The sequence below is a fragment of the Pseudomonas schmalbachii genome, from assembly GCF_017589465.1.
Lineage (GTDB): Bacteria > Pseudomonadota > Gammaproteobacteria > Pseudomonadales > Pseudomonadaceae > Pseudomonas > Pseudomonas schmalbachii.
This window is the reverse complement of sequence record NZ_JAELYA010000011.1, coordinates 57,672-112,799: the sequence shown is the minus strand read 5'-3', so window position 1 is coordinate 112,799 and position 55,128 is coordinate 57,672. Positions and strand designations below refer to the sequence as shown.

General features: G+C 65.9%; 56 protein-coding genes (2 of these 56 running past the window's edge). 33 read left to right on the top strand and 23 right to left on the bottom strand.

The window, feature by feature from the left end; genetic code table 11:
* The 8 genes from JFY56_RS23070 to JFY56_RS23035 all read left to right on the top strand — a co-directional run.
* On the top strand, window positions 1-96 hold the 3' end of the coding sequence (locus JFY56_RS23070; protein ID WP_208316609.1) for an amino acid ABC transporter permease. The gene continues 576 nt to the left of window position 1, outside the view; only the last 96 of its 672 coding nucleotides appear in the window; its start codon lies off the left edge, out of view; it ends in the stop codon at window positions 94-96.
* A gap of 10 nt (window positions 97-106) precedes the next feature.
* Window positions 107-772, top strand: coding sequence for an amino acid ABC transporter permease (locus JFY56_RS23065; protein WP_208316608.1), 666 nt, complete (start codon window positions 107-109; stop codon window positions 770-772).
* 30 nt (window positions 773-802) lie between these two features.
* A complete protein-coding gene (gene dapA / locus JFY56_RS23060) occupies window positions 803-1,681 on the top strand; it encodes a 4-hydroxy-tetrahydrodipicolinate synthase (RefSeq protein ID WP_208316607.1) in 879 nt (292 codons plus the stop codon).
* A 53-nt stretch (window positions 1,682-1,734) separates the two neighbouring features.
* Entirely contained in the window at window positions 1,735-2,778 is a 1,044-nt protein-coding gene (locus JFY56_RS23055; RefSeq protein ID WP_208316606.1) for a 4-hydroxyproline epimerase, read from the top strand.
* Window positions 2,775-4,055, top strand: coding sequence for an NAD(P)/FAD-dependent oxidoreductase (locus JFY56_RS23050; RefSeq protein ID WP_208316605.1), 1,281 nt, complete (start codon window positions 2,775-2,777; stop codon window positions 4,053-4,055). Before JFY56_RS23055 ends, JFY56_RS23050 begins: the two co-directional genes overlap by 4 nt.
* Complete coding sequence (locus tag JFY56_RS23045) at window positions 4,052-5,533, top strand: aldehyde dehydrogenase family protein (RefSeq protein WP_208316604.1); 1,482 nt, start codon at window positions 4,052-4,054, stop codon at window positions 5,531-5,533. Before JFY56_RS23050 ends, JFY56_RS23045 begins: the two co-directional genes overlap by 4 nt.
* 10 nt (window positions 5,534-5,543) lie before the next feature.
* Window positions 5,544-6,572: a proline racemase family protein gene (locus tag JFY56_RS23040; protein WP_208316603.1), complete on the top strand. Its 1,029-nt coding sequence runs from the start codon at window positions 5,544-5,546 to the stop codon at window positions 6,570-6,572.
* Window positions 6,573-6,637: 65 nt separating this feature from the next.
* Window positions 6,638-7,342, top strand: coding sequence for a GntR family transcriptional regulator (locus JFY56_RS23035; RefSeq protein ID WP_236033041.1), 705 nt, complete (start codon window positions 6,638-6,640; stop codon window positions 7,340-7,342).
* A gap of 306 nt (window positions 7,343-7,648) precedes the next feature.
* Here JFY56_RS23035 and JFY56_RS23030 read toward each other — a convergent pair whose 3' ends face one another.
* The 4 genes from JFY56_RS23030 to JFY56_RS23015 form a co-directional block, all read right to left on the bottom strand.
* Complete coding sequence (locus JFY56_RS23030; RefSeq protein WP_208316601.1) at window positions 7,649-8,578, bottom strand: electron transfer flavoprotein subunit alpha/FixB family protein; 930 nt, start codon at window positions 8,576-8,578, stop codon at window positions 7,649-7,651.
* Complete coding sequence (locus JFY56_RS23025) at window positions 8,578-9,327, bottom strand: electron transfer flavoprotein subunit beta/FixA family protein (RefSeq protein WP_208316600.1); 750 nt, start codon at window positions 9,325-9,327, stop codon at window positions 8,578-8,580. The genes JFY56_RS23030 and JFY56_RS23025 overlap by 1 nt, the downstream gene beginning before the upstream one ends.
* Before the next feature lie 251 nt (window positions 9,328-9,578).
* Window positions 9,579-10,190, bottom strand: a complete 612-nt coding sequence (locus tag JFY56_RS23020; protein ID WP_208316599.1) for an START domain-containing protein — start codon at window positions 10,188-10,190, stop codon at window positions 9,579-9,581.
* Between the two features lie 131 nt (window positions 10,191-10,321).
* Window positions 10,322-10,576 carry a YkgJ family cysteine cluster protein gene (locus JFY56_RS23015; protein ID WP_208316598.1) on the bottom strand — a complete coding sequence of 85 codons (255 nt, stop codon included), beginning with the start codon at window positions 10,574-10,576 and terminating at the stop codon, window positions 10,322-10,324.
* A 173-nt stretch (window positions 10,577-10,749) separates the two neighbouring features.
* On the opposite strand from JFY56_RS23015, the gene JFY56_RS23010 reads away from it, so the two are divergent.
* The 7 genes from JFY56_RS23010 to JFY56_RS22980 all read left to right on the top strand — a co-directional run bounded on the left by JFY56_RS23010 (window position 10,750) and on the right by JFY56_RS22980 (window position 17,888).
* Window positions 10,750-11,091 (top strand): DMT family protein, encoded by a 342-nt coding sequence (locus tag JFY56_RS23010; protein ID WP_208316597.1) that lies wholly within the window; start codon window positions 10,750-10,752, stop codon window positions 11,089-11,091.
* 181 nt (window positions 11,092-11,272) lie between these two features.
* The gene (locus JFY56_RS23005; protein WP_208316596.1) at window positions 11,273-11,803 is read left to right on the top strand and encodes an RNA polymerase sigma factor; all 531 of its coding nucleotides are present in this window, start codon (window positions 11,273-11,275) and stop codon (window positions 11,801-11,803) included.
* Window positions 11,804-11,819: 16 nt separating this feature from the next.
* Window positions 11,820-12,758 (top strand): FecR family protein, encoded by a 939-nt coding sequence (locus JFY56_RS23000; protein WP_208316595.1) that lies wholly within the window; start codon window positions 11,820-11,822, stop codon window positions 12,756-12,758.
* A 485-nt stretch (window positions 12,759-13,243) separates the two neighbouring features.
* Complete coding sequence (locus JFY56_RS22995; RefSeq protein WP_208316594.1) at window positions 13,244-15,673, top strand: TonB-dependent receptor domain-containing protein; 2,430 nt, start codon at window positions 13,244-13,246, stop codon at window positions 15,671-15,673.
* A gap of 77 nt (window positions 15,674-15,750) precedes the next feature.
* A complete protein-coding gene (locus tag JFY56_RS22990; RefSeq protein WP_208316592.1) occupies window positions 15,751-16,020 on the top strand; it encodes a hypothetical protein in 270 nt (89 codons plus the stop codon).
* Window positions 16,021-16,287 (top strand): hypothetical protein, encoded by a 267-nt coding sequence (locus JFY56_RS22985; RefSeq protein WP_208316590.1) that lies wholly within the window; start codon window positions 16,021-16,023, stop codon window positions 16,285-16,287.
* A 2-nt stretch (window positions 16,288-16,289) separates the two neighbouring features.
* On the top strand, window positions 16,290-17,888 hold the full coding sequence (locus tag JFY56_RS22980) for a PepSY-associated TM helix domain-containing protein (RefSeq protein ID WP_208316588.1): 1,599 nt from the start codon (window positions 16,290-16,292) through the stop codon (window positions 17,886-17,888).
* 122 nt (window positions 17,889-18,010) lie between these two features.
* Here JFY56_RS22980 and JFY56_RS22975 read toward each other — a convergent pair whose 3' ends face one another.
* Window positions 18,011-18,883: an NAD(P)-dependent oxidoreductase gene (locus JFY56_RS22975; protein ID WP_208316586.1), complete on the bottom strand. Its 873-nt coding sequence runs from the start codon at window positions 18,881-18,883 to the stop codon at window positions 18,011-18,013.
* Between the two features lie 100 nt (window positions 18,884-18,983).
* Between JFY56_RS22975 and JFY56_RS22970 the strand changes: the two genes are divergently transcribed.
* Window positions 18,984-19,535, top strand: coding sequence for an exonuclease domain-containing protein (locus tag JFY56_RS22970; RefSeq protein WP_208316584.1), 552 nt, complete (start codon window positions 18,984-18,986; stop codon window positions 19,533-19,535).
* 81 nt (window positions 19,536-19,616) lie between these two features.
* Window positions 19,617-19,898: a pyrimidine/purine nucleoside phosphorylase gene (gene ppnP / locus JFY56_RS22965; protein ID WP_208316582.1), complete on the top strand. Its 282-nt coding sequence runs from the start codon at window positions 19,617-19,619 to the stop codon at window positions 19,896-19,898.
* 136 nt (window positions 19,899-20,034) lie between these two features.
* Here the strand turns inward: ppnP and JFY56_RS22960 are convergent, their stop codons facing one another.
* Window positions 20,035-20,448 (bottom strand): VOC family protein, encoded by a 414-nt coding sequence (locus JFY56_RS22960; protein ID WP_208316581.1) that lies wholly within the window; start codon window positions 20,446-20,448, stop codon window positions 20,035-20,037.
* An 18-nt stretch (window positions 20,449-20,466) separates the two neighbouring features.
* Entirely contained in the window at window positions 20,467-20,892 is a 426-nt protein-coding gene (locus tag JFY56_RS22955; protein WP_208316579.1) for a YciI family protein, read from the bottom strand.
* 278 nt (window positions 20,893-21,170) lie between these two features.
* On the opposite strand from JFY56_RS22955, the gene JFY56_RS22950 reads away from it, so the two are divergent.
* Window positions 21,171-21,638 (top strand): YbaK/EbsC family protein, encoded by a 468-nt coding sequence (locus tag JFY56_RS22950; RefSeq protein WP_208316577.1) that lies wholly within the window; start codon window positions 21,171-21,173, stop codon window positions 21,636-21,638.
* Window positions 21,639-21,823: 185 nt separating this feature from the next.
* On the opposite strand, the gene JFY56_RS22945 is transcribed toward JFY56_RS22950, so the two are convergent.
* Window positions 21,824-22,972 (bottom strand): acyl-CoA dehydrogenase family protein, encoded by a 1,149-nt coding sequence (locus JFY56_RS22945; RefSeq protein WP_208316575.1) that lies wholly within the window; start codon window positions 22,970-22,972, stop codon window positions 21,824-21,826.
* A 79-nt stretch (window positions 22,973-23,051) separates the two neighbouring features.
* Complete coding sequence (locus JFY56_RS22940; RefSeq protein ID WP_208316574.1) at window positions 23,052-24,608, bottom strand: acyl-CoA synthetase; 1,557 nt, start codon at window positions 24,606-24,608, stop codon at window positions 23,052-23,054.
* A 216-nt stretch (window positions 24,609-24,824) separates the two neighbouring features.
* Here JFY56_RS22940 and JFY56_RS22935 point away from each other — a divergent pair, with 216 nt between their 5' ends.
* Window positions 24,825-27,572, top strand: coding sequence for a LuxR C-terminal-related transcriptional regulator (locus JFY56_RS22935; protein ID WP_208316572.1), 2,748 nt, complete (start codon window positions 24,825-24,827; stop codon window positions 27,570-27,572).
* A 66-nt stretch (window positions 27,573-27,638) separates the two neighbouring features.
* On the opposite strand, the gene JFY56_RS22930 is transcribed toward JFY56_RS22935, so the two are convergent.
* From JFY56_RS22930 to zapE, 4 genes are all read right to left on the bottom strand, one after another.
* Window positions 27,639-27,980 carry an FKBP-type peptidyl-prolyl cis-trans isomerase gene (locus JFY56_RS22930; RefSeq protein ID WP_208316570.1) on the bottom strand — a complete coding sequence of 114 codons (342 nt, stop codon included), beginning with the start codon at window positions 27,978-27,980 and terminating at the stop codon, window positions 27,639-27,641.
* A 201-nt stretch (window positions 27,981-28,181) separates the two neighbouring features.
* The gene (locus JFY56_RS22925; RefSeq protein WP_208316568.1) at window positions 28,182-28,838 is read right to left on the bottom strand and encodes a methyltransferase family protein; all 657 of its coding nucleotides are present in this window, start codon (window positions 28,836-28,838) and stop codon (window positions 28,182-28,184) included.
* Window positions 28,839-28,902: 64 nt separating this feature from the next.
* Window positions 28,903-29,838 (bottom strand): class I SAM-dependent methyltransferase, encoded by a 936-nt coding sequence (locus JFY56_RS22920; protein ID WP_208316566.1) that lies wholly within the window; start codon window positions 29,836-29,838, stop codon window positions 28,903-28,905.
* A 72-nt stretch (window positions 29,839-29,910) separates the two neighbouring features.
* Window positions 29,911-31,032 (bottom strand): cell division protein ZapE, encoded by a 1,122-nt coding sequence (gene zapE / locus JFY56_RS22915; RefSeq protein ID WP_208316564.1) that lies wholly within the window; start codon window positions 31,030-31,032, stop codon window positions 29,911-29,913.
* A gap of 170 nt (window positions 31,033-31,202) precedes the next feature.
* Between zapE and JFY56_RS22910 the strand changes: the two genes are divergently transcribed.
* Window positions 31,203-31,961: an SDR family NAD(P)-dependent oxidoreductase gene (locus JFY56_RS22910; RefSeq protein WP_208316563.1), complete on the top strand. Its 759-nt coding sequence runs from the start codon at window positions 31,203-31,205 to the stop codon at window positions 31,959-31,961.
* A 232-nt stretch (window positions 31,962-32,193) separates the two neighbouring features.
* On the opposite strand, the gene ubiM is transcribed toward JFY56_RS22910, so the two are convergent.
* The 3 genes from ubiM to JFY56_RS22895 all read right to left on the bottom strand — a co-directional run bounded on the left by ubiM (window position 32,194) and on the right by JFY56_RS22895 (window position 35,912).
* Entirely contained in the window at window positions 32,194-33,366 is a 1,173-nt protein-coding gene (gene ubiM, locus JFY56_RS22905) for a 5-demethoxyubiquinol-8 5-hydroxylase UbiM (protein ID WP_208316561.1), read from the bottom strand.
* 97 nt (window positions 33,367-33,463) lie between these two features.
* Entirely contained in the window at window positions 33,464-34,597 is a 1,134-nt protein-coding gene (locus JFY56_RS22900) for a saccharopine dehydrogenase family protein (RefSeq protein WP_208316559.1), read from the bottom strand.
* 193 nt (window positions 34,598-34,790) lie between these two features.
* On the bottom strand, window positions 34,791-35,912 hold the full coding sequence (locus tag JFY56_RS22895) for an ATP-NAD kinase family protein (RefSeq protein ID WP_208316629.1): 1,122 nt from the start codon (window positions 35,910-35,912) through the stop codon (window positions 34,791-34,793).
* 404 nt (window positions 35,913-36,316) lie between these two features.
* Here JFY56_RS22895 and JFY56_RS22890 point away from each other — a divergent pair, with 404 nt between their 5' ends.
* The gene (locus tag JFY56_RS22890) at window positions 36,317-36,496 is read left to right on the top strand and encodes a PA1571 family protein (protein ID WP_208316558.1); all 180 of its coding nucleotides are present in this window, start codon (window positions 36,317-36,319) and stop codon (window positions 36,494-36,496) included.
* 40 nt (window positions 36,497-36,536) lie between these two features.
* On the opposite strand, the gene pdxB is transcribed toward JFY56_RS22890, so the two are convergent.
* Complete coding sequence (pdxB, locus tag JFY56_RS22885) at window positions 36,537-37,685, bottom strand: 4-phosphoerythronate dehydrogenase PdxB (RefSeq protein WP_208316556.1); 1,149 nt, start codon at window positions 37,683-37,685, stop codon at window positions 36,537-36,539.
* A gap of 137 nt (window positions 37,686-37,822) precedes the next feature.
* Between pdxB and JFY56_RS22880 the strand changes: the two genes are divergently transcribed.
* Window positions 37,823-39,220: an MATE family efflux transporter gene (locus JFY56_RS22880; protein WP_208316554.1), complete on the top strand. Its 1,398-nt coding sequence runs from the start codon at window positions 37,823-37,825 to the stop codon at window positions 39,218-39,220.
* A gap of 160 nt (window positions 39,221-39,380) precedes the next feature.
* Here JFY56_RS22880 and rhtA read toward each other — a convergent pair whose 3' ends face one another.
* A complete protein-coding gene (gene rhtA, locus JFY56_RS22875) occupies window positions 39,381-40,265 on the bottom strand; it encodes a threonine/homoserine exporter RhtA (RefSeq protein ID WP_208316552.1) in 885 nt (294 codons plus the stop codon).
* 51 nt (window positions 40,266-40,316) lie between these two features.
* Here rhtA and JFY56_RS22870 point away from each other — a divergent pair, with 51 nt between their 5' ends.
* Window positions 40,317-40,919, top strand: coding sequence for a helix-turn-helix domain-containing protein (locus JFY56_RS22870; RefSeq protein WP_208316550.1), 603 nt, complete (start codon window positions 40,317-40,319; stop codon window positions 40,917-40,919).
* A gap of 228 nt (window positions 40,920-41,147) precedes the next feature.
* On the opposite strand, the gene phnX is transcribed toward JFY56_RS22870, so the two are convergent.
* Both phnX and JFY56_RS22860 read right to left on the bottom strand, forming a co-directional pair.
* Window positions 41,148-41,975, bottom strand: a complete 828-nt coding sequence (gene phnX / locus JFY56_RS22865) for a phosphonoacetaldehyde hydrolase (RefSeq protein ID WP_208316548.1) — start codon at window positions 41,973-41,975, stop codon at window positions 41,148-41,150.
* 35 nt (window positions 41,976-42,010) lie between these two features.
* Complete coding sequence (locus JFY56_RS22860; protein ID WP_208316546.1) at window positions 42,011-43,126, bottom strand: 2-aminoethylphosphonate--pyruvate transaminase; 1,116 nt, start codon at window positions 43,124-43,126, stop codon at window positions 42,011-42,013.
* 162 nt (window positions 43,127-43,288) lie between these two features.
* Here JFY56_RS22860 and JFY56_RS22855 point away from each other — a divergent pair, with 162 nt between their 5' ends.
* Entirely contained in the window at window positions 43,289-44,149 is an 861-nt protein-coding gene (locus JFY56_RS22855; RefSeq protein ID WP_208316544.1) for a LysR substrate-binding domain-containing protein, read from the top strand.
* Between the two features lie 244 nt (window positions 44,150-44,393).
* Here the strand turns inward: JFY56_RS22855 and JFY56_RS22850 are convergent, their stop codons facing one another.
* Window positions 44,394-45,275, bottom strand: coding sequence for a LysR substrate-binding domain-containing protein (locus tag JFY56_RS22850; RefSeq protein ID WP_208316542.1), 882 nt, complete (start codon window positions 45,273-45,275; stop codon window positions 44,394-44,396).
* 330 nt (window positions 45,276-45,605) lie between these two features.
* Between JFY56_RS22850 and JFY56_RS22845 the strand changes: the two genes are divergently transcribed.
* The 6 genes from JFY56_RS22845 (at window position 45,606) to JFY56_RS22820 (ending at window position 50,932) form a co-directional block, all read left to right on the top strand.
* Window positions 45,606-46,967 carry an MFS transporter gene (locus tag JFY56_RS22845; RefSeq protein WP_208316540.1) on the top strand — a complete coding sequence of 454 codons (1,362 nt, stop codon included), beginning with the start codon at window positions 45,606-45,608 and terminating at the stop codon, window positions 46,965-46,967.
* 54 nt (window positions 46,968-47,021) lie between these two features.
* On the top strand, window positions 47,022-47,378 hold the full coding sequence (locus JFY56_RS22840) for a RidA family protein (protein WP_208316538.1): 357 nt from the start codon (window positions 47,022-47,024) through the stop codon (window positions 47,376-47,378).
* Between the two features lie 20 nt (window positions 47,379-47,398).
* Window positions 47,399-48,787, top strand: a complete 1,389-nt coding sequence (locus JFY56_RS22835) for an FAD-dependent oxidoreductase (RefSeq protein ID WP_208316536.1) — start codon at window positions 47,399-47,401, stop codon at window positions 48,785-48,787.
* Between the two features lie 226 nt (window positions 48,788-49,013).
* Window positions 49,014-49,364 (top strand): YajD family HNH nuclease, encoded by a 351-nt coding sequence (locus JFY56_RS22830; protein WP_208316535.1) that lies wholly within the window; start codon window positions 49,014-49,016, stop codon window positions 49,362-49,364.
* Between the two features lie 125 nt (window positions 49,365-49,489).
* Window positions 49,490-49,660 carry a hypothetical protein gene (locus JFY56_RS22825; protein WP_208316533.1) on the top strand — a complete coding sequence of 57 codons (171 nt, stop codon included), beginning with the start codon at window positions 49,490-49,492 and terminating at the stop codon, window positions 49,658-49,660.
* A gap of 180 nt (window positions 49,661-49,840) precedes the next feature.
* The gene (locus JFY56_RS22820; protein WP_208316530.1) at window positions 49,841-50,932 is read left to right on the top strand and encodes an FUSC family protein; all 1,092 of its coding nucleotides are present in this window, start codon (window positions 49,841-49,843) and stop codon (window positions 50,930-50,932) included.
* 21 nt (window positions 50,933-50,953) lie between these two features.
* On the opposite strand, the gene JFY56_RS22815 is transcribed toward JFY56_RS22820, so the two are convergent.
* A complete protein-coding gene (locus tag JFY56_RS22815) occupies window positions 50,954-51,706 on the bottom strand; it encodes a 3-oxoacyl-ACP reductase family protein (protein WP_208316528.1) in 753 nt (250 codons plus the stop codon).
* 119 nt (window positions 51,707-51,825) lie between these two features.
* Between JFY56_RS22815 and JFY56_RS22810 the strand changes: the two genes are divergently transcribed.
* A complete protein-coding gene (locus JFY56_RS22810) occupies window positions 51,826-52,761 on the top strand; it encodes a LysR family transcriptional regulator (RefSeq protein WP_208316526.1) in 936 nt (311 codons plus the stop codon).
* Window positions 52,762-53,081: 320 nt separating this feature from the next.
* On the opposite strand, the gene uraH is transcribed toward JFY56_RS22810, so the two are convergent.
* A complete protein-coding gene (uraH, locus tag JFY56_RS22805; protein WP_208316524.1) occupies window positions 53,082-53,435 on the bottom strand; it encodes a hydroxyisourate hydrolase in 354 nt (117 codons plus the stop codon).
* Window positions 53,436-53,845: 410 nt separating this feature from the next.
* Between uraH and puuE the strand changes: the two genes are divergently transcribed.
* Entirely contained in the window at window positions 53,846-54,778 is a 933-nt protein-coding gene (puuE, locus tag JFY56_RS22800) for an allantoinase PuuE (RefSeq protein ID WP_208316516.1), read from the top strand.
* Window positions 54,775-55,128 carry the 5' portion of a 2-oxo-4-hydroxy-4-carboxy-5-ureidoimidazoline decarboxylase gene (gene uraD, locus JFY56_RS22795; RefSeq protein ID WP_208316514.1) on the top strand. The gene runs 162 nt beyond the window's last position, so 354 of the gene's 516 nt are visible here — the first part of the coding sequence; it begins with the start codon at window positions 54,775-54,777; its stop codon lies beyond the right edge, outside the window. Before puuE ends, uraD begins: the two co-directional genes overlap by 4 nt.

The window sequence follows — 55,128 nt, the reverse complement described above, 5'->3', positions numbered from 1 at the left end:
ACCCTGATCGCCCTGATCTACTTCGCCATGTCGCTGCCCATCGGCCAGCTGGTGCAGTACATCGAACGGCGCCAGGACCTGGCCACCCAGCGCTGAGGAGACCGCCATGACTCTCGATTTCTCCATCGTCCTCTCGTACTGGCAGGTGCTGCTCAAGGGCCTGGCGCTGACCCTGGCGTTCACCGTTGGCTGCGCGCTTATCGGCAGCCTGTCCGGCTTCGTCCTCAGCCTGCTGCGCAGCGTGCGCAGTCGCCTGGTGAAGCTGCCGGTGATGCTGTTCGTCGAGTTCTTCCGCGGCACGCCGCTGCTGATCCAGCTGTTCTGGGTGTTCTTCTGCTTCCCGGTGGTGTTCGGCCTGGATATTCCGCCATACGTCTCGGTGCTGATCTCCCTGACGCTGTACATGGCGGCCATCACCAGCGAGACCTTCCGCGGCGCGCTGAAGTCCATCGCCAGCGAGCAGCACGACGCCTGCACCGCGCTGGGCCTGACCTCGCGGGTCAAGGTGCTCTACGTGATCTTCCCGCAGGCCCTGCTGCGCTCCGTTCCGCCGCTGCTGTCGAACGTCGTCAGCCTGTTCAAGGAGAGCGCGCTGATCTCCTCGGTCGGTGTCGCCGACCTGATGTTCGTCGGCCAGAACATTTCCAACAGCACCGCGCGGCCGGTCGAGTTCCTCTCCGCCGTCGCGGTCATCTACTTCCTCGTGGCTTTCCCGCTCACCCGCCTGGTCGGCGTGATCGAAGCCCGGATGCTCAGGCGTTACGCCTACTGACACCCCACCCGCCCAAATCGGAGATTCACCATGCAAATGAAAGGCATCCTGCCCGCCCTCGTCACGCCCTTCGACAAGTCCGGCGCGGTCGATCACGAAACCCTGGCCTCGATCATCGAGTACCAGCTCAAGGCCGGCGTCAGCGGTTTCGTACCGCTGGGCTCGACCGGCGAGTACTACGCCCTGACCAACGAGGAGCGCCGCCAGGTGCTGGCCACCGTCAAGGAAGTGGTCGGCGACCGCGGCACCCTGATCGCCGGCGCCAACGGTTCCTGCACCCGCGAAGTGCTTGAGCAGGTCAGGCAGACCGTCGAGGCCGGCTACACCAACCTGCTGATCGCCCCGCCCTACTATGCGCTGCCGTCGCAGGAAGAGCTGGCCGCGCACTACCAGACGATCCTCGACACCTTCCCCGAGATCAACGTGGTGCTCTACAACTACCCGGTGCGCACCAACGTCGAAGTCGGCTACAGCGTGCTCGACGCCCTCAAGGACCATCCGCGCGTGGTCGGCGTGAAGGAAAGCAGCGGCAACCTGCTGCGCGCCATCGAGATCGGCACCACCTACAAGGACAAGCTGCAACTGTCCTGCGGTTCCGACGACCAGGCGCTGGACTTCTTCATCTGGGGCGCAACCAGCTGGATCTGCGGCCCGGCCAACTGCTTCCCCGACCAGGTGGTGGATTTCTACCGCAAGTTCTCCTCCGGCAACCTGGCCGGCGCGCAGGAAGTGGTGAAGTCGCTGTTCCCGGTGATGGCCAGCATGGAAAGCGGTAAGTTCGTGCAGAAGGTGAAGTACGGCTGCGAACTGGCCGGCTTCAGCGCCGGTAACGCCCGCGCACCGTTGCTGCCGCTGACCGACGAGGAAAAGGCCGAATTCCGCAAGGTGTTCGAAGCTTCCCAGCGTTAATCGCATGAGCACCGCTGCCCCACGCGGCAGCGGTGCCAGCAAAGGACCGAACGATGACCCGGCACACATTCATCTGTATCGAAGGCCACACCGAAGGCATGCCCGTGCGCATGGTGGTGGACGGCGCTCCCGAACTGGACGGCGCCAGCATGAGCGAGAAGCGCCAGAGCTTCCTGGCCGAGCACGACTGGATTCGGCGCGCGCTGATGCTCGAACCGCGCGGCCACTCGCACATGTCCGGCACCCTGTTCTATCCGCCGGTCAGCGCCGAGGCGGATTTCAGCCTGCTGTTCATCGAGACCTCCGGCTGCCTGCCGATGTGCGGCCACGCCACCCTCGGCTCGATCACCTTCGCCCTGGAAGCGGGCCTGGTGCAGCCGAAGACCCCGGGACAGGTCGTGGTGGACGTTCCGGCGGGCCAGGTCAGCGCGCGCTACACGATGGAGTCCGGCAAGGTCGCCTCGGTGCACTTCACCAACGTCCCCAGCTTCCTGTTGTACCGGGACCTGTCGGTGCACCTGCCGGCGCTGGGCGAGCTGCGTTTCGACATCGCCTATGGCGGCAATTTCTACCCGATCATCGAGCCGCAGCCGAACTATCCTGGCTGCGAGCACTTCTCGCCCCAGCAACTGCTCGACTGGGGCCGCAGCATCCAGGAACTGGTGAACCGGCAATTCGACGTGGTGCACCCGGAGGACGCCTCCATCCGTGGCGTCAGGCACTGCATGTGGTCCGGCCAGCCGCTGGCCGCCAGTTCCGATGGGCGCAGCGTGGTCATCGCCGGCGACAGCCTGATCGACCGCTCGCCCTGCGGCACCGGCACATCGGCGCGGGTCGCCCAGCGCTTCGCCCGTGGCCTGCTGGCCCGCGATGGCGTGTTCCGCCACGAAAGCCTGATCGGCAGCCGCTTCGCCGGTCGCGTCGAGGAAGTCGTGGAACTGGCCGACGGCACCCCGGCGATACGGCCGAGCGTCGAGGGCCGCGCCTTCATCACCGGCCGCGCGGAATACTACGTGGACCGCACCCAGCCGTACTGGAACGGGTTCAGCCTGAACGAGTTCACCGGCAATCGCTCGCAGAAAGAGAGTGTGAAATGAACGACCCGCAAGCTTCTGCGCAAAACGCCGTCGTCATCGGCGGCGGCATCGTCGGCGTGTGCTGCGCGCTCTACCTGCAGCGCGAAGGCCACCGCGTGACCCTGGTCGACCCCGCCGCGCCCGGCGACAGCACGGCGAAATGGAGCTGCGGGCAGATGGCGGTCAGCGAGGTCATCCCGCTGTCCAAACCGGGCATTCTGATGAAGGTGCCCGGCTGGCTGCTCGACCAGAAGGGCCCGCTGGCGCTGCGGCCCAGCGCGCTGCCGGGCATCCTGCCGTGGTTCCTGCGCTTCGTCGCCTGCGCCCGGCACTCGAAGATCGTCGAGATCGCCCGGGACATGGCGCAACTGACCCACCATGTCTACCAGGACTATGCGCCGCTGCTGGATGCCTGCGAAGACAGGAACATGCTCGGCCAGCGGCCGATCATCGAGGTGTTCGACTCGCCCAGTGGCCTGGCCCACGAACGCCCGCATCTGGAACTGCGCAAGGAGCTGGGCTTCCAGTCCGAGGAACTGGATGCCGCTGCCATCGGCGATCTCGAACCGGCGCTGGCCGGCAAGTTCCGGCATGGCCTGCTGTTCCCCGACTGGCGCGCCGTGAGCGATACCGAGGGCTTCATCGCCGCGCTCACGGAAAGCTTCGTCGCCCAGGGCGGCATTCGCGTGCGTGATCAGGTCAAACGTATCGACGAAAACGCCGACCGCGCTACCGGCGTCACCCTGGCCAGTGGTTCACGCCATCCGGCCAGCCTGGTGGTGGTCGCGGCCGGCACCGGATCGCGGCAGTTCTTCGGGCAACTCGGCGTGGACATCCCGCTGGCCGGTATCGCCGGCTACCAGGCCGTGCTGCCGACTCCGGAAGTCGACATCCGCCACTCGGTGATCTACTCCGACGGCGGCTTCTGCTTCAGCCCCATGACCCGCGGCCTGCAGATCGGCGGCACCATCGAGTTCGCCGGGCCCGATGCCGAGCCCAACTTCAAGCGCGCGGAAATCATTCTGGAAAAGGCCCGGCGCGTCCTGCCGCAACTGCAGACCCGCAACGTCGAGTTCGGCGTCGGCTACCGGCCCTTCCTGCCGGACACCAAGCCGGTGATTGACCGCTCGCCGCGCCTGGACAACGTACTCATGGCCTTCGGTCACGGCCAACTCGGCCTGACCCTCGGAGCCACCACTGGCCGCCTGATCGGCGACCTCGCTGCCGGCCGCCAGCCGGCCCAGAACATCACCCCTTTCAGCGCCAAGCGCTTCGCCTTCATCGGAGGACTCGCATGAACACCTACGACCAGCTCTACATCGACGGCCAGTGGGTGTCCCCCGCAAAAGGCGGCACGTTCGAAACCATCGATCCCAGCGACGAAAGCGTGATCGCCCGCGTCGCCGCCGCCACCGCCGAGGACATCGACGCGGCGGTGAAGGCCGCCCGCCACGCCTTCGACGAAGGCTCCTGGCCGCGCCTTTCCGGCGCCGAGCGTGCGGCGGTGCTGCGCCGCATCGCCCAGGGCATCCGCGATCGCCAGGACGAACTGGCCCGACTGGAAGTGCGCGACAACGGCAAGCCGCTGCCCGAGGCGCTGTGGGACATCGGTGACACCGCCGGCTGCTTCGACTTCTACGCCGGTCTGGCGGAAAAGCTCGACGGCAATCAGGAACAGGAAATCGAACTGGCCGACGAGCGCTTCAACTCGGTGGCGCGCAAGGAGCCGGTGGGCGTGGCTGGGGCCATCATCCCGTGGAACTTCCCCATGCTGATGGCTTCCTGGAAAGTCGCTCCGGCGCTGGCCGCCGGCTGCACCGTGGTGCTGAAACCCTCCGAGCTAACGCCGCTGACCGCGCTCGAACTGGCCCGCATCGCTGACGAGGCCGGTCTGCCGGCCGGCGTGCTCAACGTGGTGCCCGGCCTCGGCCCGGATGCCGGCGCGCCGCTGGCGGAGCACCCGGGGATCGACAAGCTGGCCTTCACCGGCAGCGTACCCACCGGCAGCCGGATCATGCAGGCGGCCGCCCGCGACATCAAAAACATCAGCCTGGAGCTCGGCGGCAAGTCGCCCTTCGTGATCTTCGCCGACAGCGATATCGCGGCGGCGGTGGAGTGGATCCTGTTCGGCATCTTCTGGAACCAGGGCGAAGTCTGCTCGGCCACCTCGCGGGTGCTGGTGCAGCGCGAACTCTACGAGCCGCTGCTCAAGCGCCTGGCCGAGGAAGCGCAGAAGATCACCATCGGCAATGGCCTGGAGGAAGGCGTGCTGCTCGGCCCGCTGGTCAACAGGACCCAGTACGACAAGGTGCTGCAGGCCATCGCCCGTGGCCGCGAGGAAGGCGCGCAACTGGTCTGCGGCGGCGACCGTCCAGCCGGCCTGCACAAGGGCTTCTACCTGCAACCGACGGTATTCGCCGACGTCCCGGAGGACAGCTGGATCTGGAACGAGGAGATCTTCGGCCCGGTGGTCTGCGTGCGTCCGTTCGACAGCGAGGATGAAGCCGTGCGTGCGGCCAACGCCTCGCGCTTCGGCCTGGGTGCGGCGGTGATGTCGCGCGTTCTGGAGCGCTGCGAGCGTGTGGCGCGCAAATTCCGCGCCGGCATCGTCTGGATCAACTGCTCGCAACCGACCTTCACCGAGGCGCCCTGGGGCGGCTACAAGCAGAGCGGCATCGGCCGCGAGCTCGGCGAGTGGGGCCTGAACAATTACCTGGAAACCAAGCAGATCACTCGTTACGACAGCGACCAGCCCTGGGGCTGGTACATCAAGTGAGGTGCGACTGATGCGCTGGAAGAAAACACTGCAACTCGCCGACGTGCACTGCGAAGGCGAGATCGGCAAGGTCATCACCGGCGGCGTGCTGGGCATCCCCGGCGCGACCATGCTGGACAAGATGAACCATATCAACGAGGTCGACGACAGCCTGCGCCGCCTGGTGGTGATGGAGCCGCGCGGCTGCCTGCAGATGTCGGTCAACCTGCTGCTGCCGCCGACCCGCCCGGAGGCCGACGCCGGCTTCATCGTGCTGCAGGCGGACAAGGCCCACCCGATGTCCGGCAGCAACTGCATCTGCGTGGTCACCGCGCTGCTGGAGCTGGGCATGCTGCCGATGCAGGAGCCGGAAACCACCGTGGTGCTCGACACCCCCGCCGGCCTGGTCACCGCCCGCGCGCGCTGCGCCGACGGGCGCTGCCTGGGCGTCTCGCTGGACATGGTGCCGTCCTTCGTCGAGCAGCTGGACGTGGCCATCGACGGCGGCGAATTCGGCCCGCTCAAGGCCGATATCGCCTTCGGCGGCGTCTACTACGCGCTGGTCGATGTCGAGCAGGTCGGCCTGAGCATCGCGCCGGAGAACGCCCGCGAACTGGCCGATGCCGGCATGAAGCTCAAGGAACTGATCAACCGCCAGGTGCGCGTGCAGCATCCGCTGTACGAGCAGATCGACGAAGTGGCCTACGTGATGTTCCGCAACCGTCTGGACGAGCGCACCTACCAGACCTGCACCACCCTGCCGCCGGGCCGGGTCGACCGCTCGCCCTGCGGCACCGGCAGCTCGGCCAACCTCGCCACCCTGAGCGCACGCGGCCTGGTGCAGCCGGGAGACCGGCTGGTATCGCGCTCCACCATCGGCGGCGAGTTCAAGGTCGAGCTGCTGGGGCATACTGAAGTCGCCGGCCGTCCGGCGGTGCTGCCACGGGTGGAGGGTCGCGCCTGGCTGTACGGCATCCAGCAGATCGGTGTCGATCCGGACGATCCGCTGGCGGCGGGGTTCATGCTCAGCGATACCTGGGGCCCGGCGTTCCCGCGCTGAGCGCCACCGCGATAAAATGACGGGCTGGTCTGTATGACACAGCCCGCGCAAACCGAGACCTGATGATGGCCAAAGAGCAAGAAGTGGAAAGCAACGGGCGCCGCCATGGCGGACGCTACATCTATGAGCAGCTGCGCAAGCAGATCCTCACGCTGAAGCTCAAGCCCGGCGTGCAACTGGACGAAGTGTCGCTGGCCACCCAGTTCGGTCTGTCCCGTTCTCCGGTTCGCGACGCCCTGGCGCGGCTGGTCACCGAAGGCCTGGTGACCATCCTGCCGAACCGCACCACCCTGGTCACGCCGTTCGAGATCGAGGAATTCCCCAACTACGTCGCCGCCCTGGACCTGGTCCAGCGCGCCGTTACCCGCCTGGCCGCCATCCAGCACCGCGACGAGGACCTGTTGGCCATCCGCAAGGCCGACGCTGCCTACATGGATGCGGTGGCGAGTGGCGACTTCCAGGCCATGTCCGAGCTCAACAAGGCCTTCCACATGGCCGTCGCCGAGGCCGGGCGCAACCCCTACTTCATCAACTATTACGAACGCCTGCTGGGAGAGGGTCAGCGCCTGCTGCACCTGCACTTCGACCATATCGTCAGCTCGGCCAGCAGCATCAAGCTGGGCCGCGATCACGAGGAAATCATCGAAGCCATCGCCGCCCGTGACGCCGACGCCGCCGAGAAGGCCGCCCATGAGCACACCATGCTGTTCCAGCGCCGCTTCCTGGACTACATGCAGCAGAACCTGACGGCGAAGATGGCGGTGGTTTGAGATGCCCCCGTGGGTTGGCGCTGACGCAGGATGGGTTGAGCTTGCGATACCCATCATCCATGGCCCGCATGGGTATCGCTGCGCTCAACCCATCCTGCGAGATGATCTGGCGCCGGAACAAACTCCTGTAGGAGCGAGCTCTGCTCGCGAACACCGGCAACACAAAATCTTCGCGAGCATCGGACTGGGCGTCCCCCTCGCTCCTACAAAAAAGCACCATCGGCGTCGGGACAGTTGCTCCTACGAGAGCCGCCGGAAATGAAAAAACCCGCCGAGTGGCGGGTTTCTTCTTGAACGGGAGAAGCCTTAGATGGCTGCTTCCAGCTCCGGTACGACCTGGAACAGGTCGCCAACCAGGCCGTAATCGGCAACCTGGAAGATCGGAGCTTCTTCGTCCTTGTTGATCGCGACGATGACTTTCGAGTCCTTCATGCCGGCCAGGTGCTGGATGGCACCGGAGATGCCGACCGCGATGTACAGCTGCGGCGCGACGATCTTGCCGGTCTGGCCGACCTGCATGTCGTTCGGCACGAAGCCGGCGTCGACCGCGGCACGGGAAGCGCCGACGGCAGCGCCCAGCTTGTCGGCCAGGCTGTAGAGCAGCTTGAAGTTGTCGCCGTTCTGCATGCCACGGCCACCGGAGACCACGATCTTGGCGGCGGTCAGTTCCGGACGGTCGGACTTGGCCAGCTCTTCGCCGACGAAGGCGGATTTGCCAGCGTCGGAAACGGTGCCGACGGCTTCAACAGCGGCGGAACCGCCTTCGGCCTTGGCGGCGTCGAAACCGGTGCCACGCACGGTGATCACTTTCACGGCAGCCGAGGACTGCACGGTAGCGATGGCGTTGCCGGCATAGATCGGGCGCTTGAAGGTGTCGGCGCTGACCACTTCGACGATCTCGGAGATCTGGTCGACGTCCAGCAGGGCGGCTACGCGCGGCAGGTAGTTCTTGCCGTTGGTGGTAGCCGGGGCCAGCACGTGGCTGTAGCCCTTGGCCAGCTCGACGATCAGCGGCGCGACGTTTTCCGGCAGCTGGTTGGCGTAGGCGGCGTTGTCGGCGACCAGCACCTTGGCCACGCCTTCGATCTTGGCGGCAGCTTCAGCCACGCCAGCGACGTTCTGGCCAGCGACCAGCACGGCAATGTCGCCACCGATCTTGGCAGCGGCAGCGACGGTATTCAGGGTGGCACCGGCCAGAGCGCCATTGTTGTGATCAGCGATTACCAGGATAGCCATCAGATTACTTTCGCCTCGTTCTTCAGTTTCTCGACCAGTTCGGCAACGGACTTGACCATCACGCCGGCGCTGCGGGCGGCCGGGGCTTCGACCTTGACGGTCTTGACGGTGGACGCGGTGGAAACACCCAGGGCGTCCGGAGTAACCACGTCCAGCGGCTTCTTCTTGGCCTTCATGATGTTCGGCAGCGACGCGTAGCGCGGCTCGTTCAGGCGCAGGTCGGTGGTTACGATGGCCGGCAGGGCCAGCGCAACGGTCTGCAGACCGCCGTCGATCTCACGGGTGACATTGACTTTGTCGCCAGCGACTTCGACCTTGGAGGCGAAGGTGCCCTGGGCGTAGCCGCTCAGTGCAGCCAGCATCTGGCCGGTCTGGTTGTTGTCGCTGTCGATGGCCTGCTTGCCGAGGATGACCAGTTGCGGCTGCTCTTTGTCGACCACGGCTTTCAGCGCCTTGGCGATGGCCAGGGAGCTCAGGTCGTCATTGGATTCGACCAGGATGGCGCGGTCGGCACCCAGCGCCAGCGCGGTGCGCAGTTGCTCCTGGGCGGCGGTCGGGCCGACGGAAACGGCGACGATTTCAGTGGCTACGCCTTTCTCTTTCAGACGTACCGCTTCTTCCACGGCGATTTCGCAGAAGGGGTTCATCGACATCTTGACGTTGGCGAGGTCGACGCCGGAATTGTCCGCCTTGACGCGGACCTTGACGTTGTAATCGACCACGCGCTTTACAGCGACCAGGATTTTCATGAGGTACTCCGAAAAAAAACCGGACCTCACGGTCCGGAACCAAGGGGACAGAGCTTTCGCATTGTGATCAGATTCACAGCGAAACTGATGCAACGCTAAAGCATTCGCGGCTACAGCACACCACCCTAATGGAGTAGTACATGAGGGTAATTTGCAGAGCCGAATTCGATGGACTTGCTATTCATTCCCTCTTTTCCCCGACCGTCGGCGCTGGCGGGTAAAGGGGCAACAACCAACCGCAGGGCTGTCGCTCAGCGTTTCTCCGCCGTGGCGCGCAGCTCCTTGAGGGTATTCATTGGCGCATCGACCACGAAGCTGTTGGCCAGCCAGGACGGAATGCTGCCGCCCGGCTCGGTCTGCACCTGATAGGTCACTTCGGTCACGCCGGCGCCCTTCGGCACCAGTCGCCATTCGCCGTCGAGCTTCGGTACGCGGATCTGCCCGGGCACGGCGGGCACTGCCTTGGGATCGCCCTTCAGGTGGCGGATCATGCCGCCGTCGGCGGTTTTCTCGACAGTCACGTGGATCACCACATCCCGTCCGGTCACCGGCCAGGGCATTTCGATCTTCGAGTAGGTCCAGCTGTCGCCGGCGCCTTCCTGCTTCACCAGACGCATTTCCCCGCAGGCGTGAATCCACTTGCAGGAACCTGCCACGTCATCCTGCAGGGCACCGATGGTCTGCACGTCGGCCTTGATGTCGACGACACCGCGATAGGCCTTGTACTTGGAGCCGGGGACGCTGCTCAGGTAGACCTTGATGCCATCCTCGTCCTTGGCCAGTTGCCAGTCTTCCGCCATTGCGGTTCCGGCAAACCCGAGGACGGCAGCGGTCAACAGGGTCATTCGCAAAACGCCACGCATGTAGGGATTCCTCTCGTTATGGTTTTCAGATCCTGAGCGTGAGGCCCGATCTTTGCTCATTCCGTGACCATGATCGGCTTTCCGGTCAGAGCGACGCAAGTATGGCCTCACTGAAGAGGAGTTCCAAGCGTTCAGGCCGCGGTTATGCGCTCCCATTCGGCAAGAATGTGCAGGGCGGCTTCGCGGCTGTCGCCACAGGATTCGGCATCGGCGTCGAACGCGGAACAAACGGCCGGGCGCTCGGGGTGGCCGAATATCCGGCAGAGGTTGTCCTCGTCCAGCTGGACGCAGCGCACACCCGCAGGCTTGCCCTGCGGCATGCCCGGGATCGGGGAGGAGATGGAGGGTGCGATACAGCACGCGCCGCAACCGGCTCGGCAGTGCATGTCAGTGGTGCTCTCGGGAATCGTGATTCGGACGTCTGGCCGTGCGCTGTGCACGGTGCGGGGCGAGGATATCGCCGCCGGGGCACGCCGCCAAGCGCCGGGCGACAGGCGCCCTTGGCGAACCTCCTGGCAACGATTAGGCTGCGCAGCTTTTCATCCCCGGAGCCCCGCCCATGCCGATAACCATGCAGACAGCCGGCCTGCTGGTGCTGTCCAACCTGTTCATGACCTTCGCCTGGTATGGCCACCTGAAGACGCTGAACAGCAAGCCCTGGATTATCGCCGCGCTGGTCAGCTGGGGCATCGCCCTGTTCGAGTACCTGCTGCAGGTGCCGGCCAACCGCATCGGCTTTACCGTGCTGAACGTCGGCCAGCTGAAGATCATGCAGGAGGTCATCACCCTGGCGGTCTTCGTGCCGTTCAGCGTGTATTACCTGCAGCAGCCGCTGAAGCTCGACTATCTGTGGGCGGGACTGTGCATGATCGGCGCGGTGTATTTCATCTTCCGCGCGTGAAGGTAGGTTGGTGCTGAACGCAGTGAAGCCCAACGCCTGCCGTGGAAATGTTGGGCTTCGCTCAGCACCAACCTACGTAGGTGGGCGAGCCTCATTAGCCAATGAGTGCAATTGAGATCAATTCTACTTATCGATAAGCTAGCGCCCGGATTTTCCCGCAGGTCTGGACCTCATTCGGGCGATGTCGCAGCAATTCCCCTCCCTACTGGCCGTGTTCATCGCCGAGCGCCGCAACCTCGTCCGCTACCTGACGGGGCGCATCGGCTGCCGGGCCACCGCCGACGATGTCCTGCAGGAAGCCTGGCTCAAGTTGCACCGGCTGCAATCCGGCGAGCCGGTCGACAACCCGTTGGCCTACCTGCGGCGGATGACGGCGAACCTGGCCATCGACGACGCCCGTGCAAACGCCCGCCGCCTGCTGGACCCGATGGAGATCGAGATGCTGCTGGAGGTGCCCGACGAAGCACCCAACGCAGAGCAGGTCGCCTCCGATCAGCAACAACTGCAGCGCCTGGTGGAGATACTCGACGAGCTGCCGCAACGCCGCCGCGAACTGTTCGTCGCCGCGCGGCTCGAAGGGCTGCCGCACAAGGCCCTGGCCCAGCGCTTCGGCGTCAGCCTGCGGACAGTCGAACTGGAGGTTCGGCGCGCCCTGGACTACTGCGCCCTCCGCTTGCAGCAACTGAGCGGCGAGACCGGGCAGGAACGCTGAGATACAGTATTCGCCCATGACATCCCACACTGATCCAGCCCCGAACGAGCTGACCCGGCAAGCCAATGCCTGGGTGGTACTCCTCACCTCCGGCCAGGCCACGGTCGAGGACGCCCGCGCCCTGCGCGAGTGGTGCGACCTCAGCCCGGAACACGCCCGGGCCTACCAGGAGGCCGCCCGACTGTGGAAGCAACTGGGCCGTCTTCCCATGGAAACCGCCGTGCGTGCCCCCCGCCGTCGCTATCTGCGCTCCGGGCTGGCCGCCTGCGCCGTGCTGTTCCTCGGCCTCGGCTGGCTGCAACTGGATCAGGACATCGGCGGCCGCCTCGTGGCCTCGGACTACCGCACGGGCACGGCCGAACGGCGCGAGGTAGTCCTCGAAGACGGCAGCCGGGTCGAACTGGATGCCCGCACCCGCCTGGACGTCGACTACAGCACCGAGCGCCGACACATCGTGCTGAAAGGCGGTGCCGCGGTGTTCCATGTGCAGCACGACACTTCCCGCCCCTTCGTGGTCGAGGCCGACGATGGCAGCGTCACCGCCCTTGGGACCGTATTCGAGGTGCGCCACCAGGCTTCCTCGGTGCGAGTCGTCTGCAGCGAGGGCGTGGTCGCCGTGCGTCAGCCCAACCAGCAGCCGCATCGCCTGGAAGCTGGCCAGCAGATGCGCTATGGCGAGGCCGACAGCAGCGCGCCCCAGCCGGTCGACAGCGCCGAAGCCCTGGCCTGGCGCAAGGACCTGCTGGTCTTCAAGCAGCGTCCGCTGTCGGAACTGGTGGAGGAACTGAACCGCTACCGCCGTGGCCGCATCATCCTCGCCAGCGACGCCGCCGCCCGGCGACCGGTCAGCGGCGTCTTCCATCTGCAACGCACCGACGAGGCGCTGGAGCATATCCGCAGCAGCCTCGGGCTGACGGCGACCTACCTTCCCGGCAACTGGGTCGTGTTGCGCTAGAAAAACCAATGCGCTTCGCATCTGCAGGAGCGCCCCATGGGCGCGAATCGCGGGCATGGCCCGCTCCTACGGAATCATCGGCGTTGCGATTCCCTCACCCCATCCCTCTCCCGGAGGGAGAGGGGGCACAACTGCGTCAGGCGATATGCCGTGCCAGCCGGCCACTCAGGACAGTCCCCTCGCCCTTGAGGGAGAGGGTTAGGGTGAGGGGGTAGCCTCGCGACAATACGAAGACAGTTGCTCCTACGGCGGGATCGCGCACTTTGTAGGAGCCAGCTTGCTGGCGATCAATGATATTTACCGACAGCGTCGGTGTTGGGCGTAACGACGGATCGCCAGCAAGCTGGCTCCTACAAAAACGTCCTCCGATCGTACAGCGCCAAATAATTTTTCGCTTCGCATTGCGGGTCGGCCTTTCGGGAAGCGTCTATCGAACAGGAATGCTTTTCATCTGCACCTTTTCGATGACCATCCGGGGAGAACACATGCCGAATCCACTGCCACTGAGGAGCCGTCTGGCGGCCTCGATCCTGCTCGCCTGCTCGACGATGCTGGTCGACACCACGATCGCCCAGGCCGCGGAAGCCAGCACCGAACGCAATGACCTGGTCCACTACAACATCCCGGCCCAGGAACTGGACGACGCGCTGACCGCATACGGCATCGCCAGTGGCGTACAGGTCCTGTACGACGCGGAGCTGAGCCAGGGCCGGCGCTCGCAGGCGGTCAGCGGCCGGATGGATCGGCAGCAGGCCCTGCGCACCCTGCTCGAAGGCACCGGCCTGAGTTCCCGCTTCACCGGCGAACGCACCGTCACCCTGGAGACGAACCCGACAGCGAGCGATGACGATCTCGCGCTGACGCCCATGGTCGTGCGTGGCGAGAAGATCGAGCGGGACCTGCAGCAGACCACTTCCAGCGTGGCCGTGGTCGACGACAAGCGGATCGAACAGGCCCACCTGCAGAGCCTGCCCGACACCTTTCGCATGATGGCCAACGTCAGCGACGCTGCCTCCGTCGACTCCGGCTACATCATCCGCGGTATCAACTCCGAGGGTATCGGCGGGCCGCAGGGCCGTCCGCTGGCCACCCTCTACGTCGATGGCGTGGCGCAAACCCTGCAGGGCGCCCGGCGCGGCGCGCTCGGGATGTGGGACGTGGAGCAGGTGGAAGTACTACGCGGCCCGCAGTCGACGGTCAGCGGGCGCAACGCCCTGGCCGGTTCGATCCGCATCGACACCAAGGACCCGACCTACTTCTGGGAAGGCGCCGCCCGCGGCACCACCGGCGAACTGGACACCCGCGGCTATGCCACGATGGTCTCGGGCCCGCTGGTGGAGGACAAGCTGGCCTTCCGCCTGGCGGCAGAACGCAGCCATGCCGACGGCGGCATCGACTATCCATACTTCGAAAATGCGCCACGCGGCGACGAGCGCGCCGAGGACGATTACTGGCAGGTGCGCGGCAAGTTGCTGTTCGAACCGTACGGTGCCGGCGATACCCGCATCCTGCTCAGCCACTCGAAGAGCTACGACTCGCCCGCGGGCAACACTGTCGACGGCCCCTCTGCGGGAGTGGACTACTTCGATCGCGTCTGGGGCAACGTGCCTTCGCCGCAACTCTCGCCGACGCTGACCGAGGAGCGCAGCAGCACCAGCTACAACACCGCGCTGGAAATCGTCCAGCCGCTGAGCGAAGGCCTGACCCTGACCTCGCTCACCACCCACGTGAAGACCGAGACCAGCCGCCCTTCGGTCGACCTGGTCTGGCAGGGTGAATTCGACGAGGAGCAGACCGCCCAGGAACTGCGCCTGAACTGGGATAACCCGCAGTACGCAGCGGTGGCGGGGCTTTACATCAATACCGGCGAGGACAAGGGTCATGCCGAGCGGGTAATTCCCGGAGAGTTCGTCGGATTCCCCGGGCTGACCCTGGAGACCCAGGATCGCAACAAGACCAAGGTGGACAACTACGCCTTGTTCGGCGAGATGAACTGGCACCTGGACGAGCGCTGGACCCTGATCGGCGGCCTTCGCTATGACTACGAGAAGCAGGATTTCAAGAGCGCGGGCGCCCAGCAGTTGCTGTTCGGCGATTTCCCGGTCTTCGACAGCGACACCGCCAGCGATGGCGACACCAGCTACGACGCATGGCTGCCCAAGCTCGGTGTGCAGTACCAGATCGACGCCAGCCAGAATGTCGGCTTCACCGTGCAGCGCGCCTACCGCGCCGGCGGCACCGCGACCAACACCGTGACGCAGGAAGTCTACGACTTCGACCCCGAGTACGCCTGGAACTACGAGCTGTCCTATCGCTCGCTGTGGTTCGAGGACCGCCTGCGCCTGAACGCCAACCTGTTCTACCTGGACTGGGACGACCAGCAGATCAACCTGCTGCAGGACCCGGGCAACGTCCAGAGCGATGTGGTGGTCAACGCCGGCAAGTCGCACGTCACCGGCTTCGAGATCGAAGTCGGCATGCAGCCGCTGGAAGGGCTGGATACCTTCGCCTCGCTGGGCATGGCCAAGACCGAGTTCGACGAGTTCAACTTCGTGCAGGCAGGCCAGACCCTGGACCTGGCAGGCGAGCCCTTCCCCGGGGCCCCCGAGTGGACTGCGGCGCTCGGCGCGGACTACCGGCATTCCAGCGGCTGGTTCGTCGGTGGCGACCTCAAGTACACCGGCACCACCACCTCGACCACTGTGCTGACAGGCGAGGAAGAGGACCGCATGCCGGTCTACACCGTCCTCAACCTGCGCACCGGCTATGCCGCCGAGCAGTGGCGCCTGACGCTGTGGGCCGACAACGCCACCGACGAAGAGTATTTCCTCTTCCGCAACAAGGATTCCGCCGTCCAGACGGCCGTGGTCGGTCGCGAGCGGGTGGTCGGTGCGACGCTCGACCTGAACTTCTGATCCTGACGAGAGGAAGCCCGGCATTCGCCGGGTTTCCTGCTTTCCACGGCAAATGATTCTTCCTGGCGGGATAGTCGATGACTGATGACGCCCTCTTTTCCGGCGCAGGGTTCCTGCTGGTTTCCCTCGGCGCCCTGTTCCTGTACCTGACATCCGCACACCAGCGACTGCTGCGCAGGCCGTTCCGACCCGCACCGTTTCTGGTGCTTGGCGCGGCGTTCCTGTTCGCCGGAACCGCCGCGTGGACGGTGGCATGGGGCGGACTGGTGGGCGGTCTGCTGGCGCTCGCGGTATGGATGCTGGTCAGCGTTGCCCTGCCCTACCTTCTGGCGCGGAGGAAGCTGTAGGTGTCCTATCGCTCCCAGGCAGTCGCCAGCACATTCCTCGGCACGCCCCTGACGCTGGCCTTGTGCGCGCTGTACGCCGAGTACGGCCCGGGTCTTCCCTATACCCGCTTCGTGGTCGCCGTGTTTCTGCTGGTGCCGGTCTGGTGCGCGGTCATGATCTGGGGGCTGAAGCGCGCTAAGTCGCTCAGTTGCTGGATTGGCCTGGGCGGCGCGCTGGCCATTGCCGGCGGTGTTCTTTTCCTTGCCCGGCATTCCAGTGGAGGCTGACGATGGCGAAGTCGCGAATGTTCTCGCCGCAAACCATCAAGCGCTTTACGTCCGTGCACAGCTGGATCGGCATCGCCACCGGCATGGCGCTGTTCATCGCCTTCTACGCCGGCGCGATCACCATGTATGCGGAGGCGCTGCACCAATGGGCCAATCCCGAGCTGCGGCAGTCGAGCGGGACGCTGGCGCAGCTGGATCGACTGGTTTCCGTGGTGGCGACCGAGCGCGCCAGCGGCGGAAATTTCTCGATCTCCCTCGGCGATGGCGAAAAGCCCTCGGCCAGCTACTTCGAAGGCAACGACCGCTCGCGTCCCCAGCAAACGCGCGTCCTTGACGAACAATTCGAAGTCGTACCGCGCCAGACCCATTCCGAAATCCGTCATTTCATCAACCAGATCCATTTCACCCTGGGGCTGCCGTTTACTGCGGGATTCCTCCTGATGGGCGTGGTCAGCCTGGTGTATTTCCTCGCCCTGGTAACGGGAGTCCTGATCCATCTGCCGCATCTGCTGGCAGACCTTTACGCCCTGCGCGTCGGCAGGAACCTGAAAAGACTCTGGCTCGATGCCCACAATGTGGTTGGCGTGCTGTCGTTGCCGTTCCACCTGATGTTCGCCTTCACCGGCTTCCTGTTTTCCGCGTTCCTGGTGATGCCGGGGTTGATGCAGACACTGACACCGACACCCGCGCCATCGAAGGCCTACCTGGCCGAGGGGCGTTTCGGCGAGAGCAAATTCGGAGGTTCCGGCGCTGACAAGGCGCCCGGCACGGTCGTGGCGATGCTGCCGGCCAGCCGGCTGATCGCCATTGCGTCTGCACGTGTGGATGGCTTTCAGCCAACCGGTATTTCCTACACGGCCTATGGCACGGAAAAGGCCAGCGCGAAGGTCACGGGGCATTTGCGCACGGAGCTGATCGCGCAGGGCTGGGTCATCGTTTCGCCCATCACCGGGGAGATTCTGAAAGTCGACGCGCCGGGCGAGCGCAGTACCGGACTGGTTCTGGAGAACAGCTACCTGTCCCTGCACGTCGGCGAATTCGGCGGGGAACTCATGCGTGCCCTCTATTTCCTGCTCGGGCTCGCGGGCGCTTTCCTGTTCTTCTCGGGGAACCTGCTGTGGATCGAAAGCCGGCGCCGGCATCGGCAACCCGCGCAACCCGGAAGCGGCTGGGTCATGGCCCAGGTCACGCTGGGGGTATGCCTGGGTTGCTGCCTGGGCATCGGTTTCGCACTGCTCGGCAACCGGCTGCTGGTGGCCGGCGTCGTCACGCAGCAACCGCTGGAAGCAAACATGTACTTCATCGGCTTCTTCGGCGCGCTGATGTGGTCGCTGGCGCGGCCGCCGAGCCGGGCGGGAGTGGAGCTGCTGTCCGGTTGTGCGGTTGTCTATGCCGTCCTGCCGATCCTCAACGCCATGCTGACCCGGGAAAACCTGCTGGTCACGATTCGCGAGCAACTCTGGGGCGTCGCCGTGATCGACCTGATGCTGGCGGGCCTGGCCGTATCGTTCGGACTGGCAGGCCGCGCGGCTTGGCGGCGCGCACGCTTCGGTCCGCCGAACAGCGTCTGGTCACTCGCCAGCCCCCGCAGGATGGGTTGAGCGCAGCGATACCCATGATCCCGCGACGATGGATGCGGCCTCCCGTAGGTTGGCGCTGAGCTTGCGAAGCCCAACGGTGCAGCGCCCGACAGATGTTGGGCTTCGCTGCGCTCAGCGCCAACCTACGTCGAGGATTTCAGGCGGGTGATCAGGCTGGAGGTGTCCCAGCGCCCTCCTCCGGCTGCCTGCACGTCGGCGTAGAACTGGTCGACCAGTGCGGTCACCGGCAGTTGCGCGCCGTTGCGGCGGGCTTCGTCGAGCAGGATGGCGAAGTCCTTGCGCATCCAGTCCACCGCGAAGCCGAAGTCGAAGCGCCCTTCCAGCATGCTCTGGTGACGATTCTCCAGTTGCCAGGACTGCGCCGCGCCCTTGCCGATGACCTCCATAGCCGCCATCACATCCAGACCGGCGCACTGGCCGAAGTGCAGCGCCTCGGCCAGTCCCTGCAGCAGTCCGCCGACGCAGATCTGGTTGACCATCTTGGTCAACTGCCCGCTGCCGACGTGGCCCATCAGGCGCACCATCCGTGCATAGGCGGCGATCACCGGCTCGGCGCGCTGGAAGAACTCCTGCTCGCCGCCAACCATCACCGTGAGGATTCCACCCTCGGCGCCGGCCTGGCCGCCGGAAACCGGTGCATCGAGAAAGCCCAGTTCGCGTTCGGCGGCCAGCACCGCCAGCTCGCGGGCGACCTGTGCCGAAGCGGTGGTGTGGTCGATCAGCAGGCTGCCCGGCCGCATCCCCGCGAGCACGCCATGTTCGCCGAGCACCACGCTGCGCAGGTCATCGTCGTTGCCCACGCAACACATCACGAACTCCGCCCCCTGCGCCGCTTCCCGTGGCGTCGGCGCCGAGCTGTCGCCGTGCTGCGCCACCCACTGCGCGGCCCGCGCGGCGGTGCGGTTGTAGACGCACACCTGGTGGCCCTTGCCCTGCAGATGGCCGGCCATCGGGTAGCCCATTGCGCCAAGGCCGATGAAAGCGACTTTCGCCATGTCGATCACTCCTGTTCGAACCAGCCGCAGAGCCTAGCACAGCGGTTTGCCGAGCCCGGAAAGCCCTTCCATACTGCTTGGCAAACCGAGGACAGCGCCTATGCCCCACTGGCTGGTAATCGATCTGGAAGCGACCACCGAGGAAGGCGGCTGGCCGGTCGAGGAAATGGAGATCATCGAGATCGGCGCGACCCTGGTCGCCGAAACCGATGGCCGCGAGCTGGATCACTTCCAGCGCTTCGTGCGGCCGCGTCGCCGCCCCGTGCTGACCACCTTCTGCCGCGAACTCACGCATATCAGCCAGAGCCACGTCGACAACGCCGCGCCCCTGCACGAGGTGTGGGCGCAGTTCGAGCATTGGCTGGCGCAGCACAGCCCGCGCCTTGCCGGCTGGGCCAGCTGGGGCGACTACGACCGCCGCCAGCTGGAGCAGGAATGGAGCCGGCAGAACCTCTCCAGCCAGCTCTGCCGGCTACGCCACATCAATCTCAAGCAACGCTTCGCCGAAGCCCGCCAGCTGAAACGCCCGGTCGGCCTGAACACCGCCCTGCAACTGGCCGGCCTGCGCTTCCAGGGCCAGCAGCATCGCGCGCTGGAAGACGCCCGCAACACCGCCCGCCTGCTGCCACTGGCGCTGCCCGCCTGCGAATGAGCGTCCCGCTCTAGTGACGATGCCCGCGCCCTTGGGCATACTGGCGGCCCTTCTTATTCCCCCCTCTTGCAGGAGAAGCCCATGTTCAAGGTCAACGAGTACTTCGACGGCACCGTCAAATCCATCGCTTTCGACATGGCCGCGGGCCCAGCCACCATCGGCGTGATGGCCGCCGGCGAGTACGAGTTCGGCACCAGCCAGCTGGAAGTGATGCACGTCATCGCCGGCGCCCTGACCGTCAAGCTGCCGGGCAGCGAAAACTGGGAAACCTTCGCCGCCGGCAGCAACTTCACAGTTCCGGCCAACAGCAAGTTCCAGCTGAAGGTCGCCCAGGACACCGCATACCTCTGCGAATACCGCTGATACCTGCGCGCTCCACGAAAAAACCGGCCAGATGGCCGGTTTTTTTATTGTCGCCAGCGATGCGGCGCACATCCGTAGGGCGGGTGCAACCCGCCAGACAGACGCGCCATGGCGGGTTTCACCCGCCCTACTCCTGTCAACGGTCGTGCTCGCAGTTGATCATCCACGGCACGCCGAAACGATCCTCCAGCGCTCCGAACGCCGCCGCCCAGAAGGTCTTCTCCAGCGGCATCACCACCTTGCCGCCCTCCGCCAGGCCGTCGAAGACCCGCCGGGCGTCGGCCTTGCTGTCGACGTTCACCGAAATCGAGCAACCCTTGACGCCCTCGTAGGGCATCCCCTGGCAGGTGTCGGAGCCCATCAGCACCTGGTCACCGACCTGCAGGCGCGCGTGCATGATGCGCTGCCGCTCCGCTTCCGGAATCTCCTCGCAACCCGGCCCGTCACTGAAACGCATCATCAGCGGCAGCTCGCCGCCCAGCACCTGCGCATAGAGGCGGAAAGCCTCCTCGCAGCGGCCATCGAAAGTCAGATAGGCATTCATGTACATGGCACGTACCTCGTCATTTCAGGATTTGTCGGCGATCTGCTGGCGGATGCGTTCTTCCTGCTCGCGCAGTTCCGGGGTGAACTCTTCGCCGAAATCGTCCGCTTCGAAGATCTGGCGGATTTCGATTTCCGACTCGCCTTCGAACGGATTGGGGCAGCGTTTGACCCAGTCGATGGTTTCCTGCAGCGAAGCGGTCTCGAAAATCCAGAATCCGGCAATCAACTCCTTGGTTTCGGCGAACGGACCGTCGACCACCTCGCGCCGGTTTCCGGAAAACTTCACCCGCGCGCCTTTCGAACTGGGCTGCAGGCCCTCGCCGGCCTGCATCACGCCGGCTTTCGCCAGTTCCTCGTTGTAGGCCCCCATTGCCGCGAGAAGTTTCTCGTCGGGCATCACGCCCGCCTCGGAATCGGCGGTGGCCTTGACTATCACCATGAAGCGCATGACTTGCTCCTCCTGTCGGTGGCGTGGGAGAGCGGGTAGCTTCCCGACTCTGCCGAATAGTCGAACCGGCACATGACGATTCGACAAACGCGACGGCTTTCCGCAGCCATTCATCGGCCGTCGCCCAGCCACGATTTCCCGTGAAACCAGGGAGGATAGGCGAAGATCCTGCGGGCGACAGACGCCCGGGCCGGGGAACCGGCATGCAGGCCAGGCTGGACAAGGCTTTCCCCGTCTATCTAAATTCCGCAGTTCACCAATGCCAAAGGACTGCTCCCATGAGCCTGGAATCGGTTCGTGCCTTCTTCGCCGCGAAGGCGCCCGACATCGACATCATCGAACTGGACACCAGCACCGCCACCGTCGCCCTGGCCGCCGAGGCCCACGGCGTGGAGCCCGGGCGGATCGCCAAGACGCTGTCCCTGCGCGTCGGCGAACGCACCGTGCTGGTGGTGGCGCGCGGCGATGCGCGGCTGGACAACCGCAAGCTCAAGGAAGCGCTCGGCGGCAAGGCGAAGATGCTGGCGGCCGAGGAAGTGGCCGAGCTGACCGGCCACCCGGTCGGCGGCGTCTGCCCATTCGGCCTGGCCACGCCGCTGCCGATCTATTGCGACGTTTCGCTGCGCGCCTTCGAGGAAGTGCTGCCGGCTGCCGGCGCGCTGCACAGCGCGGTACGGATCGACCCAGAACGCCTGGCGGAGCTCGTCGAGGCGGATTGGGTGGATGTCTGTCAGGAACCGGCCTGAAGCTGGCTCCTACAAAAACAACCCTCCGATATCGGCGGCAAGACAGCAGGTAGGGCGGGTGCAACCCGCCAATCCGGAAGCATCATGGCGGGTTGCACCCGCCCTACGGATGTGGAACGCCAGGGAAGCACCACAAAAAACGCCGGGAGCAGTCCAAACCGCTCCCGGCGTGCATCGCCTCCCCATCAGAGGGTCCGCGCGATGATTTCCTTCATGATTTCGTTGGAGCCACCGAAGATCCGGCTCACCCGGGTGTTCACGTACTGGCGGGCGATCGGGTATTCGACCATGTAGCCGTAGCCGCCGTGCAGTTGCAGGCACTCGTCCACGATCAGCCCGGCATTGTGCGTGCACCACCACTTGGCCATGGCCGCCACTTCGCCGCTCAGTTCGCGCTTGAGCACCTTGACCATGCAGTCGTCGATGAAAGCCTGGGCGATGGTCACCGTGGTCTTCACTTCGGCCAGCTTGAAGCGGGTGTTCTGCAGCTCCAGCGAGGCCTTGCCGAACAGCTTGCGGTTGCGCACGTACTCGGCGGTGTCCGCCAGGGCGCGCTCCATGGTGCCGAGGCCGCCGAGGGCGATGATCATGCGTTCCTGCGGCAGTTGCTGCATGAGCTGGAAGAAGCCTTTGCCCTCCTCCGGGCCAAGCAGGTTGGCCACCGGCACACGGACGTCGTCGAAGAACAGCTCGACGGTGTCCTGGCCCTTGCTGCCGATCTTCTCGAGGATGCGGCCACGGCGGAAGCCCGGCAGGTCCCTGGTCTCGACCACGACGATCGAGGTGCCACGGGCGCCCTGGGTCGGGTCGGTCTTGCACACCAGCAGGATGACGTCGGCGTGGTAGCCGTTGGTGATGAAGGTCTTCGAGCCGTTGATGACGTACTCGTCGCCGTCACGGATGGCCTTGGTCTTGATGTTCTGCAGGTCGGAGCCGACGCTCGGCTCGGACATGGCGATGGCGCCGACGAACTCGCCGGTGGCCATCTTCGGCAGCCAGCGCATTTTCTGCTCTTCGCTGGCGTAGGCGAGGATGTAGTGGGCGACGATGCCGCTGTGTACGCCGGTGCCCAGCGCGGTGCTGATCGCGCGGGACTGTTCCAGCGCCATGATGGCGTCGTGGGCGAAGTTGCCGCCGCCACCGCCGTACTCCTCGGGGATGCTCAGCAGCAGCATGCCGGCCTCGCCTGCGCGGTTCCAGGCTTCGCGGTCGATGTATTGCTGCTTGGCCCAGCGCTCGTCGTTGGGCACCAGCTCTTCGGCGATGAAGCGGCGCACGGACTCCTGGAAGATCACCAGGTCATCGGTGATCCAGGAAGATTGATGGTTGAACATGGGGGAAGCTCCTCCAGAAAGGGTTGCCGGACCGCCGACACGACGGCCCGGGACGTATCGATTTCTCAGGTACGGGTCGTCAGTTGACCGCCCGGGCCTTGTCTTTCCAGTAAGGGGCGCGCAGGTCGCGCTTGAGGATCTTGCCGGCGCCGGACAGCGGCATGCCGTCGCGGAACTCGATGCTCTTCGGGCACTTGTAGCCGGCGATGTGCTGGCGGCAGTGCTCGATCAGCTGCTCGTCGCTCGCCTCGACGCCGGGTCTGAGGACCACCACGGCATGCACCGCCTCGCCCCAGCGGTCATGGGGAATGCCGATCACCGCGCTGCTCAGCACCGCCGGATGGCGGGCCAGTGCGCTCTCGACCTCGGCGGAGTACACGTTCTCGCCGCCGGTGACGATCATGTCCTTGATGCGGTCGACGATGTAGAGGTAGCCATCCTCGTCCATGTAGGCGCCGTCGCCGGTATGCATCCAGCCGCCGCGCAGGGCCTGGGCGGTTTCCTCCGGCTTGTTCCAGTAGCCCTGCATGACGTTCGGCCCGCGCACGATGATTTCGCCGACGGTGCCGCGTGGCACGTCGTTGTCGTTCTCGTCGACGATGCGCAGCGTGACCGCCAGCGCCGGACGCCCGACGGAGCGCACGCGGCCATTGGCGATGCCTTCCGGACCGTGGTTTTCCGGGCCGTTGGCCGAGATCGGCGGCGCCACTTCGGTCATGCCGTAGCCGTGGACGAACTCCACGCCCGGCAACTGCGCCAGCGCCTGCTCAAGCAGCGCCGGGGAAATCGGCGAGGCACCGTAGGTCAGGCGCTGCAGGCTGCCCAGGTCGTGGCTGGCGAACTCCGGATGCATGATCAGCGCCTGCAGCATGGTCGGCACCAGCAGGGTTTCGGTCACCCGCTCGCGCTGGATGGTCTGCAGCACGTCGAGCGGATCGAACGCCGGGACGAAGACGTGCGGCTGGCCGAGCAGCCCCTGGGCGATGACCGCAGACATGGCGGCGCCATGGAACATCGGCGCGATATGCAGGCATACCCGGTCGGCCGGCACCGGATGCTCGGCCATCCGTCCCACGGCCGACGACCACAGGTTCATGTGCGACTGCATCACGCCCTTGGGCCAGCCGGTAGTGCCGCCGGTATACATGATGCTGGCCAGGTCGTTGCCGCCGCGGAAGGCGTCTTCCACCGGTTCGGCTTCCTCGATCAGCCGCTCGTAGGAGAGCATGCCCTCAGGCGCCGGGCCGTCGCCGATGTGGATCAGCAGGGGCGGGAACCTGGCGCTGGCGCGAATGCCCTCGGCCATGCGCAGGAAGTGATCGTCGATCAGCAGGATGCGGGTGTCGCAGTCGTCCAGCGAATAGACGATCTCCGGCACGCTCCAGCGGATGTTCACCGGATTGATCACCCCGCCGCCCCACCAGGTCGCCAGCAGGTATTCGTAGAAGCGGTCGGAGTTCAGGCCGAGCAGGCCGACGCGGTCGCCGGTGCGCATGCCCAGCTGCTGCAGGGCGCCAGCCAGGCGCGAGACGCGCTCGACCAGTTCGCCATAGGTGCGGCGACGACCGCGAAACACGGTGGCCAGTGCGTCGGGCTGCAGCTGCTGCATGCGGTGCAGCCCCTGGGTCAGATACATGGTGAATCCTCTCTTGTTATCGACTGCCGGAACCGTGTGGCGCACGTGTGGCCCGGCGGGACGGAATCGATATCCAGTAGACCAATGCACCTTTTGTGAAAGGCCACCCACGCCGGGTGGCGCACTACCCGCCCCGGCAAGGCAAAACAGTACCCAGCGTTGGCAGCCCGACGCCGCGATACACTCGAACGCCAGTTTTCTCCGGGCCCCATTCGAATGAGCAAACAGAACAGCCACTGGACTTCCACTTCACCTGTCCTCGCGAACGAACGACGGACGCCGCCGCGCACCGCCGGCGGCATCGTCGCGCGCGACCTGCACGAACGCCTGCTGAAGGCCCGGCGCCTGCGCTGCATCGTGCTCAGCGGCCCCGCCGGCTGCGGCAAGACCACCACGCTGTCGGCCTGGCGCCAGCAACTGCTGCCGCTTGGCTACGATTTCGCCTGGCTCACCCTGTCCGCCGAGGACAACGAGCTGCTGCAGTTCCTCGAATACCTGTTCGCCGGGCTGGCCGGGATCGACCCGGCGATCAGCCGCCAGGCCGCCCTGCTGGAAGGCCGCGACAGCGAAGCGGTGGAACGCAGCATGGTCACCCTGGTGCGCGGCATCGCCACCCATCCACGCGAGGTGATGCTGGTGCTGGACGACCTGCACCACCTCAGCGATGTCGGCATCCACCAGGCGTTGCAATGGCTGATCGACTACGCGCCGGACAACCTGCACCTGGTCATCGCCTCGCGCGGTACGCCGCCGCTGTCGCTGGCGCGCCTGCGCAGCCAGGGGCTGGCGCTGGAGCTGGGCGTGCTCGACCTGCGCTTCACCCCGGAGGAAACGGAGCAGTTCCTCAGGAGCCGCCTGGGCGAGATTTCCGCCGGCGACGCCCGCCGCATGCACGAGCTGACCGATGGCTGGGCGGCCGGGCTGCAACTGCTCTGCGTCAGCCACAAGAAAAGCCGTCGGGGCCCGGGCAAGCCGGTGCAGATTCGCGACGTCCAGGCATTCATCGAGTTCTTCGAGACGGAAGTGCTCGGGCAGCTGTCATCGACCGACCTGGAACTGCTGCTGCACATGGCGGTGTGCAACCGTTTCTGCGCCAGCCTGTGCGCCGCGCTGACCGGCAACCCCGACGCGGCCGGCGACGCCATGGCGCTGCTGGCGCGGATGGAAAGCGACAACCTGTTCCTGATCCCCCTCGAAGGCAGCGGCCGGGAAACCTGGTACCGCCTGCACCCGCTGCTGCGCGAGACGCTGCTCAAGCATTTCGACCTGCTCGGCGCAGAACGGCAGCGGGCGGTGCACGCCCGCGCCTGGGCGTGGCTCCGCGAGCATGAGCATCTGGAAGAAGCCGTCCGCCATGCGGTGCTCGGTGGCGCCGCCCCGGAGGCCGCGGCGCTGGTCGAGTCGCTGGCCGACCCGCTGTACGCCACGGGAGACCAGCGCAAGCTGATCCGCCTGGTCCGCCAGTTGCCGGCGGAAGAAGTCGACTCGCGGGTGACGCTGGGTATCGTCAGGGCACGCATGCAACTGTTCGCCCGCGACTTCGGCGCCACCACCGAAAGCCTGCAACGCTTGCAGCACAGCATTCCCGAGAGCGACCGCCCGGGACGCTTCAGGCTGGCGGTGCAACAGGCCATGCTCGCCCTGCAGCGCGACGACTCCGATGCCGCGCTGGCCGTGCTGCCAATGCTGCTCGATCCGCCGGTGGGCACCGATCCGGTAAGCCGCGGCTCGTGCAGCAACATCCTCACCTGGCTCTACCTGCATCGCGGCGAGTACCGGCAGGCGCGGCGAATACAGAGCGAGCGGCCGGCGCTGCTGGTGGATGGCAAGCCGCTGCTCGGCACCGCCTCCGGCATCCTCCAGGGGCGCTGCCTGGCCGGGCTCAGCCTGGCCATGGAAGGCCGGATGACCCAGGCCGAACGGGTCTACCGCGAAGTGCTGCACGAGGCCGAGCGCTGCGGCAAGTCCGGCGTGGATGCCCGGTGCCTGGCATCGGCGCTGCTCGGCGAAGTGCTCTACGAGCTCAACGAGATCGACGCGGCGATCCAGTTGCTCGCCGGGCAGGTCGATCTGCTCGAACGGCTTTCCATCCCCGATTCGGTGCTGCGCGTGCTGGTGGTGCTGGCCGGCGCGCAGTGGCTGACCGGCAACCAGCAGGAAGCCTTCGCCTACCTGGACCGCCTGGAGGAATACGCCACCAAGCTGAACCTGGACCGGCTGCTGACCTACAGCCTGGTGCGGCGAATCCACTGGAACCTGCAACTGGGCGAGTTGAGCGCTGCCGAAAACCACCTGCAGCGCCTCGACGCCATCGCCGCACGGCACAGGGACGTCGCTCACAGCGCACTGGACGAAATCCGCTTCCTGACCACAGGGGCGCGCATTCGCTGGCACGTGGCGCTGGGCAATCTGGAGCAGGCGGCAACGGCGCTGGAGCCGCTGATCGCCGTCTGCGAAGCGCGCGAGCGGCTGCTCGGCGCGACACGTCTGCAGATGCTGGCGGCGGTGATCGACTCCCACCGTGGAAATCACGATGCGGCCCGGGAGAAGGTGCTGACCGCCCTGCGCCGCGGGCAACAGCTTGGCCTGATGCGCACGCTGCTGGATATCCACCCGGATGCGCTGGAACTGATTCGCCAGGTCGCCCATGGGGAGAAACTCGATCCGCTGCTGGCCTTCTATGCCGAGCGGCTGCTGGCCCAATGCACGCCAACCATGATCGCTCCCGCCGAGGCAGCGGACGGTTCGGCGGTGCTGCCGGGCATGGAGCTGCTCAGCGAACGCGAGCTGGAAATCCTCCACCTGCTGGCCCAGGCGCTGCCGAACAAGAAGATAGCCCGCGCGCTGGGGCTTTCCCCCGAGACGGTGAAATGGCACCTGAGCAACATCTACGGCAAGCTCGGCGTGAGCAGCCGTGACGAAGCGGTCGAGCGCATGCGCGATCTGACCGCCAGCAGCGTGTAGGGCGGGTGCAACCCGCCAGCGCAACCGCTGCCAGGATGGGGTCCGGCACCGGGGCGCCGAGCCGCGTCAGTCGTCGCGGGTCAGCACTTCCAGCAGCTCGATCTCGAAGATCAGGTTGGAGTTCGGCTTGATGTGCGCACCGACCTGCCGCTCGCCATAGCCCAGATGCGCCGGCACGAAGAGCTTGCGCTTGCCGCCGACCTTCATGCCCATGAGGCCGATATCCCAACCCTTGATCACCCGGCCGGTGCCGATCACGCACTGGAACGGCTTGCCGCGGTCGTAGGACGAGTCGAACTTGGTGCCGTCCTCCAGGTAGCCGTCGTAGTTGGTGGTGATCAGGGCGCCCTTGACCGCTTCCTTGCCGTCGCCCAGTTGGATGTCTTCTATCCGCAGTTCGTCGCTCATCGTTTTCTCTCGTTATCCAGTGGCCGTGGATTCTCGCCGGGCGCTGTTTTCGCAGGATTCCTCGCACCTGGCAACCACACAATCCCCTGTAGGAGCCAGGGGGACGCCTAGTTCTTGCTGGCGATCCGAGGTTTCAGTCCGGCTAAGACATCGCCGGTGGGCACGGTTGGTCGCCAGCAAGCTGGCTCCTACAAAAGCGGGTCAGTAGATGCCCGGCAGCAACCGTGCCGTGCGCGCGCAATAGGCCTCGTACTCGGCACCGAACTGCGAGCGCAACAGCGCCTCCTCCGAGCGGATACGCGCCAGCAGCGGCGGAATAAGCAGCAGCGTGAGCAACACCCCAACCCCGGAGCGGAACGCCAATACCCAGCCGAAGCTGCCGATCAGCAAACCGAGATAACTGGGATGGCGAATCCGGCTGTACACGCCGCTGGTGACCAGCCGGTGGCCGGGCTGAATGGCGACCAATCCGCTGAAGCGGTCGCCGAGGACGAACACCGGCCACAAGCGCAGGACGCAGCCACCGCCGAAAAGCACGACACCGAACCAGCGCATGGCGTCGCCATCCAGGGTCCAGAAGTCGATGCGGTCGGTGTACGCCGGCAGCCACGCGCTGAGCAGCCCGAGCACGCCGAACACGGGGAGCACCCAGCGATTGGCGCGGTCCTCGCGCTCGCCGGAACTCATGCTGCCGCCAGCGAACACGGCAAGCCCGGAAATCGCGAAGAGCACCAGCGTCAGGGCGACGAGGGCCGGGTGGGAGAAAAACGCGGCGACTCCGCCCCAGCCGAGGATGGCCAGGGCGAGATACAGCAGCGTCGCCAGCATGATCAGCGCCAGTCGTTGCGGAATGCTCATGGCTGCCTCACGAAGGAGTGTTCGATTCAGCTTAGAAGCCAAAGCGAAGCGGTGGTTCGCTCCGCTACAGGGTGAACACCAGGGCCTTCAACCCGCTATCGGGATCGATATCGGCGAACTCCGGGGGATTTTCCAGTCGCTGCTGGAATTTCAGGCTCGGTACTTCCTCGGCCATGGCCTCGATCAGGAAGTCCGGGCCGATGGCCGGGTCGTTCACGCAGGCCAGCACGATGCCCTGCTCGCTCAGCAGCTCCGGCAGCTTGCGGAGGATTTTCCGGTAGTCGCGGGTCAGCGCGAAGCTGCCCTTCTGGAAGGACGGCGGGTCGATGATGACCATGTCGTAGGGCCCGGATCGCTTCACCTTGCCCCAGGACTTGAACAGCTCGTGGCCGAGGAAGCTGACACGTTCCATCTCATGGCCGTTGAGCCGGTGGTTCTCCCGCCCGCGCGTGAGAGCGGCCTTGGCCATGTCCAGGTTGACCACATGCTCGGCGCCGCCGGCGATGGCGGCGACGGAAAAGCCGCAGGTGTAGGCGAACAGGTTCAGCACCCGCCTGCCCTGCGCCTGTTCCCGCACCCACTGGCGGCCGTAGCGCATGTCGAGGAACAGGCCGCTGTTCTGCTTGCGGCCCAGGTCCAGCTTGAAGCGCAGGCCGTCCTCGCTGACGACGCACTCGTCGATCTCCCCGCCGAAAAGGAACTCGGTGGTGCTCTCCAGCAGATAGCGGTGCTGCAGTAACAGCCGTTGGGCTCCGCTATCCCGCCAGGTCGCCGAGTCGGTGAGCGCCGCGAGCATTTCCTTCAGTGCCGCCAGTTCGCCCTCCTCCGGTTCGCGGAACAGCGATACCAGCACGATGCCTTGCAGCCAGTCGACGGTGATCTGCTCCAGCCCCGGCCAGCGCCGGCCGCGCCCATGGAACAGGCGGCGCACCTCGTCGGGCGGGTCGCTCAGGGCGGCGCTGAGTTGCTCTTGCAGGACGGCGATGGCTTGCGGGTTCATGGCTCGGCTTCAGTGATGCGAAGCGCGGCATTCTATACCGCTGCCCGGCGGGGGGACCGCCGGATGTCGGTATCAGTTGCCGAAGCGCCGCAGCTGCATTTCGCGCAGACGGCTGAGGGTGCGGCGGAACGGGAAATCCAGATAGCCCTGGGTGTAGAGCTGCTCCAGCGGCACAGCAGCTTCTATATAGAGGGGCACCTTGCGGTCGTAGCACTCGTCGACCAGGGCGATGAAGCGGCGCACGCCATCGTCGTTGGGCGAAAGCTGCGGCAGCTCGCGGTCGCCCGCCTCCACGCGCTCCACGCCATCCTCGGTGCCCCGGGCGATCCGTCCTTCGCGCTGGGCGGCGCCGAGACTCGGTACGTCGCCCAGCAGGATAGCGCTGAAGCGGTCGCATAGCTCGATGAAGTCCAGTGCCGCCAGCGGCTGCTCGCAGAGATCGGCGTAACGGCACCAGACCGCCGCCTCGCCACGCCTGACCACCACGATGCTGCGATGCTCCAGGGGCAGCGGCTCGCCGGTTTCCGCACCACCGGACAACTCGGCGAACAGCTCCGGCAATACGCTTGGCGCGCCCGGCTGGCGAACCCAGTAGCGCTGCAGTGCGGAGCCGGGATGCAGACGGTGATCCTGCCCTCCGTCGACGGAAACCACCTGCATGTGCCGCTCGATGGCTTCAATCGCCGGCAGGAAGCGCTGGCGGTTGAAGCCATCGGCGTAGAGCTGCTGCGGCGGCTGGTTGGAGGTGGCGACCATCACCACGCCCTCGTCGAACATCGCCTGCAGCAGCCCGCCGAGCAGCATGGCGTCGCCGATATCGCTGACGAACAGTTCGTCGAAGCACAGCACCCGCAGTTCCGTTGCCAGTTCGCGGGCCAACGCGCGCAGCGGCTCGGCGGTGCCGGTGAGCTGGAACAGGCGGCGATGAACCCATTGCATGAAATGGTGGAAGTGCTGGCGCCGCGAAGGCACCCGCAGGCTCTGGTGGAAACGGTCCATCAGCCAGGTCTTGCCGCGTCCGACCGGCCCCCATAGATAGACACCCTGGGGACGCAGCCCGTCATGCAGCGCCTGCTGGCACTCCTCCAGCAGCGTGGCGGCCTGCAACTGCGCTGGGTCGGCGGCGAATCCCAGGGCATCGACGGCATGCCGGTAGACCGCCAGCGGCGAAAGAGAGGACAGTGCCTGGGTCATCGGATTTGGCCCGTTGCGGAACGCGCCGGTATGGCTGGAGAAAATTGCAAGAAAGGCTCCCGAAGCAGGCGAATGGCAGCGGGATTCTAACCGTTGTCGGCGCAATCCTGCTCCGGCGCGGCTGCTAAGCTCAACTTCCACGCCTTCCCACCGCTACGAGGAGCCCACGCATGAACAGCAAGATCGCCCTCATCACCGGCGCCAGCCGTGGCCTCGGCAAGAACGCCGCCCTGCATCTCGCCGCCCAGGGCGTCGACATCATCGGCACCTACCGCAGCCAGGCCGACGAGGCCAGGGCGGTGGCCGCGGAAATCGGGAAACATGGCGGGCGCGCCGTCATGCTGCAGCTGGATGTCGGCGACAGCGCCAGCTTCACCGCCTTCGCCCATCAGGTGGCGTCGGTGCTCAACGACACCTTCGGCAGACCGGACTTCGATTACCTGATCAACAACGCCGGCATCGGCATCAACGTGCCATTCGCCGAGACCAGCGAAGAGCAGTTCGACCAGTTGATGAAGATCCACCTCAAGGGGCCGTTCTTCCTTACCCAGACCCTGCTGCCGCTGATCGCCGATGGCGGACGCATCCTCAATATCTCCACCGGGCTGACGCGTTTCTCCCTGCCCGGCTTCTCCGCCTATGCGGCCATGAAAGGCGCCATCGAAGTGCTGAGCCGCTACCAGGCCAAGGAACTCGGCCCGCGCGGAATCGGGGTGAACGTATTGGCGCCGGGCGCCATCGAGACGGATTTCGGCGGCGGCGTGGTACGTGACGACACCACCATGAACGCCCAGATCGCCGCCGGCACCGCCCTCGGCCGCGTCGGCCTGCCGGACGACATCGGCGGCGCCATCGCCGCCCTGCTGTCGGACGGCAGCCGCTGGATCAACGGCCAGCGGGTGGAGGTTTCGGGCGGGATATTCCTCTGAGCCGGAGACCCGCGTAGGTTGGTGCTGAGCTTGCGAAGCCCAACGGCGATGTTGGGCTTCACTGCGTTCAGCGCCAACCTACGGCGATACCCATCATCGATTGTTGGCCTCATGGGTATCGCTTCGCTCAACCCATCCTACGGGACTACGTGGCTGAGCCAGAGCCCGCGTAGGTTGGTGCTGAGCTTGCGAAGCCCAACAATTGTGGCGTTGCAGCCCAAAGAGCCATGGATCACGCCCCCTGCGTCAGATGCCGCGCAATCGCCCGGCGCAGCGGTGGCATGGCCTGCGCCAGGCGCAATCCGGCGTTGCGCAGCAGGCGTGCCGGTGGGCTCGGCTGGTTGTACAGGCCGACGATGGCGCTGGTCGCCTGGTACAGCGGCCAGGTCGCCAGGCGATGGGCCAGTGCGTAGCGCTGCAGCGGCCAGGCCGAGCCGATGTCGCCGCCGCGCCGGTGCGTAGCCAGCACTTCCTCTGCCAAACGACGCTGGCTCTGCAGGCCGAAGTTGAAGCCATGGGCGGTGACCGGATGCATGCCCACTGCCGCATCGCCGATCAGCGCGCAGCGCGGCCCGGCGAAGCGTTCCGCGTAGACGCCAACCAGCGGATAGACATGCCGCGCACCCAGCAGGCGCATGCCACCCAGGCGCCGGTCGAAGCGCCGTTCGATCTCACGGGCGAAGGCTTCCTCGCCCATCTCCTGCAGCGGCGCCATCTCGCGTTGCGTCAGGGTCAGCACCACCGAGGAACGGTCGCCATTCAGCGGCAGCAACGCCAGCGTCTGGCCGTAGCCGAACCACTCCCAGGCCACCTGCTGGTGCGGGCGCTCGTGCGCCATGCGGCAGACCAGCATGGTCTTGCCGAAGTCCTGCATCCGCGCGCCGATACCGAGCATGCGCCGGGTTTCCGAGAAACGGCTATCGGCCGCCACCAGCAGTCGCGCGTCCACCTCATCGCCATTGGCCAGCGACAGGCGTACGCCATTGCGCTCGACCTGCAGTGCGGCGACAGCGCTTTCCGTCATCAGCCTGACATCGGCACATTCGGCCACCGCCGCATAGGCCGCCCGGCGAATCGCCTGGTTCGGCACCAGATACCCCAGCTGTTGCGCATCCGCCTGGCCGGCCTCGATGCGCAAGGCGAACAGCGAGGGACCGTTGAGCACCTGCGCATCGCGCAGCGGCGCGACATCCTCGGCGGCAATCCGCGACCACAGGCCGAGCGCCTGCATTTGTGCGCGCGAGGCATGGGTCAGCGCGATCTCGCGGCCGTCCTCCGCCGGCTCGGCCAGCGCGGCGAGTGGCTGGCGGTCGATCAGCAGGATCGACAGGCCGTGCCCGGAGAGCGAGCGGGCCAGGCACAATCCCGCCGGCCCGGCGCCGACGATGGCAATGTCCACGTTCATTGGGGATGACTCCTTTCGCAGATGTGAGCGGTTCGGGAGTCTAGGTCGGGGCACGAGTGGCGATCTTGCGGTGGATCATTGCACTGCCGCGCAACATTCAGGCAGGCAGAGGGGCCATCTCGCGGGTCGATTGCCAGACTTTCACGCCATCCAGCTCCGCCAGGTACTCGTCCAGCTCCAGCAGGCCCAGGCACGGCATCGCGCCGCGCTCCTTCAGCTCGCCCCGCGCCAGCTTGCGCGCCAGCAGCACTGCGGCGACACAGGGGATGCTCGGCCCATGCTCGCTGTCGGCGAGCAGCTCCCAGCACAGTTCCAGCGGCCGGCCGTCATTCCCCGTACCGCGCAGGCGCACGAACATGCCGCTGCGGCCATTGCTCAAGGGTTCGAGCGCAATCGCCAGGCGATGCAGCTTCGCGCTCAAGGGCGCGGCGCTGCGCAGAAACCCCAGGCGGACGAGCCACGACAGCCCCCAGATGCCCAGCTGGACGGTACGCAGCCTGGTGCCGGCGAAATACTGCACGCTGCGCGCGGAAGGGTAGCGCTTGGGGAACAGCTCCAGGTCCGGCGCATCGCCATTGGCCAGCCAGCGCCGGCCGAACGGCGACGGGAAGCGGTGGCGACGCAGGCCCTGCCAGCCATGAACCTCCCGCCATTCGCCGCCCAGCCATTGGCGCAGCGGCTTGCCGCAATAGCCGAGCGCCGCTGCCACGGTAGCCAGGCCATGGCTCTTCGCCGAGGTGCTGACGCCATGGGCGATGCTGTCCAGCCGGCCGAATGCCGACTGCAGGCGGTCGATCACCGCGGAACTCAACGCCGGCAGGGTGCTGGCGCCGCTGCACACCAGCACTCCGGCGCGCCGGGCGGCGTTGTCCAGTTCGCCGATACCGCAGACGAAGGCGCGTGCATCGGCCAGATCGAGGTAATGCACCCGTGCCGCGACAGCTGCCCGCGCGACCCGGTAATCCTGCCCCTGGAACGGGCCGGCGGCGGAGATCACCAGATCCACGTTCAGCTCGGAGAAGCGCCCGGCAAGGGTCGGCTGGTTCATGTCCAGGCACACCGCCTCGCCGCCGACCGCCCGGGCCAGGTCCCCGGCGCGCTTGCGGTCGCGTCCGGCGACCAGCACCCGCATGCCGTCGCAGGCGCCCAGCCGGCGCACGATGACGCTGCCGAAGTTGCCGTAGCCGCCCAGCACCAGGACACGGAAAGGTGGAGTGAGGGACGCGGACATCAGTTCTCCATGGTATCGACCCGGAGGCAGGCCTTAGCCTGACCCGCCATGGAAAACCGGCCTGGCGCGACTACACTCGTTGCACACGATGTTGAACAGCGCTCTGCCCAGGAACATGGCCGGACTCCCCGTTGCATGAAAGGAGGAGTCTAGACCATGCCCTTGCCTGCGCCAGTCGAATGGCGCGAGCGGCTCAGTCGCCGAAACCCACGGGATAGAGCAGTTCCTCGCGGTAGCCGGCCCAGACCCGCACCGCTGCGGGGAATTCCGCATCCAGTTGCGGATCGCCGCTGTCGACCAGCAGCGGACGACCTTCCAGAGTCCCCAGCTTGCGCTTGGTGGCGATCACCCGCAGACGCTCCAGGCCGATGGCGCGCAGCACGCGCGGGCTGATCTGCTGGTTGCCGCGGCCGATGATGTGGCCCTGGCCGCCGATGGCGGTGACCAGCAGGAACGCCGGATGACCATCGACCAGTTCGAACAGTTGCTGTTCGGTGACATCGAGGGCGATCACCTGGCCGTTCTCGATCACATCGACGCCCAGCAGCGTGGTGTCCAGCCGCAGTTCGCCGGCCAGCCCATGCAACGTCGAACCCGGGCCGAACACATAGCGCACGCCCTCCTCCCAGCCTTCCTCCAGCCAGGCGGCGAGATCGGCCAGCACCAGTTCCTCGGTTTCCACCCCGGCCTGTTTGACGTGCTGCATGAAGTGCCCTTCTTCCGGCACTGTCAGCTCGGCGTACCAGCGCGCCGCCACGCGGCCTTCGCGCAGGGCGGCCTCGTCCAGGTCGCGCACTTCGCCGTGGGTCAGCCGCACCAGCCCGCCTTCGATCAGGCGCCGGGCCAGTTCGCCGGCGGCGCGCGGGCTGATGGCGTAGACGCCCGAGTGAATCTTCACCCCGGCGGGAATCCCCAGTACCGGCTGATCCTCCCGCGCGACAGCGGCGACATCCCGCGCCGTGCCGTCGCCGCCAGCGAAGAGGATCAGCGCCTCGCCGGCATCCTGCAGGAGCTGCACCGCATGACGGGTGTCCTCCGCCGTGCTTTGCGGACCTTCGATTTCGCCGAGCACCTGGTAGCGGAAGCCCATGCTCTGCAGCAGGTCCGCACCCATAGGGCCGGGGAAGGTCAGGAATGCCAGGCGCTCGCGCAGCGGCAGCAGTTGCTCCAGGGCGATCCGCGTACGGTCCGCCGCGTGGGGCTCGGCACCCCGGGCGAAAGCCAGCGTGGCCACCCCGTCGCTGCCCTTGAGCGCGGTCGGGCCGCCGATACCGGCCAGCGGATTGATGATCAGCCCCAGACGAAAACCGTCCATACTCATTTCTGCTGTACCTCGTCCCAGGTTCTGTACGGAAAGTCGCCGAGCGAAGGTCAGGCTAGGCAAAAATTGGTGAGGAAGCGGAGTTTACGAGCTGTAAATGAGCATTACTCGCTCCGCTCGCCCTCCGGGCCGCGCTAAAGCGCGTTCAGTGGCAAGCCACTGTCCGAACCGATTTTTAACGACGCCTCACCGAGCGCAGGCAATTTCCGTACAGAACCTGAACCGGTTCAGCGCCGGTAAGGACACACTATAACGACAAGCAAAGACCGGGGATCTCGCCTTTGGCACGCAGAACGCGAGAGCGCCCGGTCTTTTTTGCTCTGGAGAAACCGAGAGGTGTCACCGAGCCTTCATGAGATCTGCCTAGACTGCAGTTACTGCTGATGAGGAGATTGGCCATGAGCATCCAGGATTCTCGCAACGTCGAGCCCCGCCCCGCCCCCCAACCCGGTGCTGCGCAGCAATCGACCGGTGGTGCGATCATCGACGCAGAGGGACACGAGATCCCCATCACCGAGGAAATGATCCAGCGTGCGTGCAAGCAGCTGGACGAAAGCTGCGACGAGAAATCCGGCTGAGCGGATCGATCGTCCCCTCTCCCTCCAGGCGAGAGGAACGCTACTCGCCCGCCCGGTTGGCGCCGAGCGCGTCGACCAGGCGTTGCAGCGCCGGTGACTCACCCTGCAGGTCCACCCACAGCCCGGTGATCTCGCGGCGCGGCGGGTAGTGTTTGCGCAGCGCATCGAACGCCTTCGCCCGGGTGGCGTCGTCACCTGCGAGACTGCGGCGGAACGCGGCATCGTCGCTGCGCGGGTCGTACACCGCACGACACAGCAACGCCAGCGCCCAGGCCGGGTCGCAGTCCTCGCGCAGGCTCAGTTCGGCCAGCCACTGCGGCGGCAGCAGGTCGTCCAGGCGCACCGTCGGCGCAACCCCCAGCCAGGCGCAGAACGCCTCGTGGATCTGCGCGGTGCCGCGAATCTTGCCGTCCAGGCTGTAGCCGGCGATGTGCGGAGTGGCGATCTGGCACAGGTGCGCCAGGCCGATATCCACCTGCGGCTCGCCCTCCCAGACATCCAGCGCCACTTCCAGATCGGCACCGGCCTGCAGGTGCTCGCGCAGCGCCAGGTTGTCCACCACCGCGCCACGACTGGCGTTGAGCAGCCAGGTACCGGGACGCAACGCCTGCAGCTGCGCCGCATCCAGCAGATGCCAGGTGGGATGTGCGCCGGTGCGGGTCAGCGGGGTGTGCAGGCTGATCACATCGCACTCGCGCAGCAGTTCTTCCAGTTCGACGAAATCGCCGCCCTCCGCCGCCTGCCGTGGCGGATCGCAGACCCGCACGTTCCAGCCAAGGCCGCGCAGCACATCGACCAGCCGCCCGCCGACCTGACCGGCGCCGACCACGCCGTAGCTGCGCGTGGTCAGATCCACGCCATGCACCTCGGCCAGCGCCAGCAGGCTGCCCAGCACCCAATCCACCACGCCGCGCGCATTGCAGCCGGGCGCGCTGGCCCAGGCGATGCCGGCTTCGGCGAACCAGCCGAGATCGAGATGATCGGTGCCGATGGTGCAGGTGCCGACGAAACGCACCTTGCTGCCTTCCAGCAGCGCACGGTCGACGCGGGTCACCGAACGCACCAGCAGCACCTCGGCATCGCCGATGGCGTCGCGGTCGATGCCGCGGCCCGGCACGCGGCGGATGTCGCCGTGGCTGCCGAAAAAGGCTTCGACCAGGGGAATGTTCTCATCGGCAAGAATACGCATGGACTGACTCCGTTTTCCGAGACGCCCACTTTACCAGCGCGACGCACTCCGGTCTTGGCAAGGATGCGTGGCGCTTCCTGACCACTGCGTCAGGCTTTAGACTGGTGCGTTTTTCCATCGCACCGCCAAGGATTCCCGTGACCAACATTGCACTGCCTGTCTCCCGCAGACGGCGCGTCACCACCGAGCTGAAGGAACTGCTCACCCTCGCCACGCCGATCATGATCGCCCAGTTGGCCACCACGGCCATGGGCTTCGTCGATGCGGTGATGGCCGGCCGCGTCGGCCCGCGCGACCTGGCGGCGGTGGCGCTGGGCAATTCGATCTGGATTCCGGTGTTCCTGCTGATGACCGGCACCCTGCTGGCGACCACTCCCAAAGTGGCCGAGCGCTACGGCGCCGGCGACCAGCCCGGCACCGGCCCGCTGGTGCGCCAGGCGTTGTGGCTGGCGCTGCTGGTCGGGCCGCTGGCGGGCGCGGCGCTGTGGTTACTCTCCGAATCGGTGCTGCGGGCGATGAAGGTCGAGGAAGCGCTGATCGCGCCCAGCATTCTCTATCTCAAGGGCATCGGCTGCGGCCTGCCGGCGGTGGCGCTCTACCATGTGCTGCGCTGCTTCAGCGACGGCCTGGGGCGGACGCGGCCGAGCATGGTGCTGGGCATCTGCGGCCTGCTGCTGAACATTCCGCTCAACTATGTGCTGATCTACGGCCACCTCGGCTTCCCCGCACTCGGCGGCGCCGGTTGCGGCTGGGCCACCGGCACGGTGATGTGGTTCATGCTGCTGGGCATGCTGTGCTGGGTGAACGGTGCGGAGGCCTATCGTCCGAGCCAGTTGTTCGCCCGCTGGGAGCGCCCCGACCCGGAGGTGATCCGCCGGCTGGCGTCGGTCGGCCTGCCGATTGGTATCGCGGTGTTCGCCGAATCGAGCATCTTCTCGGTGATCGCCCTGCTGATCGGCGAACTGGGCGAGAAGACCGTCGCCGGGCACCAGATCGCCCTGAACGTCAGCGCCATGGTGTTCATGATTCCCTATGCGCTGGGTATGGCGGTCACCGTGCGTGTCGGCCAGCGCCTGGGCGCCGGTTCACCACGGGATGCGCGCTTTGCCGCCGGCGTCGGCATGGGCACCGCACTGGGGTACGCCTGCCTGTCGGCCAGCGGCATGCTGCTGATGCGCGAGCAGATCGCTGCGCTGTACACCTCGGACGCGACGGTCCTGGCGCTGGCCGCCTCGCTGATGGTGTTCTCCGCGCTGTTCCAGTTCTCCGATGCCGTGCAGGTCACCGCCGCCGGCGCCCTGCGCGGCTACCAGGACACCCGCGCGACCATGCTGATGACGCTGTTCGCCTACTGGGGCATCGGCCTGCCGGTCGGCTACGCCCTCGGCCTGACCGACTGGCTGCAGGAGCCAAGCGGCCCGCGCGGGCTGTGGCAGGGGCTGATCGTCGGGCTGACCTGCGCGGCGGTCATGCTCTGCATCCGCCTGAACCGCAGCGCACGACGCAGCATCCGCCTGCACGAACGCAGGGCGTGAACTGTAATCCTACGAGGGGCCGCGCAGTCGTAGGGTGGACAACGCTCTGCTTGTCCACCACCCCTGCCGCCAAGCGGTGGAAATGCTTCGCGATTTCCACCCTACATCAAGTCTCGGGCAACGAATGCCATGCCCTACCCTGTAGGAGCCGCGTGTGAACTCAATCCGCCACAGGCACCGGTGCCGGATGGTTCGGCTGGCTGCTCAGGGTGGTGCCGGCCGAGGCCAGGATGATCGCGCCGATGGCGATCCACTGGATGAAGGTCAGTTGCTCGCCGAGGAAGATCAGCCCTGACATCGCTGCAATCGCCGGCTCCATGCTCATCAGGGTGCCGAAGGTGCGCGTCGGCAGGCGGGTCAGCGCATACATTTCCAGGGTGTAGGGAAACGCGCTGGACAGCACGGCGACGCCGAGCAAAACCGGCAGCAATTCCGGGGCGAACATCGCGGTGCCGGCATGGGCGAAGCCGATGGGTGCGACGAACAGCGCGGCGATGGTGACGCCGAGTGCAGCACCCTGGGCGCCATGATCGGCGCCGGCGCGCTGGCCATAAAGGATGTACAGCGCCCAGCACACGCCAGCGCCCAGCGCGAAGGCGGCACCGACCGGATCGACCCCGGCGCCCAGCGAGCCGAGCGGCAGCAGCAGCCAGAGGCCGAACACCGCGAGGGCGATCCAGAGGAAGTCGATCGGCCGCCGCGAAGCGAACAGCGCCACCGCCAGCGGCCCGGTGAATTCCAGCGCCACGCCAATGCCCAGCGGCACCGTGCGCAGGGCCATGTAGAACATCAGGTTCATGCCGCCCAACGCGATCCCGTAGATGATCAGCGCCTTCCACGCCCTGGGCTCGATGCGCTTGCGCCACGGACGCAGGATCGCCAGCAGGATCACCGAGGCGAACAGCAGGCGCATGGCCGTGGTGCCCTGTGCGCCGATGGCCGGGAAGACGCTCTTGGCCAGGGAGGCGCCACTCTGGATCGAGGCCATGGCGACCAGCAGGAGTGCAACGGGATACAGCAGCGAAGCGAGTGGGGAGCGAGACATGGCGAAGCGACCGGGCAGGTTGAAACAGGCAGGGAAAATTGGCTTACTCTGATGCGCAACATAATGCGCAAAATAAGCAGAGTGAGCAATATATTGCCCAACACAAATGAACGTCCCAGCGTCCTCGTCCACGTCTCGGAAAATGTCCGCTCCCTGCGCCGCGCCGGTGGCCTGAGCCAGGACGCGCTGGCCACCGCATCGGGCGTCAGCCGGCGGATGCTGGTCGGCATCGAGAGTGGCGACGTCAACGTCAGCCTGAACACCCTCGACCGTATCGCCGCCGCCCTTGGCGTGGCCTTCGCCGACCTGATCAGGCCACCGTCCACCGGCCACCTCGACCGCATCGACGAAGTCGCCTGGGCCGGCGAGCAACCCGAAAGCCGCGGTACCCTGCTTGCCAGCACACCGGCGCACAAGCAGGCGGAGTTGTGGCACTGGTCGCTCGCACCTGGCGACATCTATAACGCCGAACCGGATGCGGACGGCTGGTACGACATGGTCTATGTCGTCGAGGGCCGCCTGACCATCGTGCTCGCCGAGGAAACGCTGCAGGTGGAAAGCGGCGGCTTCCATGTGTTCAAGAGCAACCAGCCGTTTTCCTATCGCAATGAGGGCGAAAACCTCGTGCGGTTTGTGCGGAATGTGGTGAACTGAAGCGTAGGTTGGTGCTGAACGCAGTGAAGCCCAACACCTGCCAGACCACTGCAACGTTGCGCTTCGCAAGCTCAGCACAACCTACGGGCGCAAAGCCCAACATTTGCCGGCAACCACGCCGTTGGGCTTCGTGCCTCAGCCCAACCTACAACCGCTCCGGTGCGGGCCGCTAAAAAACAAAAGCCCGCACAGCATCCCCTCTGTGCGGGCCTTGTTTCCCTCACTGCATCAGCAGGCTTGCGGCACCTCGCCACGCGCCAGGCGGGCGTTGATGTCGCGGACCACTGCCGGCAGTTCGGCGATGGTGTCGATCAGGTAGTGCGGGCGCGAGCCTTCGAAGATCTGGCCGATGCGCTGGCGCTCCTGTTCCAGCTTCGCCGCCGGCAGCGCCTTGTATTCCTCGTAGGTCAGGCCCAGGGCGTTGCCCGAGCAGACCAGCGCCACTGTCCACATGCCGGCGCGGCGGCCTTCGAGGATGCCCGGCCAGGTGTCGTCGACCTTCACGCAGGCGCTGACGTCGTCGATGCCGAGGGCGATCACGTTGGCCAGGGCCTGTGCCGGATGCGGGCGGCCGTTCGGCACTTCGTCGGTGGCGACCACGTGGTCGGCGACGTAGCCGTTGGTCTTGGCCAGCGCCACGACCTTCTCCATCACCACCGCCGGGTAGCCGGAGCAGGAGCCGATCTTCAGGCCCATCTGGCGCAGTTCGGCGATGGCATCGAGGGCGCCGGGAATCAGCGCGGAGTGCTCGGCGATCTTCTCGATCTGCAGCGGCATGAAGCGCTCGTAGATCGCTGTCACATCGTCGTCGGTCGGAGCGCGGCCGAACTTGGCCTTGTAGCGCTCGGCGATCTCCGGGATGTCGCACAGGGTACGGATGTGGTCCCACTTGCCCATGCCCATCGGCCCGCGGGCTTCCGCCAGGCTGACCTGCACGCCGAACTCGGCGAACGCCTCGACGAAGATCTGGGTAGGCGCGAAGGAACCGAAGTCGACCACGGTGCCGGCCCAGTCGAGGATGGCGGCTTGCAGTTGTTGCGGCTGGTTGTAGTTCATTGTTATCGATCCTGTAAGTCAGTGGGCAAGGGGCTTCAGATCTCGAAGACTTCCATCTCTTTCAGCGTTTCGGCGATGGCCGCAACCGCTTCGCGCATGCCGTTGGCATCGACCTGGCCGATGCAGCCGACACGGAAGGTTTCCACCTGGGTCAGCTTGCCCGGGTAGAGGATGTAGCCCTTCTCGCGCACGCGGTTGTAGAACTCGGTGAAGGTGTAACGCGGGTCGCGCGGGGCGTGGAAGGTAACGATGATCGGCGCCTGGATTTCCGCCGGCAGGAAGCTGCGGAAGCCGAGCCTGGCCATTTCGTCGAGCAGAGTCTTGCAGTTCTCTGCGTAACGCTGATGACGGGCCGCCAGGCCACCCTCCTCCTCGTACTGGGTCAGCGCCTCGTGCAGCGCGGCGACCACGTGGGTCGGCGGGGTGAAGCGCCACTGGCCGGTCTTGGCCATGTAGGCCTGCTGGTCCTGCAGGTCCATCGACAGGGAGTGGCAGTTGCCGGCGCTGGCCTGCAGCGAGCTGCTGCGGGCGAAGACGAAGCCCATGCCGGGCACGCCTTCCAGGCACTTGCCGGACGCGGCGATCAGCGCGTCGAAGGGAATCCGGCGGGCGTCGATATCCAGCGCGCCGAAGGAGCTCATGGCGTCGATAATCAGGCGCTTGCCGTGGGATTCGATGACCTTGGCGATGGCTTCCAGCGGGTTGAGGATGCCGGTGCTGGTCTCGCAGTGGATCAGCGCGACGTGGGTGACTTCCGGATCGGCCTGCAGCAGACGCTCGACGTCGGCGGCGGTGGTCGGCACGTCCTCTTCGGTCTCGAAGGTGCTGAAGTTGCGGCCGATGACCTGGCAGATCTTCGCCAGGCGCTTGCCGTAGGCGCCGTTGATCAGCACCAGGACCTTGCCGTCGCGCGGCACCAGGGTGCCGATCGCGGCTTCCACGGAGAAGGTGCCGCTCCCCTGCAGCGGTACGCAGGTGTGGGTTTCCTCGCCGTGGATGATGTTCAGCAGACGGCTGCACACGCTGGCGGTCAGCTGGTTGAAATCGTTGTCCCAGGAGCCCCAGTCCACCAGCATCGCCCGGCGGGTGCGATAGGAAGTGGTCAGCGGACCGGGGGTCAGAAGGATGGGAGCGCGCTCGGCAATGGTCATTCTCGATTCCTCATTCACGACAGACGCCGTCTGGTGATGGCGGGAGGTTGTTGTGAGCCTGGCTTCGACTCCGTGGCCGGGCTTGGGACATAACTTGCCAATCGCCCATCCATCGCTCAAATTGTTTGTCATGATGCGAGCCATAAGTGGGACATATAGAACATGAACCTCTTCCAACTGCGCGCCTTCGACGCCGTCGCCCGCGAACGCAGCTTCACCCGCGCCGCAGAGCGGCTGTTCATCAGCCAGCCGGCGGTGACCGGGCATATCAAGGCGCTCGAGGAGTACTACCAGGTCAGCCTGTTCCGCCGCACCGCGCGCAGCGTCGAGCTGACAGAGGAAGGCCGGCGGCTGGCGGCGATCAGCCGGACGCTGTTCGCCCTGGAGGAAGAAGCCGAAGCACTGCTGGACGCCAGCCGCCAACTGGTCAGCGGACGCATCGAGGTGGCCGCCGATGGCCCGCACCTGGTGATGCCGATGCTCGCCCGCCTGCGTGCGCACTACCCCGGCATCACCGTCAACCTGCGCCTGGGCAACGCCCAGGAAACCCTCGGCGCGCTGCTCAGCGAGCATGTCGATATCGCCGTGGTGACCGAGGTGGAGCCGCGTTCGGGGCTGTATCTGCGCGAACTGGTGGAGTCGCACATCTGCGCCCTGCTGCCGGACGGCCATCCGTGGTGCGAGCGGCAGGACGGCATCTGCCTGGCGGAGCTTCACGAGCAGATCATGGTGCTGCGCGAACCGGACTCGATCACCCGCCGCACCTTCGACCGCGCCTGCAGCGAGCAGGACATCCAGCCACGGGTGCTGCTGGAGCTGGACAGCCGCGAGGCAGTGACCGAAGCGGTGGCCGCCGAACTGGGTATCGGCATCGTCTCGTCGCTGGAAATCAGCCGCGACCCGCGCGTGCATGCCGTGCCGCTGATCGGCGAAGGGCTGGTGAACCGCCACATGATCGGCTGCCTGGAGCGGCACAAGGGGTTGCGGGTGGTGAGTGCGTTTATGGAGCTGGCACAGGGCTAAGATTCGCGGGCATGGCCCGCTACGCTCGACCGGGGCATGGTTTGTAGCGCCGTAGGATGGGTTGAGCCTGCGATACCCATCATCCGTTGGTTGGCGCTGGCCCATGGGTATCGCTTCGCTCAACCCATCCTACGAATCCGGCACAGGGCTGACGCGGGATCGCCCGTAGGTTGGTGCTGAACGCAGTGAAGCCCAACATCCGCCGAGCCATGGCACCGTTGGGCTTCGCAAGCTCAGCGCCAACCTACGTTTGCTCTGGTACGCCCTCCCGCACCACATCGAGGAAGGTGGAAACGATGCGCCGGTTGCTCTGTTCGCGCAGGCACACCAGGGTTTCGCTCATTCGCCGCTCGCAATCGATGATCGGCAACGCATGCACCCGGCTGTCGGAGCCGAACTCGGCGGCCGACACCACGCCGACGCCAATCCCCGCCACCACCGCCTCGCGCGCCGCCTCGCGGCCTTCCACCTCGATAGCCGGGCGGATGCGCAGTCCGGCGCGGTGCATTTCCTCCTCCAGCGTCTGCCGTGTCACCGAGCCCTGCTCGCGGAGCACCAGCGGCGCGTCGTCGAGGTCGGCCAGGCGGATCGACTCGCGTCCCGCCCACGGGTGGCTGCTGGCGACGAAGGCGACGATGGGGTCGCTGCGCAGGGTGATCGATATCAGCCGCTCGTCCTCCACCGCCCGCCCGAGCAGGGCGAGGTCGGCCTGGTAGTCGAACAGCGCCTGCAGGGATTCGTCGGTATTGCCGGTTTCGATGCGCACGCGGATGCCGGGATGACGCTGGCAGAACCGCGCGACCTGCGGCAGCAGGTGCACCGCCGCGTCCACCGCGAGAGTCAGGTTGCCCGTCTGCAGTGCACTGGAGGCGGCCAGCAATTCCTGCGCCTCGGCCTCGATGACGAACAGCCGCTGGGTGACGGCGAGCAGGCGTTCGCCCAGTTCGGTCAGGCGCACCGAGCGCTTGTTGCGGTTGAACAGCAGCACCCCGTAACGCTCTTCCAGCTTGCGCACCTGGTCGGAAACCGCCGGCTGGGTGAGGAACAGACGCTCGGCAGCACGGGTGAAGCTGCCGTGCACGGCGACGGCGTGAAATGCCTTCAGTTGCGCGTGGGAAACCGACATGCAGAGCCCTCAGTCGTGGGATTGAGACCGGCCTGGGCACTTCTGACAGAATGTGACTGCACGGTCCTACAGCGAAGACTTTGCCATCCTGACCTCGCGACTTACAAGCTGAGCTTATTTTTAAAATTTGATAAATCGATTTTATTTATCTATCCGGAATTGATTCCATTCGTTTCACCCAGCGCCCATCCCCTGCTCCCGGCGCAAGGCAACCCACCGGATCAACACCTCTGACCCGTGCCACAGGAACGGCACGCGAAGTGCTCACATAACAAAAACAAGGCGTTTCCACTGACTGCCGGCACACCTACAACAACGAGGTCAGATCAGATGAGCAATTCCACCGGCAAGGCTGCTGTGCGGCCGAGCAACGGCTCCATGCAACGCTGGCGCGTGCAGATTTTCGCTATCACCTGGATCGCCTATGCGGCGTTCTACTTCACCCGCAAGGCCTTCTCGGTCGCCAAACTCGGCATCGCCGAGGACCCCAGTTTCGAACTCGACAAGGCCGCCATGGCCAACCTCGATGCGCTCTACCTGGCGGCCTATGCCGTCGGCCAGTTCACCTGGGGCGTCTTCGCCGACCGCTTCGGTCCCCGCGTCGTGGTGCTTGGCGGCCTGGTCATTTCGGCAGTCGTCGCGGTGATCATGGGCTCCTTCGCCACCCTGCCCATCTTCGCCACCTGCATGGTCGTCCAGGGGCTCGCGCAGTCCACCGGCTGGTCCGGGCTCTGCAAGAACATCGGCAGCTTCTTCGCCACCCATGAACGCGGCCGCGTGCTCGGCCTGTGGAGCACCTGCTACGCCTTCGGCGGGCTGGTCGCCTCGCCGTTCGCCGGCTGGTGGGCCTATTCGGTGTTCGGCACCTGGCACGCGGCGTTCTATTCGTCCGCGGCGGTGGTCGGCAGCGTGGCCGTGCTGTTCCTCCTGCTGCAACGCAACCGTCCGCAGGATGTCGGCCTGGAACCGATCGAGGGCGAGGAACCGGAGGCCGTGCGCTATGCCGGTTTCAAGCCGGAGGGACAGAACCCGGGTTTCTGGGAGACGCTGCGGGTCATCCTGCGCAACCGCACCGTGCTGATGCTCGGCCTGGCCTACTTCCTGCTCAAGCCGGCGCGCTACGCGATCCTGCTGTGGGGCCCGGTGATCGTCTATGAGCGCATGCCCAGCCTCGGCAAGGTCGGCGCCGCGATCCTGCCGACATCCTTCGAGATCGCCGGCCTGCTCGGTCCGATCCTCATCGGCCTGGCTTCGGACAAGCTGTTCGGCGCTCGCCGCATGCCAGCCTGTGTGATCAGCCTGATCGCCCTGACCGCCTGCCTGGCGCTGTTCGTCCCGGCCATGCAGACCGGCAGCGCCATGCTGGTGTTCGCCCTGCTGTTCATGATGGGCCTGACCCTCTACGGCCCGGACTCGATGATCAGCGGTTCCGCCGCCATCGACTTCGGCACCGGCAAGGCCGCGGGCACCGCCGCCGGCTTCGTCAACGGCTGCGGCTCGGTGGGTGCGATCCTCGGCGGCCTGTTGCCGGGCTACTTCGATACCTACAGCGTCTTCATCGGCTTCACCGTCGCCGCGCTGATCTCCGCCGGCATCCTCATCCCGTACTGGAACAGCCTGCCGGAAGGCGCGAAGAAGGAAACTCCGCGCGTTCCCAACCAGCCGATGCGAGTCCGCCCGGCGCGCTCCTGATCCCGCAGGGCACAGGGACGTGCCCGCCCACTCCTCCATATATAGGTATCCGCAATGAACATCGAACGCTTCGGGGTGGTGAAACGCCGCGCCGAGATGGTTCTGCACGACCGCACCCTTTACATCGGCGGCCAGGTGGCCGACGACACCGGCGGCGATATCGAGGCCCAGACCCGAGAAATCCTGCTGAACATCGAGCGCCTGCTGCACAGCGTCGGCAGCGACCGCAACCAGGTGCTGTCGGTGCGCATCCTGCTGGCCCGGCGCGAGGACTACGCCGGACTCAATCGGGTGTGGGACGAGTTCTTCCCCGAAGGCCACGCCCCGACCCGCGCCTGCACCCTGGCGGAACTGATCGACCCCGCCTGGCGCGTGGAAATGATCGCAGTAGCCGCGCTGCCCGAACGCTGAACCCTCAACGGAGAACACCCATGCGACCCTTCTGGCTAGACCAGGCCCTCAAGCACGACAGCGACCGGGCCGCCCCGCTGCAGCAGGACACCCGCGCCGACGTATGCATCGTCGGCGGCGGCTACACCGGCCTGTGGACGGCGATCATGCTCAAGGAGCAGAACCCCGACCTCGACGTGGTGATCATCGAGGCCGACCTCTGCGGCGCCGGCGCCAGCGGACGCAACGGCGGCTGCGCGCTGTCCTGGTCGGCGAAGTTCTTCACCCTGGAACGGCTGTTCGGCATCGAAGAGGCGATCCGCCTGGTCAGGGCATCCGAGGAAAGCATCCACGCCATCGGCAGGTTCTGCGAGAAGTACGCGGTGGATGCCGACTACCGCCTCGACGGCACCCTCTACACCGCGACCAACGAGGCTCAGGTCGGCTCCACCGACGGCGTGATCGCCGCACTGGAAAAGCACGGCATCAACTCCTTCAGCAAGCGCCCGCTGGAAGACGTGCGGCGCATGGCCGGTTCGAGCAAGCACCTGGAAGGCTGGTTCTCCCCCGCCGCCGCCAGCGTGCAGCCGGGCAAGCTGGTGCGCGGCATGCGCCGGGTCGCCCTGGAGCTGGGCGTGCGCCTGTACGAAGGCACGCCGATGACCGGGCTGGAGGAAGGCCGCCCGGCGACCGTGCAGACGCCGGACGGCGCGGTCATCGCCGACCGCGTGGTGCTGGCGATCAACGCCTGGATGGCGCGGGCCTTCCCGCAGTTCGAGCGCACCGTGGCGATCGTCTCCAGCGACATGATCATCACCGAGCCGCGTCCGGACCTGCTCAGGCAGATCGGCCTGACCTCCGGCGTCACCGTGCTCGATTCGCGCATCTTCGTGCACTACTACCACAACACCCCGGACGGCCGGATCATGCTCGGCAAGGGCGGCAACACCTTCGCCTACGGCGGACGCATGCTGCCGGTGTTCGACCAGCCCTCGCCCTATATCGACCTGCTGCGCCGCAGCCTCGGCGATTTCTTCCCGGCCTTCGCCGACGTGCCCATCGCGGCGAGCTGGAACGGCCCGTCCGACCGCTCGGTGACCGGCCTGCCGTTCTTCGGCCAGCTCGGCGCAGGCGGCAACGTGTTCTACGGCTTCGGCTACTCCGGCAGCGGCGTCGGCCCGTGCCACATGGGCGGGCAGATTCTCTCCTCGCTGGTGCTCGGCCTGGACAACCAATGGACCCGCTCGCCGCTGACCCAGGGCCCGCTCGGACATTTCCCGCCGGAGCCGATCCGCTACGTCGGCTCGCTGATGGTGCGCAACGCCATCCGCCGCAAGGAAACCGCCGAAGACCACGGCCGCCGCCCACGCCGCCTGGACGTACGCCTGGCGAAATTCGCCGCCGCGGCGGGCAAGGCCGACAAGGGCTGACGAGTTTCTCTCTTGCCCCTCACAAGCCGGCTGAGGGGACGGGCCGGGCGGGTACTCCCCGCCTGGCCCTTTTTTTGGTTCCTCCTTTCCGTAGGGCGGGTGCAACCCGCCATGATGCGTCCGGATTGGCGGGTTGCACCCGCCCTACCTGGGAAGAGCCTTTTTATGGCCCGCGCCGGAATGCGGGCTTATCCTCAATGCAATCTCCATGAGAAAGGCAAGGCAAATGAGCAAGGTCGATGAACTGCTCGCCGAAGCGCAACGCCAACGCGAGAAGAGCTACCGGGAAAAGGCGCTGAAGATGTACCCGTGGATCTGCGGCCGCTGCGGCCGCGAATTCAGCGGCAAGCGCCTGAGCGAACTGACCGTTCACCATCGCGACCACAACCACGACAACAACCCCGAGGACGGCTCCAACTGGGAGCTGCTGTGCCTCTACTGCCACGACAACGAGCACCAGCGCCAGGTCGATGCGCACTACCAGGGCAACGACGCCAGCGGGCAGCAGGGACCGAAGGTAACGCACAAGGGGCTCGCCGGCCTCGCTGCGCTACTGGAGAAGAAATCGGAATCGTAGGTTGGTGCTGAGCGCAGCGAAGCCCAACATCTGGCCGGTACATGCGTTGGGCTTCGCTACGCTCAGCCCAACCTACATGTCATGGCTTAGACTTGAACTATCTACCGAACGGACAAGGACGCAGCATGGATTCCTTCTTCATCACCCTGCTCATCATCATCTTCAGCATGTTCATGCTCGGCACGGGCTACACGCTGCGCGAACGCAACTCGGGGCTCGCGCTGATGTGGATCGGCGTGTTGAGCATGTTGTCGATCATTACCTATCGGATCTATATCGCTACTTCGGCGATTTGATGCAGGCAGCCCCCTCACCCCAACCCTCTCCCATAGGGAGAGGGGGCAGTATGGAGCCGCCGGGATGCACGGAGCTCCGCCTCACACCGAGCAGTCCCCTCTCCCTCCGGGAGAGGGTTGGGGTGAGGGCAAAAACAACACCTAAGCTGACAGGTGTCCTCCACAAGAGCCCACACCGCCTTGGCGAATCTCCTGCACCATCTGACCCTGCCCTTCCGGCGCCTGGCCAACCCCTATACGCGCTACCGCTACGCCGCCTGGATTCACTGCGCGCGGGTCGGGCTGGCGTTGCTGGCGTCGATGCTGCTCAGCAGCGCCTTCTCCATTCCCCACGGCCTCTGGTCCTCGGTCACCGTGCTGGTGGTGATGGGCGGGCTGCTGCACCAGGGGACCATTCGCGGCAAGTCCTACGAGCGGATAGTCGGCACCCTGGTCGGCGCGGCGGCTGGTCTGGGGGTGACGCTGGTGGCCCAGTTGACCGGCTCGATAACGCTGATGCATGTGCTGATGGCGCTGCTCGGCGCGGTCTGTGCCTATTACGCCATCCGCAGCGCCGGCTATGTCGCGCTGCTCGCCGGGATCACCCTGTTCATCGTCGCGGAGCCTGGCATCAACGGCATTACCGAAGGGCTCTGGCGCACGCTCAATGTGCTGATCGGCGTGGGCCTGGCGCTGCTCTTCGCGCAGATCTATCCGCTGCGTGCGGTGTACGTCTGGCGCTATCTGCTGTCGGACAACCTGCGGGCCTGCGCGCGCATGTACGGGCAGTTGACTGCCCATAGCGACTTCAGCGCCGAGCACTACGCCAGCCAGCTGGAGGAACTGGACCAGCGCCTGGTGGCGGCGCGGGCGCACCTGTCGCCGGTGGCGCGGGAAACCGGCATGCCGTTACGCCAGCTGGAGATCATCCAGCGCATCCACCGCGCCATCATGGGCACCCTGGAATCGCTGATCGCCTCCCGCCAGTTCGCCGCGCAGGCCGGCGATATCGAGCCGATCCCGGTCAGCCTGGACGAGCACCGCACCCTGACCATCCGCCTGCTGCTGCAGTCGGCCCATGCGCTGAAGTTCAGCCGCACCAGCAAGCTGGTGCAGGAGTGCCAGGGCCTGGCGAAACTGCCGGAGCGGCCACACAACCTGATCGACTCCTTCGAGCAGCAGGGCTTCTACTGGCTCACCCTGCGTCTGTACGAGCAGGTGGAAAAGCTCTCCGAAAGCCTCGCCAGCAGCGCCGCGCACTGGAACATCCAGAGCCGCGACCGGGCCCAGTGAACGCCGGTCGCGGGCGTTGCTTCAGGCGCCGAAGCCGCCGTCGATGGTCAGGTTGGCGCCGGTGATATAGCCGGCTTCCGGCCCGGCCAGATAGGCGACGAAGCTGGCGATTTCCTCCGCGCGGCCGTAGCGGTCCAGCGCCATCAGGGCCTTCAGCGATTCGGCGAAGTCGCCCTCTGCCGGGTTCATGTCGGTATCCACCGGGCCGGGCTGCACGTTGTTCACGGTGATGCCGCGCGGGCCGAGGTCGCGCGCCAGGCCCTTGGTCAGGCCGACGATGGCCGACTTGCTCATGGCGTAGACGCTGCCGCCGGCGAAGGGCATGCGGTCGGCGTTGACGCTGCCGATGGTGATCACCCGGCCGCCCTCGCCCATGTGCCGCACGGCGGCCTGGGTGGCGACGAAGACGCTGCGGATGTTGACCGCGACGGTGCGGTCGAAGTCTTCCAGCTGGAATTCCTCCACCGGCGCTATCGCCAGTACGCCGGCATTGTTCACCAGGATATCGATACGGCCGTAGGCTTCGGCGGCCTGGTCGATGGCCGACTGCACGGCTCTGGCATCACTGCTATCGGCCTTGATCGCCAGCGCGCGGCCACCCCTGAACTCGACGTCGGCGACCAGTTCCTGTGCCTGCTGCGCCGAGCTGACATAGGTGAAGGCGACGGCCGCGCCGTCACGGGCCAGACGCTGGACGATGGCGGCGCCGATGCCGCGCGAACCGCCCTGGACGAAAGCGACTTTGCCGGCGAGCGGCGAGATTTGATTGGTCATGGCATGTCTCCGGATTCGGGGAGTGGGTAAGTGACGGGGTCAGTTTCCGCCGAAGATTCCTTACCCGGTAGCCGGTAATCGCTATATTCAGTCGATATCAATGGTTTTGAATCCGCCTTATGGAAACTCTCGGCAGCATCGAATGCTTCGTCCGCAGCGCGGAGGCCGGCAGCTTCGCCGGGGCCGCGCGACGTCTGGGCCTGACGCCGGCGGCGGTGGGCAAGAACGTCGCCCGATTGGAGAGCAATCTGGGCGTCCGGCTGTTCCAGCGCAGCACCCGCAGCCTGGCGCTGACCGAGGCCGGCGAGCGCTTCCTGGCGGAAGTCGGCGGCGGTCTCGCCAGCATCCAGAACGCCATCGCCAACCTGGCCAGCGCGGGCGGCCAGCCGAGCGGGACACTGAAGGTGAGCATGGGCCAGTCGTTCGGCCGCGACTACATCGTGCCGCTGCTGGGCGATTTCCTCGCCCTTTATCCCGCGATCAAACCGGACTGGCACTTCGACAACCGCCAGGTGGACCTGATCAGCGAAGGCTTCGACGCCGCCATCGGCGGCGGCTTCGAACTGCCGCCGGGAGTGGTGGCGCGCAAGCTGTCGCCCGCGCATCTGGTGCTGCTCGCCTCTCCCACCTATCTGCAGAACCGCCCGGCGATCCGAATCCCCGCCGATCTGGCGGAGCTCGACGGTATTCGCATCCGTTCGCCGCAAACCGGCCGCATCCGCACCTGGCCGCTGACCAACCGGGAGAAGACCGAGGCGCCCATCGAGTTGCGCGAACGCATGATCATGAGCGACCCGGAAGCCGCCTGCCGGGTAGCGGAGATGGGCCTGGGCATCACTCTGGTGAGCATGCAGCACGCCTTGCCCTATCTGGAATCGGGCAGCCTGCAACGGGTGCTGCCGGACTGGTATGTGGATGCCGGCAACACCACGCTGTACTACGCGGCGCAGAAACTGCTGCCGGCGAAGACGCGTGTTTTCGTCGATTTCGTGCTGGAGCGCTTCAGGGAGCAGCGTCTGGATGAGCGCTTTTCCGGACTTGAGAAATTACTTTAACTTTTTCGATTTGTTCAAAATCAACTGGTTATAAAATATTATTCAACTTAAACATTAATATAGACACCACCCAACGGCGGACAAGCTTCGCGTTGTCCACCCTACGCTGGGCCTTGGCGGCAGCACCTTAGGGTGGCGTTGAGCGAAGCGATACCCACGCGCCAATCGCAGGGTGGAAATCTTCCACCAATCCCTTCATCCCTACCCCTCCAGCAACACCCGGCAACCTTGGTGCGGGGCCTGACGCCAAACAAAAAAAAGCCCGCCATACCGGCGGGCCGAGGGAGACTCCACGAAGAGTCGGGGGAGCAATCTGGCAGCTAGCTGCCGCGATAGGTCGAGTAGCTGTAAGGCGAAATCAGCAGCGGCACATGGTAGTGATCGGCCTCGGAGGCGATGCCGAAGCGCAGCACCACCTGGTCGAGAAACGCCGGCTGCGGCAGTTGCACGCCACGGGCGCGGTAGTAGTCGCCGGCGTTGAACAGCAACTGGTAGACGCCGGCGCGGAAATCGTCGCCCTGCAGCAGCGGCTCGTCGACCCGGCCGTCGTCGTTGGTCACGCGGGTGGCGATCAGCTCCAGTTGCTGGCCTTCCACGCGGTACAGCTCGATCTTGATCCCATGGCCGGGGCAGCCGTGGGCGGAATCCAGTACATGCGTCGTCAAACGTCCCATGGGCTTTCGGCATCTCCGGCGCGGCCGGCGGACGCCCTCCTCCTTACGTTGTTGATCCGGTGGCGACAGGTCGCCCGAGGCGCCTGGCGGCCGTGTCGTGGCCGCAGGACGGAATATACGCTCGCGATTCGACGATTGTATACAAAAACTTTAACAACCCACACCAAGCGGCGTAGATGACCGCCCTGTGCTGATTTCACTCAACGCCCTTCACAGCAACACTTTAGCCAAAAATAACTGACCGAATGGACAGTTTACGAAAATGGCGATCCGGCATAGCGGAAAGAAAGTTTGTAGCGCAGATTGTATTTACAGACCGCCATTCACATTGTATACAATAAGCCCATCACGGCTGCGCACTCCGCCCACCGGCCCAGCGCAGGTCGCCAACCACTACAAGGAATACCGCTGTGAGCGCAGACTACCCCCGCGACTTGATCGGATACGGCAACAACCCACCCCATCCGCACTGGCCGGGCGACGCCCGCATCGCCCTGTCCTTCGTCCTCAACTATGAGGAAGGCGGCGAGCGCTGCGTCCTGCACGGCGACAAGGAGTCCGAAGCATTCCTCTCTGAAATGGTAGCCGCCCAGCCGCTGCAGGGCGTGCGCCACATGAGCATGGAGTCGCTCTACGAATACGGCAGCCGCGCCGGCGTATGGCGCCTGCTCAAGCTGTTCAGGAAGCACAACCTGCCGCTGACCGTCTTCGCCGTGGCCATGGCCGCCCAGCGTCACCCCGAGGCGATCCGCCAGATGGTCGCCGACGGCCACGAGATCTGCAGCCACGGCTACCGCTGGATCGACTACCAGTACATGGATGCCGAGCAGGAACGCGAGCACATGCTCGAAGCCATCCGCATCCTCACCGAGCTGACCGGCGAACGTCCGCTGGGCTGGTACACCGGCCGCACCGGCCCGAATACCCGCAACCTGGTGATGGAGGAAGGCGGCTTCCTCTATGACTCCGACACCTACGACGACGACCTGCCCTACTGGGACCCGGCGAGCACCGCCGAGAAGCCGCACCTGGTGATTCCCTACACCCTGGACACCAACGACATGCGTTTCACCCAGGTGCAGGGTTTCAACAAGGGCGACGACTTCTTCGAATACCTGAAGGACGCCTTCGACGTGCTCTACGCCGAGGGCGTGGAAGGCGCGCCGAAGATGCTCTCCATCGGCATGCACTGCCGCCTGCTCGGCCGTCCGGCACGTCTGGCCGCGCTGGAGCGCTTCATTAACTACGTGAACAGCCACGAGAAGGTGTGGGTCGCCCGCCGCGTCGACATCGCCCGCCACTGGCACGCCACTCATCCATTCAAGAACGAGACCAAGGCATGAGCCGCTTCCAGACCCTGACCCCCGCCAGCCTCGACCGCGACGCGTTCGTCGCCACCTTCGCCGACATCTACGAGCACTCGCCGTGGGTCGCCGAAAAGGCCTATGACCTGGGCGTGGACGACAGCCTCAACGACATCGAATCCCTGCAGCAGCGCATGGCCGACATCCTCCTGTCCGCCAGCCATGAGGCGCAGCTGGCGCTGATCAACGCGCACCCGGACCTCGCCGGCAAGGCCGCGATCCGTGGCGAGCTGACCGCATCCAGCACCGCCGAACAGGCCGGCGCCGGCATCCAGGACTGCACCGCCGAGGAATTCGCCCGCTTCACCGAACTGAACGACGCGTACAAG

Excerpts from the sequence above, each read along its gene's own strand:
- JFY56_RS23065 (WP_208316608.1), top strand. The coding sequence starts at position 107 with ATGACTCTCGATTTCTCCATCGTCCTCTCGTACTGGCAGGTGCTGCTC.
- dapA (WP_208316607.1), top strand. The coding sequence starts at position 803 with ATGCAAATGAAAGGCATCCTGCCCGCCCTCGTCACGCCCTTCGACAAG.
- JFY56_RS23055 (WP_208316606.1), top strand. The coding sequence starts at position 1,735 with ATGACCCGGCACACATTCATCTGTATCGAAGGCCACACCGAAGGCATG.
- JFY56_RS23050 (WP_208316605.1), top strand. The coding sequence starts at position 2,775 with ATGAACGACCCGCAAGCTTCTGCGCAAAACGCCGTCGTCATCGGCGGC.
- JFY56_RS23045 (WP_208316604.1), top strand. The coding sequence starts at position 4,052 with ATGAACACCTACGACCAGCTCTACATCGACGGCCAGTGGGTGTCCCCC.
- JFY56_RS23040 (WP_208316603.1), top strand. The coding sequence starts at position 5,544 with ATGCGCTGGAAGAAAACACTGCAACTCGCCGACGTGCACTGCGAAGGC.
- JFY56_RS23035 (WP_236033041.1), top strand. The coding sequence starts at position 6,638 with ATGGCCAAAGAGCAAGAAGTGGAAAGCAACGGGCGCCGCCATGGCGGA.
- JFY56_RS23030 (WP_208316601.1), bottom strand. The coding sequence starts at position 8,578 with ATGGCTATCCTGGTAATCGCTGATCACAACAATGGCGCTCTGGCCGGT.
- JFY56_RS23025 (WP_208316600.1), bottom strand. The coding sequence starts at position 9,327 with ATGAAAATCCTGGTCGCTGTAAAGCGCGTGGTCGATTACAACGTCAAG.
- JFY56_RS23020 (WP_208316599.1), bottom strand. The coding sequence starts at position 10,190 with ATGCGTGGCGTTTTGCGAATGACCCTGTTGACCGCTGCCGTCCTCGGG.
- JFY56_RS23015 (WP_208316598.1), bottom strand. The coding sequence starts at position 10,576 with ATGCACTGCCGAGCCGGTTGCGGCGCGTGCTGTATCGCACCCTCCATC.
- JFY56_RS23010 (WP_208316597.1), top strand. The coding sequence starts at position 10,750 with ATGCCGATAACCATGCAGACAGCCGGCCTGCTGGTGCTGTCCAACCTG.
- JFY56_RS23005 (WP_208316596.1), top strand. The coding sequence starts at position 11,273 with ATGTCGCAGCAATTCCCCTCCCTACTGGCCGTGTTCATCGCCGAGCGC.
- JFY56_RS23000 (WP_208316595.1), top strand. The coding sequence starts at position 11,820 with ATGACATCCCACACTGATCCAGCCCCGAACGAGCTGACCCGGCAAGCC.
- JFY56_RS22995 (WP_208316594.1), top strand. The coding sequence starts at position 13,244 with ATGCCGAATCCACTGCCACTGAGGAGCCGTCTGGCGGCCTCGATCCTG.
- JFY56_RS22990 (WP_208316592.1), top strand. The coding sequence starts at position 15,751 with ATGACTGATGACGCCCTCTTTTCCGGCGCAGGGTTCCTGCTGGTTTCC.
- JFY56_RS22980 (WP_208316588.1), top strand. The coding sequence starts at position 16,290 with ATGGCGAAGTCGCGAATGTTCTCGCCGCAAACCATCAAGCGCTTTACG.
- JFY56_RS22975 (WP_208316586.1), bottom strand. The coding sequence starts at position 18,883 with ATGGCGAAAGTCGCTTTCATCGGCCTTGGCGCAATGGGCTACCCGATG.
- JFY56_RS22970 (WP_208316584.1), top strand. The coding sequence starts at position 18,984 with ATGCCCCACTGGCTGGTAATCGATCTGGAAGCGACCACCGAGGAAGGC.
- ppnP (WP_208316582.1), top strand. The coding sequence starts at position 19,617 with ATGTTCAAGGTCAACGAGTACTTCGACGGCACCGTCAAATCCATCGCT.
- JFY56_RS22960 (WP_208316581.1), bottom strand. The coding sequence starts at position 20,448 with ATGTACATGAATGCCTATCTGACTTTCGATGGCCGCTGCGAGGAGGCT.
- JFY56_RS22955 (WP_208316579.1), bottom strand. The coding sequence starts at position 20,892 with ATGCGCTTCATGGTGATAGTCAAGGCCACCGCCGATTCCGAGGCGGGC.
- JFY56_RS22950 (WP_208316577.1), top strand. The coding sequence starts at position 21,171 with ATGAGCCTGGAATCGGTTCGTGCCTTCTTCGCCGCGAAGGCGCCCGAC.
- JFY56_RS22945 (WP_208316575.1), bottom strand. The coding sequence starts at position 22,972 with ATGTTCAACCATCAATCTTCCTGGATCACCGATGACCTGGTGATCTTC.
- JFY56_RS22940 (WP_208316574.1), bottom strand. The coding sequence starts at position 24,608 with ATGTATCTGACCCAGGGGCTGCACCGCATGCAGCAGCTGCAGCCCGAC.
- JFY56_RS22935 (WP_208316572.1), top strand. The coding sequence starts at position 24,825 with ATGAGCAAACAGAACAGCCACTGGACTTCCACTTCACCTGTCCTCGCG.
- JFY56_RS22930 (WP_208316570.1), bottom strand. The coding sequence starts at position 27,980 with ATGAGCGACGAACTGCGGATAGAAGACATCCAACTGGGCGACGGCAAG.
- JFY56_RS22925 (WP_208316568.1), bottom strand. The coding sequence starts at position 28,838 with ATGAGCATTCCGCAACGACTGGCGCTGATCATGCTGGCGACGCTGCTG.
- JFY56_RS22920 (WP_208316566.1), bottom strand. The coding sequence starts at position 29,838 with ATGAACCCGCAAGCCATCGCCGTCCTGCAAGAGCAACTCAGCGCCGCC.
- zapE (WP_208316564.1), bottom strand. The coding sequence starts at position 31,032 with ATGACCCAGGCACTGTCCTCTCTTTCGCCGCTGGCGGTCTACCGGCAT.
- JFY56_RS22910 (WP_208316563.1), top strand. The coding sequence starts at position 31,203 with ATGAACAGCAAGATCGCCCTCATCACCGGCGCCAGCCGTGGCCTCGGC.
- ubiM (WP_208316561.1), bottom strand. The coding sequence starts at position 33,366 with ATGAACGTGGACATTGCCATCGTCGGCGCCGGGCCGGCGGGATTGTGC.
- JFY56_RS22900 (WP_208316559.1), bottom strand. The coding sequence starts at position 34,597 with ATGTCCGCGTCCCTCACTCCACCTTTCCGTGTCCTGGTGCTGGGCGGC.
- JFY56_RS22895 (WP_208316629.1), bottom strand. The coding sequence starts at position 35,912 with ATGGACGGTTTTCGTCTGGGGCTGATCATCAATCCGCTGGCCGGTATC.
- JFY56_RS22890 (WP_208316558.1), top strand. The coding sequence starts at position 36,317 with ATGAGCATCCAGGATTCTCGCAACGTCGAGCCCCGCCCCGCCCCCCAA.
- pdxB (WP_208316556.1), bottom strand. The coding sequence starts at position 37,685 with ATGCGTATTCTTGCCGATGAGAACATTCCCCTGGTCGAAGCCTTTTTC.
- rhtA (WP_208316552.1), bottom strand. The coding sequence starts at position 40,265 with ATGTCTCGCTCCCCACTCGCTTCGCTGCTGTATCCCGTTGCACTCCTG.
- JFY56_RS22870 (WP_208316550.1), top strand. The coding sequence starts at position 40,317 with ATGCGCAACATAATGCGCAAAATAAGCAGAGTGAGCAATATATTGCCC.
- phnX (WP_208316548.1), bottom strand. The coding sequence starts at position 41,975 with ATGAACTACAACCAGCCGCAACAACTGCAAGCCGCCATCCTCGACTGG.
- JFY56_RS22860 (WP_208316546.1), bottom strand. The coding sequence starts at position 43,126 with ATGACCATTGCCGAGCGCGCTCCCATCCTTCTGACCCCCGGTCCGCTG.
- JFY56_RS22855 (WP_208316544.1), top strand. The coding sequence starts at position 43,289 with ATGAACCTCTTCCAACTGCGCGCCTTCGACGCCGTCGCCCGCGAACGC.
- JFY56_RS22850 (WP_208316542.1), bottom strand. The coding sequence starts at position 45,275 with ATGTCGGTTTCCCACGCGCAACTGAAGGCATTTCACGCCGTCGCCGTG.
- JFY56_RS22845 (WP_208316540.1), top strand. The coding sequence starts at position 45,606 with ATGAGCAATTCCACCGGCAAGGCTGCTGTGCGGCCGAGCAACGGCTCC.
- JFY56_RS22840 (WP_208316538.1), top strand. The coding sequence starts at position 47,022 with ATGAACATCGAACGCTTCGGGGTGGTGAAACGCCGCGCCGAGATGGTT.
- JFY56_RS22835 (WP_208316536.1), top strand. The coding sequence starts at position 47,399 with ATGCGACCCTTCTGGCTAGACCAGGCCCTCAAGCACGACAGCGACCGG.
- JFY56_RS22830 (WP_208316535.1), top strand. The coding sequence starts at position 49,014 with ATGAGCAAGGTCGATGAACTGCTCGCCGAAGCGCAACGCCAACGCGAG.
- JFY56_RS22825 (WP_208316533.1), top strand. The coding sequence starts at position 49,490 with ATGGATTCCTTCTTCATCACCCTGCTCATCATCATCTTCAGCATGTTC.
- JFY56_RS22815 (WP_208316528.1), bottom strand. The coding sequence starts at position 51,706 with ATGACCAATCAAATCTCGCCGCTCGCCGGCAAAGTCGCTTTCGTCCAG.
- JFY56_RS22810 (WP_208316526.1), top strand. The coding sequence starts at position 51,826 with ATGGAAACTCTCGGCAGCATCGAATGCTTCGTCCGCAGCGCGGAGGCC.
- uraH (WP_208316524.1), bottom strand. The coding sequence starts at position 53,435 with ATGGGACGTTTGACGACGCATGTACTGGATTCCGCCCACGGCTGCCCC.